Origin of the sequence: Sulfitobacter delicatus (assembly GCF_900102535.1) — a bacterium.
Lineage (GTDB): Bacteria > Pseudomonadota > Alphaproteobacteria > Rhodobacterales > Rhodobacteraceae > Sulfitobacter > Sulfitobacter delicatus.
In genome coordinates, this window is record NZ_FNBP01000004.1 from 111937 (window position 1) to 166744 (window position 54808).

58 protein-coding genes, 1 tRNA gene, 1 other RNA gene and 1 pseudogene (2 of these 61 running past the window's edge) are annotated in these 54808 nt (G+C 60.7%); 28 read left to right on the forward strand and 33 right to left on the reverse strand.

Translation table 11 applies throughout. The annotated features are described in order from the left end of the window. Together prmC and BLS57_RS09085 are read left to right on the forward strand one after the other, a co-directional pair. Window positions 1-390: the final stretch of a peptide chain release factor N(5)-glutamine methyltransferase gene (gene prmC / locus BLS57_RS09080; protein WP_093741445.1), read on the forward strand. It extends 453 nt beyond the left edge of the window; only the last 390 of its 843 coding nucleotides appear in the window; the start codon falls outside the window, past its left edge; it ends in the stop codon at window positions 388-390. A 209-nt stretch (window positions 391-599) separates the two neighbouring features. Then, window positions 600-1193 (forward strand): DUF4167 domain-containing protein, encoded by a 594-nt coding sequence (locus tag BLS57_RS09085; RefSeq protein WP_093741447.1) that lies wholly within the window; start codon window positions 600-602, stop codon window positions 1191-1193. A 54-nt stretch (window positions 1194-1247) separates the two neighbouring features. On the opposite strand, the gene BLS57_RS09090 is transcribed toward BLS57_RS09085, so the two are convergent. Genes BLS57_RS09090 through lptF form a run of 7 tightly spaced genes read right to left on the reverse strand, consistent with a single transcriptional unit; the run spans window position 1248 to window position 9226 of the window. Next, the gene (locus BLS57_RS09090; RefSeq protein WP_093741449.1) at window positions 1248-1829 is read right to left on the reverse strand and encodes a hypothetical protein; all 582 of its coding nucleotides are present in this window, start codon (window positions 1827-1829) and stop codon (window positions 1248-1250) included. A 2-nt stretch (window positions 1830-1831) separates the two neighbouring features. Further along, entirely contained in the window at window positions 1832-2674 is an 843-nt protein-coding gene (gene rsmA, locus BLS57_RS09095) for a 16S rRNA (adenine(1518)-N(6)/adenine(1519)-N(6))-dimethyltransferase RsmA (protein ID WP_093741451.1), read from the reverse strand. Next, window positions 2671-3645 (reverse strand): 4-hydroxythreonine-4-phosphate dehydrogenase PdxA, encoded by a 975-nt coding sequence (gene pdxA, locus BLS57_RS09100; protein ID WP_093741453.1) that lies wholly within the window; start codon window positions 3643-3645, stop codon window positions 2671-2673. Before pdxA ends, rsmA begins: the two co-directional genes overlap by 4 nt. Continuing rightward, the gene (locus BLS57_RS09105; protein ID WP_093741455.1) at window positions 3642-4880 is read right to left on the reverse strand and encodes a peptidylprolyl isomerase; all 1239 of its coding nucleotides are present in this window, start codon (window positions 4878-4880) and stop codon (window positions 3642-3644) included. Before BLS57_RS09105 ends, pdxA begins: the two co-directional genes overlap by 4 nt. Next, the gene (locus BLS57_RS09110) at window positions 4868-7000 is read right to left on the reverse strand and encodes an LPS-assembly protein LptD (RefSeq protein ID WP_208597547.1); all 2133 of its coding nucleotides are present in this window, start codon (window positions 6998-7000) and stop codon (window positions 4868-4870) included. Before BLS57_RS09110 ends, BLS57_RS09105 begins: the two co-directional genes overlap by 13 nt. Window position 7001: 1 nt before the next feature. Continuing rightward, window positions 7002-8099 carry an LPS export ABC transporter permease LptG gene (gene lptG / locus BLS57_RS09115; protein WP_093741459.1) on the reverse strand — a complete coding sequence of 366 codons (1098 nt, stop codon included), beginning with the start codon at window positions 8097-8099 and terminating at the stop codon, window positions 7002-7004. Beyond that, a complete protein-coding gene (lptF, locus tag BLS57_RS09120; RefSeq protein ID WP_093741462.1) occupies window positions 8096-9226 on the reverse strand; it encodes an LPS export ABC transporter permease LptF in 1131 nt (376 codons plus the stop codon). The genes lptG and lptF overlap by 4 nt, the downstream gene beginning before the upstream one ends. Before the next feature lie 130 nt (window positions 9227-9356). Here lptF and BLS57_RS09125 point away from each other — a divergent pair, with 130 nt between their 5' ends. Continuing rightward, complete coding sequence (locus tag BLS57_RS09125) at window positions 9357-10829, forward strand: leucyl aminopeptidase (protein WP_093741465.1); 1473 nt, start codon at window positions 9357-9359, stop codon at window positions 10827-10829. A gap of 7 nt (window positions 10830-10836) precedes the next feature. Then, entirely contained in the window at window positions 10837-11295 is a 459-nt protein-coding gene (locus BLS57_RS09130; RefSeq protein WP_093741468.1) for a DNA polymerase III subunit chi, read from the forward strand. Window positions 11296-11350: 55 nt separating this feature from the next. Here the strand turns inward: BLS57_RS09130 and BLS57_RS09135 are convergent, their stop codons facing one another. The 4 genes from BLS57_RS09135 to BLS57_RS09150 form a co-directional block, all read right to left on the reverse strand. Further along, on the reverse strand, window positions 11351-11800 hold the full coding sequence (locus tag BLS57_RS09135) for a hypothetical protein (protein WP_093741470.1): 450 nt from the start codon (window positions 11798-11800) through the stop codon (window positions 11351-11353). Window positions 11801-11950: 150 nt separating this feature from the next. Continuing rightward, on the reverse strand, window positions 11951-12532 hold the full coding sequence (locus tag BLS57_RS09140) for a retropepsin-like aspartic protease family protein (protein ID WP_093741471.1): 582 nt from the start codon (window positions 12530-12532) through the stop codon (window positions 11951-11953). A 44-nt stretch (window positions 12533-12576) separates the two neighbouring features. Further along, window positions 12577-13215, reverse strand: coding sequence for a MarC family protein (locus tag BLS57_RS09145; protein ID WP_093741473.1), 639 nt, complete (start codon window positions 13213-13215; stop codon window positions 12577-12579). 111 nt (window positions 13216-13326) lie between these two features. Beyond that, window positions 13327-15192, reverse strand: coding sequence for an ABC-F family ATP-binding cassette domain-containing protein (locus BLS57_RS09150; RefSeq protein WP_093741475.1), 1866 nt, complete (start codon window positions 15190-15192; stop codon window positions 13327-13329). A gap of 106 nt (window positions 15193-15298) precedes the next feature. Here BLS57_RS09150 and ndk point away from each other — a divergent pair, with 106 nt between their 5' ends. Then, window positions 15299-15721, forward strand: coding sequence for a nucleoside-diphosphate kinase (gene ndk, locus BLS57_RS09155; protein WP_093741477.1), 423 nt, complete (start codon window positions 15299-15301; stop codon window positions 15719-15721). A gap of 64 nt (window positions 15722-15785) precedes the next feature. Here the strand turns inward: ndk and BLS57_RS09160 are convergent, their stop codons facing one another. From BLS57_RS09160 to BLS57_RS09165, 3 genes are all read right to left on the reverse strand, one after another. Next, on the reverse strand, window positions 15786-16208 hold the full coding sequence (locus BLS57_RS09160) for a DUF4112 domain-containing protein (protein WP_093741479.1): 423 nt from the start codon (window positions 16206-16208) through the stop codon (window positions 15786-15788). A gap of 96 nt (window positions 16209-16304) precedes the next feature. Beyond that, window positions 16305-16433, reverse strand: coding sequence for a hypothetical protein (locus tag BLS57_RS20035; RefSeq protein WP_279626437.1), 129 nt, complete (start codon window positions 16431-16433; stop codon window positions 16305-16307). Between the two features lie 142 nt (window positions 16434-16575). After that, window positions 16576-17490 (reverse strand): MBL fold metallo-hydrolase, encoded by a 915-nt coding sequence (locus tag BLS57_RS09165; RefSeq protein ID WP_093741481.1) that lies wholly within the window; start codon window positions 17488-17490, stop codon window positions 16576-16578. Window positions 17491-17534: 44 nt separating this feature from the next. Between BLS57_RS09165 and BLS57_RS09170 the strand changes: the two genes are divergently transcribed. Both BLS57_RS09170 and BLS57_RS09175 read left to right on the forward strand, forming a co-directional pair. Next, entirely contained in the window at window positions 17535-18857 is a 1323-nt protein-coding gene (locus BLS57_RS09170; protein WP_093741483.1) for an ATP-binding protein, read from the forward strand. A 69-nt stretch (window positions 18858-18926) separates the two neighbouring features. Continuing rightward, window positions 18927-19376 carry a DUF4442 domain-containing protein gene (locus tag BLS57_RS09175; protein WP_093741485.1) on the forward strand — a complete coding sequence of 150 codons (450 nt, stop codon included), beginning with the start codon at window positions 18927-18929 and terminating at the stop codon, window positions 19374-19376. 62 nt (window positions 19377-19438) lie between these two features. On the opposite strand, the gene BLS57_RS09180 is transcribed toward BLS57_RS09175, so the two are convergent. Further along, entirely contained in the window at window positions 19439-20341 is a 903-nt protein-coding gene (locus BLS57_RS09180; protein WP_244153639.1) for an NAD-dependent epimerase/dehydratase family protein, read from the reverse strand. 91 nt (window positions 20342-20432) lie between these two features. Between BLS57_RS09180 and BLS57_RS09185 the strand changes: the two genes are divergently transcribed. After that, on the forward strand, window positions 20433-21329 hold the full coding sequence (locus tag BLS57_RS09185; RefSeq protein ID WP_093741489.1) for a LysR family transcriptional regulator: 897 nt from the start codon (window positions 20433-20435) through the stop codon (window positions 21327-21329). A 105-nt stretch (window positions 21330-21434) separates the two neighbouring features. On the opposite strand, the gene BLS57_RS09190 is transcribed toward BLS57_RS09185, so the two are convergent. Next, window positions 21435-21511 (reverse strand) — tRNA-Ile (locus BLS57_RS09190). Between the two features lie 125 nt (window positions 21512-21636). Here BLS57_RS09190 and purM point away from each other — a divergent pair. From purM to rnd, 3 genes are all read left to right on the forward strand, one after another. Further along, entirely contained in the window at window positions 21637-22683 is a 1047-nt protein-coding gene (gene purM, locus BLS57_RS09195; RefSeq protein ID WP_093741491.1) for a phosphoribosylformylglycinamidine cyclo-ligase, read from the forward strand. Then, window positions 22680-23276 carry a phosphoribosylglycinamide formyltransferase gene (gene purN / locus BLS57_RS09200; protein WP_093741493.1) on the forward strand — a complete coding sequence of 199 codons (597 nt, stop codon included), beginning with the start codon at window positions 22680-22682 and terminating at the stop codon, window positions 23274-23276. The genes purM and purN overlap by 4 nt, the downstream gene beginning before the upstream one ends. 80 nt (window positions 23277-23356) lie before the next feature. Continuing rightward, window positions 23357-24514, forward strand: coding sequence for a ribonuclease D (gene rnd, locus BLS57_RS09205; protein WP_093741495.1), 1158 nt, complete (start codon window positions 23357-23359; stop codon window positions 24512-24514). 48 nt (window positions 24515-24562) lie between these two features. On the opposite strand, the gene BLS57_RS09210 is transcribed toward rnd, so the two are convergent. Further along, the gene (locus BLS57_RS09210) at window positions 24563-25078 is read right to left on the reverse strand and encodes a hypothetical protein (protein ID WP_093741497.1); all 516 of its coding nucleotides are present in this window, start codon (window positions 25076-25078) and stop codon (window positions 24563-24565) included. Between the two features lie 124 nt (window positions 25079-25202). On the opposite strand from BLS57_RS09210, the gene BLS57_RS09215 reads away from it, so the two are divergent. Continuing rightward, entirely contained in the window at window positions 25203-25613 is a 411-nt protein-coding gene (locus BLS57_RS09215) for a SufE family protein (RefSeq protein ID WP_093741499.1), read from the forward strand. 4 nt (window positions 25614-25617) lie between these two features. Here the strand turns inward: BLS57_RS09215 and BLS57_RS09220 are convergent, their stop codons facing one another. Both BLS57_RS09220 and BLS57_RS09225 read right to left on the reverse strand, forming a co-directional pair. Further along, on the reverse strand, window positions 25618-26262 hold the full coding sequence (locus BLS57_RS09220) for a DUF1638 domain-containing protein (RefSeq protein ID WP_093741501.1): 645 nt from the start codon (window positions 26260-26262) through the stop codon (window positions 25618-25620). A gap of 61 nt (window positions 26263-26323) precedes the next feature. Next, the gene (locus tag BLS57_RS09225) at window positions 26324-27025 is read right to left on the reverse strand and encodes a corrinoid protein (protein WP_093741503.1); all 702 of its coding nucleotides are present in this window, start codon (window positions 27023-27025) and stop codon (window positions 26324-26326) included. A gap of 202 nt (window positions 27026-27227) precedes the next feature. On the opposite strand from BLS57_RS09225, the gene BLS57_RS09230 reads away from it, so the two are divergent. Then, window positions 27228-28304, forward strand: a complete 1077-nt coding sequence (locus BLS57_RS09230; protein WP_093741505.1) for a PA0069 family radical SAM protein — start codon at window positions 27228-27230, stop codon at window positions 28302-28304. A 3-nt stretch (window positions 28305-28307) separates the two neighbouring features. Here the strand turns inward: BLS57_RS09230 and bmt are convergent, their stop codons facing one another. The 3 genes from bmt to BLS57_RS09245 all read right to left on the reverse strand — a co-directional run bounded on the left by bmt (window position 28308) and on the right by BLS57_RS09245 (window position 31715). Then, window positions 28308-29321, reverse strand: coding sequence for a betaine--homocysteine S-methyltransferase (gene bmt / locus BLS57_RS09235; protein ID WP_093741507.1), 1014 nt, complete (start codon window positions 29319-29321; stop codon window positions 28308-28310). A 38-nt stretch (window positions 29322-29359) separates the two neighbouring features. Beyond that, window positions 29360-31162: a phosphatidylglycerol lysyltransferase domain-containing protein gene (locus BLS57_RS09240; protein ID WP_167356396.1), complete on the reverse strand. Its 1803-nt coding sequence runs from the start codon at window positions 31160-31162 to the stop codon at window positions 29360-29362. Between the two features lie 232 nt (window positions 31163-31394). Next, a complete protein-coding gene (locus BLS57_RS09245) occupies window positions 31395-31715 on the reverse strand; it encodes a DUF1476 domain-containing protein (protein WP_093741511.1) in 321 nt (106 codons plus the stop codon). 166 nt (window positions 31716-31881) lie between these two features. Here BLS57_RS09245 and purC point away from each other — a divergent pair, with 166 nt between their 5' ends. The 5 genes from purC to BLS57_RS09270 are packed head-to-tail and all read left to right on the forward strand — an operon-like array spanning window position 31882 to window position 36725. Continuing rightward, window positions 31882-32643, forward strand: coding sequence for a phosphoribosylaminoimidazolesuccinocarboxamide synthase (gene purC, locus BLS57_RS09250; protein ID WP_093741513.1), 762 nt, complete (start codon window positions 31882-31884; stop codon window positions 32641-32643). A gap of 47 nt (window positions 32644-32690) precedes the next feature. After that, window positions 32691-32921, forward strand: a complete 231-nt coding sequence (gene purS, locus BLS57_RS09255) for a phosphoribosylformylglycinamidine synthase subunit PurS (protein WP_093741515.1) — start codon at window positions 32691-32693, stop codon at window positions 32919-32921. Further along, the gene (gene purQ / locus BLS57_RS09260; RefSeq protein WP_093741517.1) at window positions 32921-33589 is read left to right on the forward strand and encodes a phosphoribosylformylglycinamidine synthase subunit PurQ; all 669 of its coding nucleotides are present in this window, start codon (window positions 32921-32923) and stop codon (window positions 33587-33589) included. The genes purS and purQ overlap by 1 nt, the downstream gene beginning before the upstream one ends. Before the next feature lie 36 nt (window positions 33590-33625). Then, on the forward strand, window positions 33626-35386 hold the full coding sequence (locus BLS57_RS09265) for a sensor histidine kinase (protein ID WP_093741519.1): 1761 nt from the start codon (window positions 33626-33628) through the stop codon (window positions 35384-35386). Between the two features lie 4 nt (window positions 35387-35390). Then, window positions 35391-36725, forward strand: coding sequence for a sigma-54-dependent transcriptional regulator (locus BLS57_RS09270; RefSeq protein WP_040701160.1), 1335 nt, complete (start codon window positions 35391-35393; stop codon window positions 36723-36725). Between the two features lie 21 nt (window positions 36726-36746). On the opposite strand, the gene BLS57_RS09275 is transcribed toward BLS57_RS09270, so the two are convergent. After that, window positions 36747-37037, reverse strand: a complete 291-nt coding sequence (locus BLS57_RS09275; RefSeq protein WP_093741521.1) for a hypothetical protein — start codon at window positions 37035-37037, stop codon at window positions 36747-36749. 551 nt (window positions 37038-37588) lie between these two features. On the opposite strand from BLS57_RS09275, the gene BLS57_RS09280 reads away from it, so the two are divergent. Next, a complete protein-coding gene (locus BLS57_RS09280; RefSeq protein WP_093741523.1) occupies window positions 37589-40429 on the forward strand; it encodes an Rne/Rng family ribonuclease in 2841 nt (946 codons plus the stop codon). Window positions 40430-40524: 95 nt separating this feature from the next. On the opposite strand, the gene BLS57_RS09285 is transcribed toward BLS57_RS09280, so the two are convergent. Continuing rightward, window positions 40525-40752, reverse strand: coding sequence for a sulfurtransferase TusA family protein (locus BLS57_RS09285; protein WP_093741525.1), 228 nt, complete (start codon window positions 40750-40752; stop codon window positions 40525-40527). 91 nt (window positions 40753-40843) lie between these two features. Here BLS57_RS09285 and BLS57_RS09290 point away from each other — a divergent pair, with 91 nt between their 5' ends. The 4 genes from BLS57_RS09290 (at window position 40844) to BLS57_RS09305 (ending at window position 45207) form a co-directional block, all read left to right on the forward strand. Next, entirely contained in the window at window positions 40844-41596 is a 753-nt protein-coding gene (locus BLS57_RS09290; RefSeq protein WP_093741527.1) for a cytochrome c biogenesis CcdA family protein, read from the forward strand. 54 nt (window positions 41597-41650) lie between these two features. Next, window positions 41651-42895 carry a hypothetical protein gene (locus tag BLS57_RS09295; RefSeq protein WP_093741530.1) on the forward strand — a complete coding sequence of 415 codons (1245 nt, stop codon included), beginning with the start codon at window positions 41651-41653 and terminating at the stop codon, window positions 42893-42895. Continuing rightward, a complete protein-coding gene (locus BLS57_RS09300) occupies window positions 42892-44244 on the forward strand; it encodes a cytochrome P450 (protein WP_093741534.1) in 1353 nt (450 codons plus the stop codon). The genes BLS57_RS09295 and BLS57_RS09300 overlap by 4 nt, the downstream gene beginning before the upstream one ends. A gap of 69 nt (window positions 44245-44313) precedes the next feature. After that, window positions 44314-45207, forward strand: a complete 894-nt coding sequence (locus BLS57_RS09305) for a fructose bisphosphate aldolase (RefSeq protein ID WP_093741536.1) — start codon at window positions 44314-44316, stop codon at window positions 45205-45207. Between the two features lie 48 nt (window positions 45208-45255). On the opposite strand, the gene BLS57_RS09310 is transcribed toward BLS57_RS09305, so the two are convergent. From BLS57_RS09310 to BLS57_RS09350, 9 genes are all read right to left on the reverse strand, one after another. Further along, window positions 45256-45483 (reverse strand): N-(5'-phosphoribosyl)anthranilate isomerase, encoded by a 228-nt coding sequence (locus BLS57_RS09310; protein ID WP_093741538.1) that lies wholly within the window; start codon window positions 45481-45483, stop codon window positions 45256-45258. Window positions 45484-45498: 15 nt separating this feature from the next. Next, window positions 45499-45726, reverse strand: a complete 228-nt coding sequence (locus tag BLS57_RS09315) for a ribbon-helix-helix domain-containing protein (protein ID WP_093741539.1) — start codon at window positions 45724-45726, stop codon at window positions 45499-45501. Then, a complete protein-coding gene (locus BLS57_RS09320) occupies window positions 45723-45899 on the reverse strand; it encodes a DUF4169 family protein (RefSeq protein ID WP_067936542.1) in 177 nt (58 codons plus the stop codon). Before BLS57_RS09320 ends, BLS57_RS09315 begins: the two co-directional genes overlap by 4 nt. Beyond that, complete coding sequence (gene fumC / locus BLS57_RS09325) at window positions 45896-47287, reverse strand: class II fumarate hydratase (RefSeq protein WP_093741541.1); 1392 nt, start codon at window positions 47285-47287, stop codon at window positions 45896-45898. Before fumC ends, BLS57_RS09320 begins: the two co-directional genes overlap by 4 nt. Window positions 47288-47380: 93 nt before the next feature. Continuing rightward, window positions 47381-47860, reverse strand: a complete 480-nt coding sequence (locus BLS57_RS09330; RefSeq protein WP_093741544.1) for an SspB family protein — start codon at window positions 47858-47860, stop codon at window positions 47381-47383. 69 nt (window positions 47861-47929) lie between these two features. Next, complete coding sequence (chrA, locus tag BLS57_RS09335) at window positions 47930-49177, reverse strand: chromate efflux transporter (RefSeq protein WP_093741547.1); 1248 nt, start codon at window positions 49175-49177, stop codon at window positions 47930-47932. Next, entirely contained in the window at window positions 49174-49989 is an 816-nt protein-coding gene (locus BLS57_RS09340; RefSeq protein WP_093741550.1) for a chromate resistance protein ChrB domain-containing protein, read from the reverse strand. The genes chrA and BLS57_RS09340 overlap by 4 nt, the downstream gene beginning before the upstream one ends. Window positions 49990-50138: 149 nt before the next feature. Then, window positions 50139-50486, reverse strand: a transfer-messenger RNA (tmRNA) gene (ssrA, locus tag BLS57_RS09345). 147 nt (window positions 50487-50633) lie between these two features. Continuing rightward, complete coding sequence (locus BLS57_RS09350; protein ID WP_093741553.1) at window positions 50634-51383, reverse strand: FadR/GntR family transcriptional regulator; 750 nt, start codon at window positions 51381-51383, stop codon at window positions 50634-50636. A 76-nt stretch (window positions 51384-51459) separates the two neighbouring features. On the opposite strand from BLS57_RS09350, the gene BLS57_RS09355 reads away from it, so the two are divergent. The 5 genes and pseudogenes from BLS57_RS09355 to acuI all read left to right on the forward strand — a co-directional run. Continuing rightward, the gene (locus BLS57_RS09355) at window positions 51460-52248 is read left to right on the forward strand and encodes a DUF2182 domain-containing protein (protein ID WP_093741555.1); all 789 of its coding nucleotides are present in this window, start codon (window positions 51460-51462) and stop codon (window positions 52246-52248) included. Between the two features lies 1 nt (window position 52249). Next, window positions 52250-52885, forward strand: a complete 636-nt coding sequence (locus BLS57_RS09360) for a DUF1326 domain-containing protein (RefSeq protein WP_093741559.1) — start codon at window positions 52250-52252, stop codon at window positions 52883-52885. Window positions 52886-53001: 116 nt separating this feature from the next. Beyond that, a pseudogene (locus tag BLS57_RS09365) lies at window positions 53002-53382 on the forward strand (DinB family protein); the annotation flags it as partial. Then, window positions 53382-54488: a dimethylsulfoniopropionate demethylase gene (locus tag BLS57_RS09370; protein WP_093741561.1), complete on the forward strand. Its 1107-nt coding sequence runs from the start codon at window positions 53382-53384 to the stop codon at window positions 54486-54488. The pseudogene BLS57_RS09365 and the gene BLS57_RS09370, both read left to right, overlap by 1 nt. 31 nt (window positions 54489-54519) lie before the next feature. Further along, window positions 54520-54808, forward strand: partial view of an acryloyl-CoA reductase gene (acuI, locus tag BLS57_RS09375; RefSeq protein ID WP_093741564.1) — the start only. Its footprint extends 698 nt past the window's final position; 289 of the gene's 987 nt are visible here — the first part of the coding sequence; the start codon lies at window positions 54520-54522; its stop codon lies beyond the right edge, outside the window.

Genomic DNA, 54808 nt, shown 5'->3' on the forward strand with positions numbered 1-54808 from the left:
AGCGCCAATGCCGTGCAACACGGGGTCGCGGCCCGGACGGATATTTGGCAGTCGGATTGGTTCAGCGCGGTTACAGACCGGTTTGACCTTATCGTCAGCAACCCGCCGTATCTCGCCGCCGAAGAAATGGACGCCGTCGCCCCCGAACTTCGCCAGCATGAGCCGGAAATGGCGCTGACGGACGGGCAGGACGGGCTGAGCGTTTACCGCATCATCGCAGAGCAGGCGCAGGGGTATCTGACGCCCAAGGGCCGCGTGCTGGTGGAAATCGGCTGGCAACAAGGTGCTGCTGTGCAAGAGATATTCACCCGCGCAGGCTGGGGGCAGGTCACTTTGGCCGAGGATCTCGATGGCCGCCCGCGGGTGGTTTGCGCCGGAAAACCGGCATGAATACGCGGAAAACCACAGCTTAAACCCGGTAATTTGCAGTTTCTTCTTGCCGTAGCGCGGCTGGCATGGTTAGTCAGAGATGTTGCAGCGGTGGATGCCTTTGGGCGGTCCCGCGCGGCATTATGCCCAACATATCGCTTAGGCCGGGACGATGACGTGCTTTGCACCCCCGGTAAACGACACACAGCACACAAGGCTGACATCATTCCATGAATTCTCCCAGATCACGCTCCCGGTCCAAGAACAATCGCAAACGCTCTTCCCATGGTGGCGGCGGCGGCAACGTCGTGAACCGCGTGTTCGACAGTTCCGGCCCCGAGGGTAAGGTGCGCGGCACCCCGCAGCAGGTTATCGAGAAATACAACCAGTTGGCCCGTGACGCACAGTTGAGCAACGACCGTGTCGCGGCAGAGAACTTTCAGCAGCACGCCGAGCATTACCTGCGCTTGCTAAGCGAAGCGCAGCGGGAAGTTGACCAGCGCCGCGAAGAGCAGGAGCGCCAGAACCGTGAACGCCAAGCCGAGCGTGACCGAGAGCGCGCCGAGCGGCAGGAGCGCGAAGGCAATCAGGGTGGCCAACAGCAGGGTGATCAGCCCGAGCAAAACAACGCCCCCGAACAGGCCCAACAGCCGCAGGGCGATGCCCCGTCCAGCCAGGATGAGCAAAGCAACCTTGTTGAGACCCCGGAAAGCAAGCCCAAGCCCAAACGCGCCCCGCGCCGCAAGCCCAAGCCGAAACCGGCAGAGGCGCAACAGCCGGATGACAACGGCAGCAACGGCGACCCGGCCAAGGCCGCAGAATAAAAGAAAGCCCCGCAAATCGCGGGGCTTTTTCTTTGGGCGGGGTGATTTCAGGGCTTAGCTGTCGTCCATGCCTGCCTGAACATAGCGGATCCGCCCGTTCCGGCGAAGTACCTCTTCCCGCGGCTCCCACGTATAGCGCGGATCGCTGAGCACCGGCGACCAGAACAGCACGCCGCCCTTGCGCCACGGATCAAGCACAAGGCCTGCTTCCATTGGCGCGCCAGCGGCCGAGATGATCGCCGTCGAATGGTCAATCAGCAGCCGCGTATCCCCATTGGCGATGGCGCGGTGCAGATCGAGCGTGGCGAAACCTTCAGCCTTCAGCCGTTTCTCCAGATCTTCCGCCCAATGCCAGCAGAGCCCACGCGGTTTGCGGCCGCTGTTGACCTTGGCGTTGTGAATGAGCGGTGGATCGGTGATCTGATAGGCGAGGGCGAGTTCATGGGTGTAGCGGTAGGCAATGCGCGCCGCCCGCGCGGCCTCTTCGCGGTCAACGGCGGGCGACAGCTCTTTGATGGCGCGTGCCAAGGCCGCGATCTCCGCTTCGGTCCCCGGCGGGGGCGGTCCGTTCCTCGGCAGGGCACAGGCGGTGAGGCCCAAGAGCAGGGCAAAGAGCAGCAGGAAACGGTGGAACATGGTCACCCTTTGGCGATTTCGCGGGCCAAGGCGCAGAACCCTTCGAGCGGGATCTGCTCAGCGCGGTCAGTGGGGCTGAGCCCCGCCGCATTTAGGCGGTCTTCAATATCGGGGGCAGCCCCTTTGAGCGCCGAGCGGAGCATCTTGCGGCGTTGGTTAAAGGCCATCGCGACTACACGGCTCAGCACTTCCGGGTCGGCGGGAAAGCGCGGTTCGGGCAGGGCGGTGAGATGCACGACGCTTGACGAGACTTTGGGCGGCGGGGTGAAGGCACCCGGCGGCAGTTGCAGCACGATGCGCGCGTCGCTGCGCCACTGTGCCAAAACCGCAAGCCGTCCGTAGGCTTTGGAGCCGGGGGTGGCGACAATCCGTTCTGCGACTTCGCGCTGAAACATCAGCGTAAGGCTTTGCCAGAACGGCGGCCACTCTGGCGGGGTCAGCCAGCGCACCAGCAGTTCGGTGCCGACATTATAGGGCAGGTTCGCCGCCACACGGATCGGCGGGGTCAAATGGGCCAGCGGGTCGATCTTGAGCGCATCGCCTTCAATCACCGTCAAACGTCCGGGGTAGTGATCGGCAATCTCGGCCAGTGCGGGCAGGCAGCGGCGGTCTTTTTCGATGGCGAGCACATGGCGTGCACCTTCGGAAAGCAGCCCGCGGGTCAGGCCACCGGGGCCGGGGCCGATCTCGAGCACATCACAATCGGCCATATCGCCCGCCTGTCGGGCAATCTTGGCCGTGAGGTTCAGGTCGAGCAGGAAGTTCTGGCCCAGCGATTTGCGCGCGGCAAGTTCATGCGTTTGGATGACTTCGCGCAGGGGCGGTAGATTGTCGATCGCGCTCATGTGCTGCTCCCCATACGCCATGCGAGTTTGATCGCTTCAATCATGCTCGTCGGATTGGCGCGGCCTTGGCCTGCGATGTCAAAGGCGGTGCCGTGGTCGGGCGAGGTGCGCACGAAAGGCAGGCCCAATGTCACGTTTACGCCGCGGTCGAAATCCAGCGTCTTGATCGGGATCAGCGCTTGGTCGTGGTACATGGCGATGGCGGCGTCGTAGCTTTGCCGTGCTGCGGCGTGGAACATCGTATCGGCGGGCAGGGGACCGGCAAGGGCATAGCCTTCGCCCTGCATCTCGAGGATCAGCGGCGCGATCCAGTCGATCTCCTGCCGTCCCATGCTGCCGCCTTCGCCCGCGTGTGGGTTCAACCCTGCGACGGCGATCCGAGGCCGGGCAATGCCGAAGCGATCTCGCAGGCTTTCTGCCGTAATCTCAATGGTGCGCCGGAGGCCCGTCGGTGTCAGCATCTGAGGCACTTGGTCGAGGGCGATGTGAATGGTCGCTGGCACCACGCGCAGCTGCTCAGACGCCAGCATCATCACGACATCATCAACGCCCGCAAGGGCCGCGAGGTATTCCGTGTGGCCGGGGTAGGCAAAGCCCGCGCCATCTTGCAGTGCTTTTTTGTGGATCGGCGCGGTGCAAACCGCTGAGGCGGCCCCTTGCTGCACCAGATCAACGGCGCGGGCGATTACGTCGATCACCCCCTGCGCATGGCCGGGTTGGGCCACACCAGGCAGGGCGGCGCTGCCGAAGTCATGGGGCAAAACCGGCAGCGCATCCGCGCTCGGCATACTGGCCGCTTCGGGCGTGTCAATCACGCGGTGCGGGACGTCCTCGGGCAGATGGCGCGGGTCACCGATCCAGAACATCGGGATGTCAGAGGCCAGCGCCGCCCAAGCGCGGGCAGCGATTTCGGGGCCGATCCCTGCAGGCTCACCGCAGGTAATGGCCACCGGCCGGGCAGCCGTGCTCATTGGCGGGAGATGCGGGCGTCGGCGCGGGCTTGGTCGACCAGCAGTTGCGCATAGCCCTGCAGCTTGCGCTGGCGGATCGAGCTGATCACCGCTTCGCGGCTGGTGTCGGCATTCTCGACCGTTGTCCGCTTGCAAAGCATCAGGAAAACGAGCGTTTGCCCATTCGCGCGGGTCAGGGCCGTCGATACCTCACCGGGGTCAAGTTTGGCCAGTTCGATCGCAACATCCTGCGGGATTTCGCCGGGCGCTTTGGCCCCACGGTCCAGCACGTGCTCGGGCTGGCCTTTGGCCGTGGCATAAAGGTCGTCACATTGATCCACCTCACCGCGCAGCTTGGCCGCGCGCGACAACGCGGCTTCGGAACGCCCACCGGGGATGTAGTAGGCGGCATAATCGATCTCTGAATACTCGACCGCTGGCTTGGCGGTCTCTTCGATGCCGCGCAGTTGGAACAGTGCCACAGCGTTGGGGATGGGCAGTGGGGCCGTCACCTCGCCGGGCGCGAGACCAAGCAGGATCGAATGCAGAGCCGGCGGAAGCTTTTCAAGGTCGGTCCACGGCATCTGGCCGCCCCGACCGCGCGATGCGGTGGCGGAATACTGGCGCGCGTAGGCGGAGAACTCAGCCTCTGTCTGGCTCTGCGCAATTCGTTCGGCCAATGCGTTTACCTGATCGGCGTTCTGCGGCGGTGCGGGAATGATGATCTCGGACAAGAGCACGCGGATGCCGGTGCTCCCCCGGCTGCTGCCAAGCGCGCGGTCGACTTCGGCGTCGGTGATATTCACCCGGCTGTTGTAGCGGGCGCGGATCAGGTCTCGCCAGCCGGAGCTGATAACGATGAAATCGCGAAAGGTCTCTTCCGACACCTGCGCCTGTGCCAGTGCTTTGAGGAATTCCTCGGTCGACAGGTCTGCACGTCCGGCAAACTCTGCCATTCCCGCGCGGATCGCATCCGGCGAGGCTTGGAAACCGGCTTGCTTGAGGATTTGCCCGCGCAGGCGGTCCTCAATCAGACTGTCGAGCACGCTGTCGCGATCTGTCCCCGGCGCACCAAGGATCTGCATAAACCGCTGACGTTGCTGAACTTCGTATTCCGTAATGACCGCATCATCGACCCGCGCGGCGGGGGCAAAGAGGTTCTGCGCCGCCACGGGCTGGCCGATCATCAAAGCCAAGGCAAGGCCCGCGGCCCCCCGCATCACAGCACGGAATTTCTGTTTCGTTACTTCCCACATGAGCGCACGTATCTTTCTGTTCCGGTGTTGGCGGCAAAGCCTCTCAGGCCGATGTTAAATCCGAAATCGGTCGAGGGCTCAACACTTGTTGAGGAGGAATAGCGCCGGCTGACCGAAACGTCGACCTGTACGCATTCGTTGTTGTAGCTCAGGCCCAAACCCGCCGTCGCGGCGCGTTCGTCGGCCACGTCAAAGCGCCAATCGGCGGTGGCCTGCCACTGGCTGTTGATGGCATAGCTGCCGTCGAATGTGATCTCGGACACGTTGTCGGCGCGGTCTTCGGCCGGGTCTGCATTCAGCCAGACATAGCTGCCAGCGATCTGACCGCGCTTGAAATCCCAAACGCCGCGCAGCTCCGCTTTGGCGACGTTGAAGTCGTCATCGATCAATCCGCGCCCGATGAGCGCAAGCCCGTTATCGTTGCGCAACTGCCCGGCGATCAAGAAATCCGACCGCGTTCCCTGCAAGCCCGAGCTAAGGGAGAAATCGGGGTCTTCTTCTTGGCGGATGATTTGGCCCAGTGACAGATTGGCGTCCCAACCATTCGGATCAATACGCGCCCAGTTGACGCCAAGAGCGGCCACAGTTCCACGTTCCCGGCGATCCGGGCGCGGAAAACGGCTGAGCGCGAGGAGGTTGCCTTCGTCGTATTCGACCAAAGTGCTTTCTTCGTTGGGAATGTCCAGGCGATTGCCTCCGGTCCAACCCAATTGGACGATCGGCTCAAACTGCTGAACCGCGCCATCGGCTTCCCGCCTCTGCAGGGGATAGCGCAGTGCGACTGATACCTTTGGTACGGCATCGCCATGGCGCGGGGTGTAGCCGTCATCTTGGGCGATGTTAAATGCGCTGAAACTCGTACCCGCTTGGACATCGCTAACCAAACCATTGGCAAAGGTCAGCCTGCGCATCCAGTCGATATCGCCGTTCAGACGCGACACGTCCCGACCGAGGCCTCCGGCGCTTGTGTCCGAGGCACGGCGATGGCTATGAGCTTCTAGCGAAAGCCGGATCTCGCCTCCGATACGGGTGGGGAAATACCGTTTTTGATACTCGCCATCGAGCACAAGTGTCGGCAGGAAATCGTTAACCTCGCCATCGCGCAGAGATTGGTAGTTAAGCAGGCTGGCGCGGGTGTATTCGTCTCGCCGCGCTCGGCTGACGGTCAATTCGCTCGTCAGACGGTCTTCGTCAGAATAGCCGTAGTCGCTGAGGTAAGAGCGGTCGCTCGTCGTCTCAATGTCGAAATACAGTTTGTAATCGCGCCTGAGGTCGAAGTTGCCGGTACCAAAGAGATAACCGCGGCTCTCGCCCGGATCCAGATCATCGCGGGTGAAGGCACCGTCGAACTCAATGCGCCCCGTGGTAAAGGCCTGACGGTAGCGGAATTCTAACGTGCGCGTCTTGCTGGATAGATAGGGGGTGAGGGTGAGATCGCGGTGATCACCGATCTTGATGAAATAGGGCAGTTTTAGCCCTACGCTCAACTGCGAGGTGGAACGGAAGGTGGGCGCCAAAAACCCTGTTGCGCGGTCAACTGTCGGGTCCGGCAGACGCAGACGCGGAAGGTAAAAGACCGGCACGTTCTTGATGTAGAACTGTGCCTCGTCAAAATAGAGCTGTTGCTCAAGCTGGTCATGCACCACACGTTTTGCGCGGATCTGCCAAAGCGGCGCTTCGCCGTCTTCACAGACTTTGCAGGAGGTGACAGCGGCTTTGTAAAGTTGGCTATAGCGCCCTTCGACCCGGTTGAGTTGCACAGCGGCCAGTTGCAATTGCTGTTCAAGGATCATCCGCGCGCCGCGCAGGAGCCCTGACTGCAATTCGGCGTCCAACATTGCCGCGTCGGCAAGAATGGTCGTGTTTTCCCCTTCGGACAGGACGATGGGGCCTTCGATATTAAGCGAACCGCTGGACTGGTCATAGCGAATGGCTGTGGCGCGCAGGCGGGTCTCGCCTTGGAAGGCTTCGACATTGCCCTGTGCGACCAAGACATTGTTGCGCGTGATAAAGACCTGATCTGCCACCAGAACGGCGGGTCGGTCCTCCGTGGGCGCGGTTTGGGCAGCCAGCGGGATCGGAGCTAGGGCGAGGGCAAAGCCAAAGAGGGCGGCGCGCATATCAGCCGTCCTCCGCATGTAGCAAAAGGCCGAGCGCTAGGAAGATCGCGGCGATTGGCGGGGCCCAGGCGGCGAGGACCACCGGGATTTGTCCGTTTTCCCCAAGGATCTGAGCGAAACTGCGAATGAAATACAAACCGAACCCCAGCAAAATCGACGCCAGGACCGCAACACCGGTCCCCCCAAAACGGGTATGGCGCATGGTGAATGCGCTCGCAACCAGAACCATCGCTACAAGAAATAGGGGACGGGCCAATTCGGCCTGCAGCCAAACCTTATGCTGACGACTGCTGAAACCAGCCTGTTCAAGCTGGCGAATGAAGTCTGGCAGCGCGTAGATCGACACGGCTCCGGCGCTGCCGATGCTCTCGCGGATCTGCTCAACTGTTAGTGAGGAAGGAAGGACGAGGCTCTCGTGCTCTTCAGACGCCCCTTCAGCGTTCACTCCGCTGATCAAGGGCCAAACCTTGGCCCCGCGCAGGCGCCATTCGCCGTCAACCAACCGTGCATTTTCGGCCTCGATCCGCCGCGTTGGACCCGCGTCTGGTTCATAGGTGATGATCGTGACGTTGTAGAGCACCGAGGCATCGCTGTTGGTGCGCCATGCCCGGATCACGGATTGCCCATCCGCATCGCCTTGCCGCAACCACAGACCTTCATCGCTGACCGATAACGCAGAGCGTCCATTCGACTGGTAACTTTGCGTCAACTGCTCGACTCGTTCGCTCGTCGCCGCGACAATCGGGTTCAGCATCGCCACGGCCAGCACACCGATAATCAGCGCAACTCCAACGGGCGCCAGCAACGCGCGCAAGGCCGAACGCCCCGCGGCACGGGTCACCACCAGTTCGGACGACCGGGCGAGGCCGAGAAACAGCGCCACGGTGGCGAGGATCATGATGAGCGGCAGGATTAGGTTCAGGCTCTGTGGGAGGTTCAGCAGCGTCATGCCAAAGATCTGGCCCCAGCTCACATCGTCATTGGCAAAGCGCCGCGCTTGATCGACCCCGTCGACCAATATGACAAGTGCCGCAAGCACCGCAGTGATCACCAGAAAGCTGATCATAAAGCGGCGGGCAAAGTAGAAGTGCAAAATCATACCGCGGCCCCCCGATTGCGCAGACGGCGTGACCAGCGCGGATGCGCGGCTTGCCAGAGCATGGTGATGGCCAGCACGGCGCCGATCAGAGACGGCAGGTAGACCAAGGGCCAAAGCGCCGCAGTTTCCCGCACCTGCGCGACCAGCGTGCCCCGTGTCCCGTCAATGGCGATCAGAAGAGCAAAGGCGATGACCGCCTCGCGCCAAACGCCAAACCGGGAAAAACCGCCGAGGATCAGGGTCGCAAAGCCGATCATCGCAGCGACAATGCAGAACAGCGGCTGTGCGAAACGCCCGTGCAATTCCTCAGCGACATCGCCTTCGCTCGCGCCCGTCCGCTCGGCAATTGCCTTCCAATTATAGAGCAGCGCCGGAGTGATCATCGCGGCAGCGGATTGGTTGATATCATCAGAACTGCCCACCAGCGGTGTGATGTCGAAGGAGAAATCGCTGAACTTGGCCGTGGCCAGACGTTTGTTCACCATATTGAGCCGCTGGGCCATGCCATCGACCATGATTAACGTCGTGGCCTCACCATTGCGCGTAAGATAGGCTTCCGCGGCGGTGTAGATGATGCCCTCTGCCTGATCCCGTCGGTCCGACAGGAACACGTCCCGCAGAACTCCGTCTGTGTCGATCGCGCGGGTATAGAAGGTCACATCGTCTGTGGGATGCAAAAAGGTGCCTTCGGTCAGCAACCGCGCGGTCAGGTTCTGCGACACCTCAACCTCGCGTTCTTTCAATTGAGCCTGCGCCATAGGAACGAGGAAATGGCTAAGCACCGTCATCATCAACGCCACACAAAGCCCAAAGATAAAAACCGGACGGGCCAAGCGCCAAGGGCCGGAGCCCGCAGCCTGCAATACTGTCAATTCAGATTCGGCCGACATGCGATTGGTTACATAGACCGAGGCAGCAAAGGTCGCGATTGGCAGGACGGTGACAATGAGCTTGGGCAGGCCGAGCGCGGTGAACTCAAGAAACACCAGCGCAGACTGGCCATCTCCGATCAGCCGGTCAAACAAGACCACCGCACGGTTAATCCAGAACAGCGCGACCAGTACGAGGGAGAAGAACCCGAACATCACCAGAAGTTGCGACAGCATGTAGCGGTCAATTCGTGCCACTGCGATCCCCCAAGATGCTCTGACGGCGTTTGCCCTGACGTTAAAGCAATTCTGAGGGCGGGAAAACTGCTATCTGGTCATGCGGTCTCAAGCAGGCTAGGTCTGGGCCAAACCAAATAAGAGGCACGCAATGACAGACCTGACCCCCATCACCTTTGCCGAAACAGACATCGACCGGATCGCGGGCCACGCGGGGCGGCTTGCGGTGTTTCTTGAGCCTTCTGGCCGGCTGGACGCGGGGGCGCGGCGGGTCAACAAACTGACTAAAGGTGCTTTGGCCCGGCTGATCGAAGGCAAGCGTTTTGCCGATCTGAAACCGGGCGAAGCGCTCAGCCTCACGTATCCGTCTGGCATGGCTGCTGACGCCGTTGACGTGGTGCATTTGCCACGGCAGGCAGATGTGCAGGAGGCGCGCAAGGCCGGTGCGGCCTTGGCGAAACTGCGGGGCGATAGCGATGTGCTGATGCTGGCTGCAGGCACGCGCCGCGTAGCGGAAGTGGCGTTTGGTCTGGCGATGCGTGACTACGCTTTCCAAGATCAGAAATCCGCCCCGAAGCCGCGCAAAGGCAGCGTCGAGGTCATGTGCTCCAAACCCGAGGATGCGACTGCAGCCGCCGCCCCCTTGCTGGCCGTGGCCGAGGGTGCCTTTATGACGCGCGATCTGACCAATTCCCCGGCCAACGTGCTGACCACCACCAGCTTTGCCGAGCAACTGGTCGAGATGGAAAGCCTCGGCCTCAAGGTTGAAGTGCTGGACGAAGAAGAGCTTGCAAGCCTCGGCATGCGCACGCTTTTGTCCGTCGGTCAGGGGTCCGACAGCCCATCGAAAGTCGTTGTTATGCGGTGGGAGGGCGGCGCGGAGGACGCGGCGCCTCTGGCGCTGGTTGGCAAGGGCGTTGTTTTCGACACCGGCGGCATCAGCCTCAAGCCCGGCGCTGGCATGGAAGACATGACCATGGACATGGGCGGCGCTGGCGTGGTCTCGGGCGTGATGCGCACGCTGGCGCGGCGCAAGGCCAAGGCGAATGTCGTGGGGCTTGTCGGCATTGTTGAGAACATGCCTTCGGGCAATGCGATCCGCCCGGGCGACGTGATTAAATCCATGAAGGGCGACACAGTTGAGGTGATCAACACCGACGCCGAAGGCCGTTTGGTGCTCTGCGACGTGATGTGGTACGCGCAGGAACGGTTCAAACCGGAGGCGATGATCGATCTCGCGACCCTCACCGGCGCGATCATCATCGGGCTGGGTCATGAAAACGCAGGGGTCTTTTCGAACAGCGACAAGCTTTGCGACGCCTTCCTGAAGGCCGCCAAGGCCGAGGGCGAAGGCGCTTGGCGGATGCCGCTGGGGCAGGGCTATGACGATCAGTTGAAGAGCCGCATTGCCGACATGAAGAACATTGGCGGGCGGCCTGCTGGATCGATCACCGCGGCGCAATTCCTGAAGCGTTTTGTCAAAGAAGACACTGCGTGGATCCACCTCGACATCGCCGGGGTCGCTTCGATGAAATCCGAAACCACCCTCGCACCCGCAGGGGCCACGGGCTGGGGCGTTGCGGCGCTGAACCGGCTGGTCGCGGATCAGTTCGAGAAGGACTGAACCGGACATGGGGGCGGCCTATTTCTATCATCTGACCCAGCGACCTCTGGTCGAAACGCTGTCGATGCTGCTGGAAAAGTCGCTCGCCAACGGCTGGCGCGTGGCGCTGCGGGGGACCGACCGTGAAGGTCTCGCGGCACTGGATCAGGCGCTCTGGACCTTCTCCGAAGACAGTTTCCTACCTCACGGTCTGGTCGGCGGGCCGCAGGATGCGCACCAACCGGTGCTGCTGACCCTGGAAGATAGCGCGCCGAACAAGCCCGACTGCATAATGGCCGTTCACGGTGCAGAGGTCTCGGCCAGTGAAGTCGCGGAGATGGAGAGGGTCTGTGTGCTCTTTGATGGCCATGACCCGGCGGCGCTGGATCAAGCGCGAGGCCAGTGGAAGCGGCTAAAGGCTCAAGGTGCTTCGGCGCAATATTGGTCCGAGGAAAGTGGCCGCTGGGAAATGAAGGCGCAGACCTAGTTTCTCAGCGAACAGGCAGGAAGCAAGGGCTGAGGGCCCCCGCTTCCCGCTTGGGTCAGGCGGCTTTGTCGAGCGAAGCGGCCTCGCTACGGGCCGGGGTTTGGCTATCAGCCTCGGCCATCGCCTCTTTCGGCTCTACCGGCGTAAGGTAGGATTTGGCAGCCTGCAGCGCGTTGTTGTTCACGGGCGAGATACCGTCGATCAGCGCGCGCGTGCGGATGCTGTCGACGTTGCGCTGTGCGGCGGCCCGAGCGAAAGCTTCGTTCTCAGCATCCGACAGTTTCGCTTCCTGTACGACAGGTTTCGCCAATTCGCCTTCTTGCACAGCTGCGACAGTTGTCGTGCTTTCGGAAGAGGCGCTCGGCTGGGCCGCACTGCCCGATCCGGTGGATGTGGTTTCAGACTGCGTCTGCTCCTCCTGCGCCGGCTCCGTTGGCTGGCTCTCAGGGGGCGGGGTTTGGTTCCGGCTCGGTTGGCTCGGGGTCAGAACATTGGTCAATAGCATTGATAAAACTCCTACATAAATGTGGGTACTGAGGAGCGGCTAGTGACGAAAAAAGGCGTGAATTAGGTCAAATACTGTCAAATGCGGCGTGAATTTGAGGCAAATGGCTTTATTTCGCCTAATCTTTTTGGATGTAACTTACTGTTGCCATCAGCGCGTCAATCGCAACTCGCCTTGGCTGATTTCGATGCGTCCCCAGCGTTGGAGATACCCCATACCGAGCAACGATTGAGACATGATTCCATCGTTCACCACGGCAGGCACATCGCGGTCCACCGCATCACCGACAACGACCTCGTCCAGCCGCACATAGGCCGTGCGGGTCTCGCCATTCGCCGTGCCCGCGCGACCGAGGTAATCGAGACCCTCAGGGTCGATCCCGATGCGCGCGGCGTCACTCTTGGTCAGCACGATGTCCGTCGCCCCGGTGTCCACGACAAAGCGGACCGGCGTGTCGTTAACCCGGGCCGTGAGGTAGTAATGCCCGTCGCGGCTGCGCGGTAGGATGATTTGGCCCTGTTCCGTGACACTGATCTGCTGACGCGCGGAATCGCGGCTGATGTCCTGCCACAGGCCCACGCCCGCAGCCGCGCCGGTAAAGATCAGCCCCCACACAGCGGCCTGTTGCAGCGTCTTGTTCATGGAGGGGCGGTTTTGCAAAAAGAACCACCCCGCCAGCATGGCCAGCAGGACGATGAGATAGATCAGATGTGCGGTGTCGATATTGGCCATACTGCCCCCTTGTAGGACAGATATAGGGAGCGTCAGGCGATTTGTCAGCCGGGCGTGGGGCCGGGCCCAAAGCCGAAGGCAGCAAGTCCGTCGAGCACGAACTGCACCGAAAGCGCCGCCAGCAGCATGCCCAGTAGGCGGGTCACGATGTTGATCCCAGTTTTGCCCATCGCTCGCTCGAGCGCGCTGCTGACCTGCATGGTCAGGGCCATGACGATCAGGGTCAGGGCGCTGATGACGATAATCGTGATCAAGCCTTCGCCACCGGGTTTCTCGCCCGTCAGCAGGATAACCGAGGCGATGGAGCCGGGGCCCGCGATCAGCGGAATGGCCATGGGGAAGACCGACGGATCGTCGTGGTCGTCTTCGTCCGCCCGGTCCTCGCGCCGTTTGGTGCGGCGGTCAAAGAGCATGTCGAGGGCGGTGATGAACAGCAAGATGCCCCCGGCGACGCGGAAGGCGGGCATGGAGATCCCGATAAAATTCAGCACCGCTTCGCCAAAGGCGGCAAACACCAGCAGAATAATCCCGGCTACGCCCACAGCACGCCACGCGATCAGGCGGCGCTGCGCTTTGCTCATGCCTCGGGTGAGGGCAAGGAAGACAGGCGCGATGGCGATGGGGTCGATCACCACGAACATCGTGACAAGGGCGGTGATCATATAGGCGGTGTCGAAGGTCATCTGCTGTCCTTTGCGGGGCTAAGCGCCGTCAGATTGCACAAGAGGGGCCGAACAAGCGACCCCTCTTTGGTAAATTTTGCCCGCATAGGGCGATTGGTCAGGGCAAGCTGCCTAGGCCGTGGCCTTTTCCAGCTTTTCCTGCGCGCCCATCCAAAGTATTTCAGCGCGGTCCAGCGCCTCCATCACTTCGGCGTATTTCTTGTTCCAGACCTCAAGCTCGCCGGTCTTGGTGTCTTCATAGAGGGCAGGGTCGGCCAGTTTCTTTGCCAGCTTGTCGCGCATCTCGTTGATCTTTTCCATCCGCGCCTCAGCCTTGCGGACTTCAGAGCGCAGGGCCAGCACCTCGTCGCGGCTGGCGCGTTTGGGCTTGGGGGCCTGCTTGGGCTGTTTCGACGGATTCTTGCTGACCGGCTTTTCTGGCGTCAGCAGCATTTTGCGGTAGGCCTCGAGATCGTCCTCGTAGGGCTTCACCGTGCCGTTCGACACCAGCCACAGCCGGTCGGCAACCAACGACAAAAGGTGCATGTCGTGGCTGACGAGGATCACCGCACCAGAATAGCGCGTCAGCGCCTCGACCAGTGCTTCGCGGCTTTCGATATCAAGGTGGTTGGTCGGCTCATCGAGGATCAGCAGATGCGGCGCGTGTAGCGTCGCCAAGAGCAGCGACAGACGCGCCTTTTGCCCGCCCGACAGCCGCCCGACCTCGGTCTCGGCCTGTTCAGGGCCAAGGCCAAAGCCCGCCAATTGGGCGCGCAGCTTGGACTGCATAACGCCCGGACGGGCCGCGATCATATGCTGCAGCGGCGTTTCTTCGACGATCAGTTCATCGACTTGGTGCTGGGCAAAGAAGCCCACCCGCAGCTTGCTGGAGTTGACCTGTTTGCCCGCCATCAGCGGCAGACGGTTTGACAGGAGCTTGGCCAAGGTCGATTTACCCTGACCGTTCTTGCCCAAAAGCGCGATGCGGTCGTCTTGGTCAATGCGCAGGTTCAGCCGCGTCAGCACCGGGTTGCCGTCGCTATAGCCCACGGAGCCGTTTTCGATATTAATGATCGGCGGCGACAGTTCCTCGGGCTCGGGGAAGGTGAAGACCTTGCGCGCGACATCCTCGGGCGCGGTGATCATGTCCATCTTCTCGATCATCTTCACACGCGACTGCGCCTGTTTGGCCTTGCTGGCCTTGGCCTTGAAGCGGTCAACAAAGGCCTGCATGTGATCGCGCCGGGCCTGCTGTTTCTTGGCCATGGCGGTTTGCAGCGCACGTTTCTCAGCGCGCTGGCGGGCGAATTGATCGTAGGGGCCTTGGTAAAAGGTCAGCTTGCGGTCTTCGAGGTGCAAGATGCCGCCCACGGCGCGGTTCAACAACCCGCGGTCGTGGCTGATGATCAGCACGGTGTGGGGGTATTTCGCCAGATAGTTTTCGAGCCAGAGCGCGCCTTCAAGGTCGAGGTAGTTGGTCGGCTCATCGAGCAGCAGCAGATCGGGCTGGGCAAAGAGCACCGCCGCCAGCGCCACACGCATCCGCCAACCGCCCGAGAAAGCCGAGCAGGGCATCAGTTGCTCTTCGTCGTCAAAGCCCAGACCCTTGAGGATCGACGCGGCGCGGCCCTCGGCGGACCATGCATCGATATCGGCCAGACGGGTCTGGATGTCAGCGATGCGGGTCGGGTCCTCGGCGGACTCGGACTCCTTCATAAGACGCGCGCGTTCGACGTCGGCTTCCAGCACCGTGTCGATAAGCGAGGTCTCGGACGAGGGCACCTCCTGCGCCACGCCGCCGATCTTGGCGCGCGAGGGCAGGGAGATGTCGCCGCCGTCGAGCGTCAGCTCGCCGCGGATGATCTTGAACAGCGTCGTCTTGCCCGCGCCATTGCGCCCGACGATGCCGACCTTGTGCCCCTCGGGGATCACAGCGGAGGCTTCCTCGAACAGGGGGCGGCCTTCGACGGAGTAGTTGATTTCTGAAATGCGTAACATGGACGCCGTTTGGCGCAAGCGGGGCGGAAGGTCAATCACGGCTTTTCATGGGTCAGACCCCATGCTAGGGAGCGCGCAAATCAACACCCGCTATGGAGTACAGCCAATGGCCCTCGAACGGACCTTCTCGATCATCAAGCCCGACGCAACCCGCCGCAACCTGACCGGTGCCATCGTCAAGAAATTCGAAGACGCCGGCCTGCGCGTCGTGGCGCAAAAGCGCATCCACCTGACCAAGGCCCAGGCGGGCGAATTCTACAAGGTGCACGCCGAGCGTCCCTTCTATGACGAACTGTGCGAGTTTATGGCCTCCGCGCCAATCGTTGCACAGGTTCTCGAAGGTGAAGACGCCATCGCGAAGAACCGCGAAGTCATGGGCGCGACCAATCCTGCGGACGCCGCCGAAGGCACCATCCGCGCCGAATTCGCTGAAAGCGTTGGCGAAAACTCCGTGCACGGTTCCGATGCGCCGGAAACAGCGGCTGTTGAGATCGCTTACTTCTTCTCCGGTCTTGAACTGGTCGGCTAGGCCACGGGCTTACACGACATGCGAAAGGGCTGCTCTCGGGCAGCCCTTTTTCGTTTCCGCGTGTTCAGTTGTTCAGCGTGGGATGATGTGAGGACATGCGACCCTCAACTTCACCCGTCGGCGGGACCTTCGCGGCTTCTTTCTGAAGATGCTTTTCAAGAAGGTCCACATTGCGCAGTTTTGACTTCCAGCCGATATCGAACAGGTCACCTACAAGCGGCACCGACCCGATCACATAGTCGATGCCTGCATTCACAGCCATCCGCGCAAGGACGCTATTTGGCGCGCCCATTCGGTGCGATTCTTTCATGATATAGGCGGAGGGGAGCAAGGCCAGCGTATCGCCAACCACCGGTACAAGGCCAAGGATCGAATCCCAGCCCATGCGCACGCCGACGACGGGAAGCTTGAAAGCACTGTCCATATTCTGCGCCAAGCGGCGCAGGCGGGCGAGGTCAGCTTCGTGGGTGTGGGGATGGGCGGACATAGGATACCTGCGTTGTTGCACTGAAGCATAAACGCGAAATGAGGGCATAGGGTTCCGCCGTCCTGCCGGCCCCATCCGGCATCAGGTCAACCGGCGTCAGATGCTCGCGTAGTCGGTAAAGATCGGTGTCGGCTTCTGCGGCGGGCGGGCCGAGGTGGACTTGGGTGTCGGCTGCGGCTTAGGCGCAGGTTTCTGCTCTTGCGAGGTTCTGTCGAGACGGGCCATCGGGTAGCTCCTTTGCTGCTCGGTGGGTGAGTTGCTTCACCCATGAAACGAGCTTGAGCGCCGTAAAGGTCCAAAACAGGGCTGAATTGTGCCGAGAATGCGTCTTTCGTTGCGATTTTGCGACGGATTCGGGCCGCTTCGCCTATGAGTTGTGCTGAAAGCGAACTTCTGCGTGTAAGGCTCCCATAGGCGACACCAGTCCCCGCCCGGTCAGATCGACGAGATGGGCAAGGACGTTTCGCATAGCCGCGCCCAGCAGCGCCGGCGGGGTTTCTGTGTAGATGGCCGCGGCGAGTTCGGCAGCGGTTGCGTCTTGGTTGCGCAGTGCTTCGAGTATCGAGGCTTCGCGGGACTTCCGGTGGGCAACCAGCCATGAAAGCCGTGCATGGGGCTCCGTAATCGGCGCACCGTGGCCGGGGTAAAACACCCGCCAATCCCGTTCTATTAAACGTTCGCAGGAGGCCATGAAGTCGGTCAGGTCGCCGTCCGGAGGTGAAACCAGCGAGGTCGCCCAGCCCATCACGTGGTCTGCTGTCAGGCAGGCGTCGCCAAAGGCCAGAGAGAGGTGGTTGCCGATATGTCCCGGCGTGTGCAGCGCCTCTAAGGCCCAGCCGTCGCCCTCTATGACAGCGCCGTCTGCGATCAAGTGGTCCGGCTCAAAGTCGTGATCGACGCCTTCGCCCCCCCCCATCAGACCGGCACTGGCCAATTCGTCCATGATCGGTGAGCGTCCTGCGGTGGCGTCTCCGAAGGCGTAGACAGGCGCGCCGGAGCAGTCTGCCAAGGGACGCGCGAGCGGCGAATGATCAAGATGTGTATGGGTGACAATGACATGGCTGATGCGTTGACCGGGCTCAATGGCCGCAAGGATCGCTTCCAGATGAGCAGGACTGTCGGGGCCGGGGTCAATGACGGCGATATCCGTGGTGCCGATAAGATAGGTATTGGTCCCGCGATAGGTCATCGGCGAAGGGTTTGGTGCCACAATCCGGCGCAGCCCGGGCTCAAGCAAGTCGGCTTGGCCGATCTCGGGGTCAAAGTCATCGGGCGGCAGCATGGTTTCACCTTTCGCAGGGGCAGGGGGCTGGCTAAGGTCTAGCTATGAATTTTGCCTGGCTCAAACGATATGTGCCGCGCGGCATCTACGGACGCGCCGCGCTGATCTTGCTCTTGCCGATCTTGCTGTTGCAACTGGTCGTCATACTGGTCTTTGCACATCGGCATTTCGAGGGAGTCACCGACCAGATGACCGACGTCGTCCTGCGCGAGTTGGAACTGGTCATGCTAGCGGTGGACGCGGCGCCTGATGCGGAAACGGTTCCCGAGGCGGTTGAGGAACGCGCCGGACCCCTTGATTTTATCGTGACACCTGTGAACCGCCCCTTGCCGCAAGACGACAGCATGCTGTGGTACGATTATTCCGGGAGGGTGCTCACCCCCCGGCTGAAAGCAGCCATGCCCGGGCTGCAATCGGTGGACCTCAGCGATGATGATTTTGTGGTGCTCTATCTCGAAAGCTCAAAGGGGCCACTGCGGATACAGTTCGAGCGGCGGCGTATTTCGGCGTCGAACCCACATCAGCTGTTTGTTTATACACTCTTTTTCGGGGTTTTACTTTCTTTCGTCGCGTCGATCTATCTGCGCAACCAATTGCGCCCGATCAAGCGACTGGCCCGCGCGGCCGAAGCCTTTGGCCGAGGCCGGCATGAACCATACACACCTGCGGGTGCGGTTGAGGTACGCGCAGCGGGCAATGCCTTTGTCGACATGCGCGCCCGGATTGAACGGCAAATTGAGCAGCGCACGCTTATGCTCTCCGGCGTGAGCCATGACCTACGCACACCGCTGACGCGGATGCGGCTTGGCCTGTCGATGATCGACGATGAAGACGCGGCGCCGCTTTTGGCCGACGTCGATGACATGCAGCGGATGCTGGATGAATTTCTCAACTTCGCCAAAGGTGCTGCCGAAGGGGAGCCGGAACGTGTGGCCCCGCTCGATTTTGTGACCGAGATCGTTGAAGACGCCCAGCGGGCCGGGCGGGCGGTGGTTCTCCTTCCGCCGGAGGGCGAGGGCGAAGGCACGGTCAAGTTGCGCCGCGTGGCGATGCGTCGGGCCGTGGACAATCTTATCTCCAACGCCGTGCGCTATGGTGCGCGGGCGGAGGTGTCGGTCATGCTCAGCGATCGCACGCTGCGCATTCGGGTCGAAGACGACGGTCCAGGGATTCCCGAAAATCGCCGCGAAGAAGCCACGCGACCCTTCTCGCGCCTCGATCCTTCGCGCAATCAGGACAAGGGCGGTGGTGTCGGGCTCGGCCTCGCTATCGCGACGGACATCGCGCGGGCGCATGGCGGTGTGCTGCGGCTGGGCGAATCGACGCGGCTCGGCGGGCTGCGGGCAGATATCGTCATCGCGCGGTGACCCGGCGGCAGGATTGCTTGGCAAAGGGCCATTTGTCACAGTGGGCCAAATCTTAATCGGAGCGCCCCCATGACCCCTTACGACATGATCAAATCCCACCTTGATACCGCTGTTCCATTCGCCAATCATGTGGGTGTCAAATTGCTTGAAATTGGCGACGGCACTGCCAGCGCCGAACTGGTGCAAAGGCATGAAACCTCGAACCACATCGGCACCCAACACGCAGGCGCGATGTTTACCTTGGGCGAATCGGCTTCGGGTGCTGCAATGGCGGGAGCGATCGCGCCCGTCATTATGGACATGCGCCCCGTCGCGGCGATGGGGCAGATTGCCTTCAAACGCATCGCCGAAGGGACGCTGACCGCCCATGCGCAAACCTCTCGCCCCGGTGCGGAATTGCTGATCGCATTGCAGGACGAGGGCAAAGTTGCCTTCGACGTGACGGTCGACATCCGCAACGAGGCAGGCGACACCGTGGTCGAAATGACGATGAACTGGCATGTCAGCGCCAAGCGGTGACGGAATAGTTTGGGGGCAGGTGGTTCGTCGTTCTGCCGAACCACCGACTTTCGGGTCATCCCCTATTGTGCGGCAGAATACCCTGCGCCGACACTGTGGCCTTCGGTCACGATATCTTTTGGCAAGCCAGAGCGCATGACGGTCAACGTTTCGGTCGGGCGGAAATCTGGCAAAAGCGCATCGAACTTCTTGGAACAAAGGCGATGCGCTGTGTTGTAGAGATAGCGCATCTCACTCAATTCCTGCGCCAATTCCCATACCGGCGACAGAAGTGCCATCGCCCACCATGGAAACCGTTTGAACTTAAGGTGCTGGCCCATGATACCCTCTAGCGCATGTCTCAGATCCTCCGCGGTGAACGCGTGCCCGGGGAAGGGCACGTCTTCGAATGTCGCGAGGCTGTCTCTCTTTTCAGCGAGCATTAGCGCCGCACGCGCCCAATCCGGCACATAAGCATATGCCTGCATAACGCTGGCGTCCCCCGGCAGTGTGATTACGCCTCGCTTGATGTTTCGGAGCAATACCGAGGACATGACGTCTTCGTTGTGATTGGGGTCGATAAAATTGCCAGCGCGTAGGATCACAGTGCGTACACCGGCGGCGCGGTAGGCTTCTTCCATTTCCACTCTGATTTGCCCTTTTCGCGCCGCGGGACGCTGCGGCGTGTTTTCGGACCACACCCCAGCTTGATCGCCGAAGTTATAGAGGTTTCCAGGTATGATCACAGTCGCGCCAGAGGCCTGTGCTGCAGCGATAACCTGTTTGGTGATCGCTGGTACGATCCGGTCCCAGTCGTGATAGGCGGGCGGGTTTAGCCCGTTGATGAGCACATCACATCCCAGTGCTGCAGCGGTCATATCTGTTCCACGCACATAGCGGCGGACGGACCAGCCGGCATCGGCAAAAGCGATCGCGGAATGGCTGCCAATCTTACCGTTGGCGCCGAGTATCAGGACAGTGGGCATCGTCGTCTCCTTCATGTTTCCATCTGAAGTTTTATCCTTTCAATTGCGAATAGGAATTGCCCAAGATCGAACATCATGTATTCATTATTGAATGGAGGGTTCGCTCATCTCGCTTGACTGGTCCTTGGTTCGCGGGTTTCTCGCCGTGGCGGATACCGGGTCGTTGTCCGGCGCCGCGCGGCTGCTCGGCATCTCCCAGCCTACACTGGGGCGACAGGTAAAGACGGTAGAGGCACAGCTTGGCGTGGAGCTTTTCCACCGCCGCCCGAAGGGGTTTGAACTGACCGAAACAGGCGCGGCATTGATCGAACCTGCGCGGGCAATGCAAGAGGCTGCCCATCGCATTGCACTGACAGCCTCGGGCCGAAGCGCTGGCCTCAGCGGGACCGTCCGCATCACGGCCAGCCTTGCGATGTCGATGTATCACCTGCCTGATGTCGTCGCTGATATTCGTAGAGCCGAGCCGGATATTCAGATCGACCTTGTTCCTTCGGACAGCACCAGCAATCTGCTGTTTCGGGAAGCGGATATTGCCGTGCGGATGTATCGACCGCGTCAGCTCGACCTCGTGACACGGCATCTCGGTGATATCGAACTCGGCATCTTCGGGTCGCAGGACTATTTTGAGCGTCGCGGCAGGCCGGAAACCCTAGAAGATCTGCTCTCCCATGACTTCGTTGGCTATGACACCAAGCCTGAGATACTCGACGGGTTCCGCACAGCCGGGATCAAGCTCTCACGCCAGTGGTTTGCCACGCGCTGCGATAACGACGCGGTCTATTGGGAGCTGGTTCGCGCGGGCTGCGGTCTCGGCTTTGTGCATGCCGGCGTTGGCAGGGGCTGGCCCGGCATGGAAGAGGTGGAACTGGACCTTCTCTTGCCAAGGCTTCCGGTATGGCTAACCACCCATGAAGCAATGCGCCACACACCACGGCTGCGTAGAGTTTGGGAAATGCTCGCCGATGGCCTTGCGAAAGTGACGGCCTAAACTGCGATAGGATGGGGGGCAAGCGCCTGCAACCGCGGCGCTAGCTTTCCTCAAGTCAGCGAACGACAGAAGCTGACGGCGGTTCCAGCGAACTATCTGGAAGTATGGTAGGCCCGGCAGGACTTGAACCCGCAACCAAAGCGTTATGAGCGCTCTGCTCTAACCAATTGAGCTACAGGCCCGCCATGGCGTTTGGGTATGACGGCGCAGCCGGGGCGTCAAGACATTAGCTGCACCAAATCATTGCAGCTTGTGCCGCAATACTCTAACTCCGCGCGCAAGGGAAATCTGCGCCGGGGGCCATGCGATGACGAAATCGGATAACGGAATCACCTATGCCGAGGCAGGCGTCGATATCGACGCTGGCAACGCACTGGTCGAGCGGATCAAACCCGCAGCAAAATCCACGGCGCGTCCGGGGGTTATGTCGGGGCTCGGTGGCTTTGGCGCGTTGTTTGATTTGAAAGGCGCGGGCTTTACCGATCCGGTGCTCGTCGCCGCAACCGATGGTGTTGGCACCAAGCTGCGGATCGCCATCGACACCGGCAATGTCGATAGCATCGGCGTCGATCTGGTTGCCATGTGCGTCAACGATCTGGTGTGTCAGGGCGCCGAGCCGCTCTTTTTCCTTGATTACTTCGCAACCGGAAAGCTGGAACTCGACAGCGCGGCGCGCATCATTGAGGGGATCGCTAAGGGCTGCGCGGATTCCGGTTGTGCCCTGATCGGCGGCGAGACCGCTGAAATGCCGGGCATGTACCACGCGGGCGATTTCGATCTGGCGGGTTTCTCGGTGGGCGCGATGGAGCGCGGCACGGAACTGCCGCGTGACGTCAAAGCCGGAGACGTACTCCTCGGTCTGCCCAGCGACGGTGTGCATTCCAACGGCTACAGTCTCGTGCGCAAGATCGTTGAGCGCAGTGGTTTGGGCTGGGGCGACGACTGCCCTTGGGGTGAAGGCGATCTGGGCAGCGCGCTGCTCACGCCTACGCGCCTTTACGTTAAAGGCGCGGTCGCGGCGCTGCGGGCCGATGCAGTTTCCGCACTCGCGCATATCACCGGCGGCGGGCTGACGGAAAACCTGCCACGTGTGCTGCCTGAAGGGCTGGGAGCCGTGATTGATCTGAACGCTTGGGAACTGCCGCCGGTCTTCAAATGGTTGGCCGCGCAGGGTGGTATGGCCGAGGCCGAGATGCTCAAGACCTTTAACGCCGGCATCGGCATGGTCGCTGTGGTTCCTGCTGATAAACTGGACGCAGCCAAAGCCGCCTTTGCGGAAGATGGCCATGCAGCAATCGAAATCGGGCGGATCACCGAAGGTGACGGCGTCAGCTATAGCGGCGCGCTGCTTTGACCAAACGGGTTGCGATTTTCATCTCGGGCGGTGGCTCCAACATGCGGGCGCTGGTTGAGGATATGACCGGCGATCATGCGGGACGGCCCTGTTTGGTGCTGTCCAATAACGCGGACGCTGGCGGAATTGCCTGGGCGCAGGGGCAGGGGATTGCGACCGAGGTCGTCGATCACCGCCCTTACGGCAAAGACCGCCCGGCTTTTGAGGCGGCGTTAAGTGCGGCTTTGAAGGCCCATGCGCCTGACATCATCTGCCTCGCCGGATTCATGCGCAAGCTGACCGAAGGCTTTACCGATGCTTGGGCCGGGCGGATGATCAACATCCACCCGTCGCTGCTGCCGAAATACCGCGGGCTGCACACCCATGCCCGCGCGCTTGAAGCTGGTGATACAGAGCACGGCTGCACGGTGCATGAGGTGACAGCGGCGCTCGACGACGGGCCGATCCTTGGCCAAGCGCGCATTCCCGTGCGGCCGGGCGACACGCCCGAGATGCTGGCCGAGCGCGTATTGGTGCAAGAACACCGGCTTTATCCCGCCGTGCTGCGTCGTTTCGCGGCGGGTGAGCGGCAACCGGTCATGCTTACGGGCTGACGCTGGTCAAACCTCTGTGCGTGATGTACCTCTTGGCGCAAGGCCCGATGACCGGGCGTGCAACTTGTCAAAGAGCATTTATGAAAACCATCACCACCACCGCCGACCTCGCGCAATTTTGTGAAGAGGCGGCCCGCCATGACTATGTGACCGTCGACACTGAGTTCCTGCGCGAACGCACCTATTATTCCAAACTCTGCCTTGTGCAGTTGGCCATGCCAGGCACGGACGACAGCAATGCTGTTCTGGTTGACCCAATGGCCGAAGGCATCTCGCTTGAGCCGCTCTACGAGCTATTCCGCGACACATCGGTGGTGAAAGTCTTTCACGCCGCGCGGCAGGATCTTGAGATTTTCTACGTCGATGCAGAAGTTTTCCCCGAACCATTGTTCGACACGCAAGTCGCGGCCATGGTCTGCGGCTTTGGCGAGCAGGTGGGCTATGAAACTCTGGTCCGCAAGATCGCGCATCAGTCGCTCGACAAGACCTCGCGCTTCACCGATTGGTCGCGCCGCCCGCTGACAGACGCGCAGAAGACCTATGCGCTGGCCGATGTAACCCATCTGCGGCAGATCTACGAATTCCTTGCCGCGAAGCTCGCTGAAACCGGTCGCGCCCGTTGGGTTGAGGAAGAGTTGGAAACCCTACTAAGCCCCGACACTTACGTGACGCAGCCGCAGGATGCGTGGAAACGGGTCAAAACCCGCACCAACTCTCCTAAGTTTCTCGCCATTGTGCGGGAATTGGCAGCCTTCCGAGAGGACTACGCCCGCAGCCGCAACATCCCCCGGAACCGTGTGTTCAAGGATGACGCGCTGGTTGAGTTGGCGAGCCTGAAGCCGACCAATGGCGAGGAACTGAACCGCGCCCGTCTGCTCCTGCGTGAAGCGCGACGGGGCGACATTGCTGAGGGTATTCTGAAGGCCATCGCGGCGGGTGTCTCCTGCAAGCCCGCTGATATGCCGCAACCCGACCGGAAACGGGACAAACTACAGGTGAACCCGGCATTGGCGGATTTGCTGCGGGTGTTGCTGAAGGCGAAGACCGAAAGCGCGGGCGTTGCGGCGAAACTGATCGCTTCTGCCAGCGACCTCGATCTGCTCTCTGCCGGGGAGCGCGATGTGCAAGCGTTGCGCGGTTGGCGCCATGAGGTCTTTGGGGCCGACGCGCTATTGCTTTGCGAGGGTAAGATTGCACTCGCAGCAGACGGCAATGACGTAAAAACGGTTAAAGTCTAAAGAAAACGGGCCATCCTGTTCGGGGTGGCCCGTCCATCAAGCGCTGTCTTAACGGCGCGAAACCAGCGCGTTCAACTCACCTTCGACCCGGATTTCACGCACGCCGCGCAGGTCTTGTTCGGTCAGACGGCGGCCTGCGATGACCTCGCGGGTGGGCTGGGTGCCCTGACGGGTTGACCGATCGGGACGAACCCCCTCCAGCCGGTAGGTCAGCACGCCGTTCACCGGCAGTTCTTCTTCATTCGCGGGCGTCAGGCGCACCGAATAGATGCCCTGCCGCGCAGCCAGCCCAGTGGCGCGGATGATGGCACCGCCAGGCACAGGTTCGACCGTCAAATCGGTGATCTGCTCAAAGGGGCGGCCTTCGTAGGTTTCCACCTCTGCGCGGCGCTTGGCAAACAGACCGCTTCGCTTTGGAATCAGGGGGTTATCATTCGCCTCTGGCGTAACCGCCTCGGCCCGTGCAGGACCAAACCAATTCATCGGATTGACGCGGCTGTCTCTAAAGCCACAGGCGGATACCAGAAGGGTCGAAGCCAATAGAGCCAATAATGTCTTGCGCATAAGGTCCGCCGTTAATTCGAGTTGTCTTTTGCTAACCCATCACGTCGGCCTTGGGAAGGGGGTGGACCTTTGCGCATCGGCATCCTACCTGTCTGCCAGAGCAACTGACCAAAGAGAGACGCCCATGGCCACGCCCGCCTTTGAAGAACTGGTCGAGGATTTCGAGTTTCTGGACGATTGGGAAGACCGCTACCGCCATGTGATCGACCTCGGCAAATCGATGGAGCCTTTGCCAGAAGCATTGCGTGTGCCCGCAACGAAGGTCGACGGTTGTGCCAGCCAGGTTTGGCTGCACGCCCAGTTTGACGACGGCACGCTGCATTTTGACGGGGCGAGCGATGCGATGATCGTGTCCGGGCTCATCGCGGTTTTGCGACGCTTGTTCAACGGCTTAACGCCTGCCGAGGTTGGCCGCGTGGACGCCAAGGCGGAATTGGCACGGTTGGGGTTGAACGATCACCTCTCTGCGCAACGCTCCAACGGGTTGCGGGCGATGATCGAGCGTGTGCGCGAGACGGCGGCGCAAGAGGCCTGAGCGGTCAGAGCGTTTTTAGCGTCGCTTCCAGATCACCATACCCGGTGAAGCGGCGCTCAAATTCCAGCCCCAAACGGCGCGCACAGGCGCGTGCTTTCTCGGTCAGTGCGGGATCATCGGTCTGCGCTTGATAGACCAGCTTTTCGTAATTGCCGAAATACATGTCGCGCAGCTCTGGGTGACGGTCGAGCCCCATGGGTTTGATGATAAAAGCCTCGAACTGCCGCACCAGAAAATCGGTGAGATAGAAGGTCGTGATCTCGTCCTCTGCGGTCTTAGCGAAGCTCTCGTTGCCCTGAAAAAAGCTGTAGCAATGCGGCCCGGCGACCATCTGAACGCCTAGCTCTTTGCAGGCCCGCTCTAATCCGCCCCCGGTGCCGCAATCCGCGTAGACGACGAAGAAATCCTCATATTCAGCGCGGTGCTTTGCCACCGTTTCACGGACGGCGTCGGTGATCTTTTCCGGGTAAAGGTGGTATTTCGCGGGCAGGCAGGTCAGGTCCAAGTGGTTCCAACCATTCGCCTTTTTCAGATCAAGGATCTCCCGCGCCAAGGCCCCGCAGGCGATGAGCAAAATCCGACCCGCACGGGCAGGGGCGAGCCCTTCGTCCGTCAGGGTCCGGTCATCTGGCACTGAAGTTTGCGTCATGGCCCTACCTTTGCATCTGGTCCCCGCCGTGGCCAGCGGGGACAGTCACAGGGGCGCTGGCTTAGGCGGTGGCGGCGGAGTTGTGCTTGCGCCCCATCCATTCCTTTGCCGTTTCCACCGCGACAGCGGCGTCCCGGCAATAGGCATCGGCGCCAATCGCCTTACCAAATTCTTCGTTCAACGGCGCACCGCCCACGAGAACGATATAGTCATCGCGGATGCCTTGTTCGATCAGCGTGTCAATGACCACCTTCATGTAGGGCATCGTGGTGGTCAGCAAAGCCGACATGCCAAGGATATCAGGGCCTTCGGCCTCCATCGCTTCAAGGTAAGCCTCAACCGAGTTGTTAATGCCAAGATCCACCACTTCGAAGCCCGCGCCTTCCATCATCATGCCGACGAGGTTCTTGCCGATGTCGTGAATGTCGCCTTTGACCGTGCCGATCACCATCTTGCCCACACGCGGCGCACCGGTCTCAACCAACAGCGGTTTCAGGATCGCCATGCCGCCCTTCATCGCGTTGGCGGCCAGCAGCACTTCGGGCACGAAGAGGATGCCATCGCGGAAGTCTGCGCCGACAATCGTCATGCCGCCGACCAGCGCTTTGGTCAGGATGTCGTAGGGCTCCCACTTGCGTTCCAGCAGGATGTTCACCCCTTCTTCGATCTCTTCCTTTAGACCGTCGTAGAGGTCGTCGAACATCTGCTGAACAAGCTCTTCGTCGTCCAACTCGGAGAGGATGATATCGTCTTCTTCGGACATGGTATTTCCTTCTGCTGGGCATGCAGGTGCTTGGCACTTGAGCCCTTGTCTCACGGATCGGATGGGGCGGGACCACGGTTTGCGACATGGTCCACGCCTTGCGCGACGCATTTGCCTGTAAACTACCGCTTTTTGCGGTGAAAGGACAAGGGTTTGAGCGCCGATACTTGCGGGTGTTCCCGTAATGTTCTAACCTTCTTTCATGGATAAAGAGGATCAGCGATTTAAGGTGTTGGGCCGGGCAGCGGGCAGCAATGATGCGGGCCGGTTTGAGCGTCATGCACGGGTTGGCGAAGAAGATGGATGGGCGCGCGAAGACGATCTGCCGGTGCTGCGCACGCAGACCAGCATCGAGGTGCCGCGCCGGTTGATTACCTATAACCGCTCGCCCGATCTGCCGTTTGATCGGTCAATCAACCCGTACAGGGGATGTGAACATGGCTGTGTCTATTGTTTCGCCCGGCCCAGCCATGCCTATCTGGGGCTCTCGCCGGGGTTGGATTTCGAGACCCGGCTGGTCGCACGGCCCGACGCGCCGGAGGTACTGGCCCGTGAGTTGCGGTCCAAACGCTACGCCGTCGCGCCCATCGCGATTGGCACCAATACCGATCCCTATCAGCCTATCGAAAAGACGCATGAGATCATGCGCCGCTGTCTTGAGGTTTTGTCTGCGGCCAACCACCCGGTCGCCATTGTCACCAAGGGCAGTTTGATTGAACGCGACATCGACATTCTGGGGGATATGGCGGCACGCGGGTTGGCCGCCGTGGGCATTTCCGTCACCACTTTGGACGCCAAGTTGAGCCGGTTGATGGAACCCCGCGCCCCGGCGCCGCAGCGGCGTTTGCAGATGATCCGGCGTTTGACAGAGGCGGGTATCCCGGTGCGGATCATGGCCTCGCCGATGATCCCCGCGCTGACCGATCCGGAGTTGGAAGCGATCCTGACCGCGGGGCGCGATGCAGGCGCGCGCCATGCCAGTTGGATCATGCTGCGCCTGCCGCGAGAGGTTTCGCCCTTGGTGCAGGATTGGCTGGCCGCGCACTATCCCGACCGGGCCGAGCGGATCATGGCGCGACTCCGCGATATGCATGGGGGCAAGGAATATGACGCTGCGTGGCACCGTCGGATGCGAGGCGAAGGGCCTTATGCGCAGATGGTCGCACAGCGGTTTAATCTGGCGGTAAAACGTTTGGGACTGTCGCGCAGCGGGATGCCGCTGCGCTGTGATCTTTTTCGCCCGCCCGAGATTGAGACGGACCAGCTGAGCCTGTTCTGAGGCTTAGCCCCGGCGGCGGCCCCGGCGCGGCGCGCGGGTTGGGCCGTTGCCATCCGTGCCGTCGCTTTCCGAGGAGAAGGGGCCGATCTCTTCGGCGATTTGCTCCAAGGTTGGCGCGGGGCCTTTTTCAGTGCTGTCGAGGGCTTCGCGCATCGCAACGAGGTGCTCGGGCAGGGTGCCACAGCAGCCGCCGATAATGCTGGCGCCTGCGTCGCGGGCCATTGTGGCATAGCGTGCCATCAGTTCAGGCGTGCCGTCATAGTGAATGTGGCCTTCGACATACTTCGGAATGCCCGCGTTGCCCTTGGAAATGATCGGCAGCGTGCCACCCTTGGCCGCGAAGCCGAGCACGGTGCGCAGCAGGTCCGACGCGCCGGTGCCGCAATTGGCGCCGTAAGCCATTGGCGTATTGTCCAACCCGTGCACCAGATCGACCATGCCTTCGGAGGTCAGCCCCATCATGGTCCGCCCGGCGGTATCAAAGCTCATCGTGCCGCACCAATCAAGCCCGGCCAGCGCAAAGCCTTCGGCCGCGGCGCGGTATTCTTCGGGCGCGCTGATCGTCTCGAGCCAACCGATGTCCGCGCCACCGGCCTTGAGGCCATCGGCGGTCTCGTGGAACATCTCAACCGCCAGCGCATGGGTCAGCGTGCCGACAGGCTCCATGATCTCACCGGTGGGGCCAACAGAGCCCGCTACGAGCACTTTGCGCCCGGCGGTGTCTGCGACTTCGCGGGCAAGTTCGGCGGAAACGCGGCTAAGTTCGTGCACCCGCGCTTGCGCGTCATGCAGTTTGAGCCGGGATGCGTTGGCGCCGAAGGAGTTGGTCAGGAACAGGTCGCTTCCGGAATCCACTGCGAAACGGTAGAGTTTGGTGATCTTCTGCGGCTCGTCCGTGTTCCACAATTCCGGCGCATCGCCCGACATCAGCCCCATGTTGAACAGGTTCGTTCCGGTAGCACCGTCGGCGAGCAACGTACCTTTCTCTGCAAGAAGATCGGTGAATGCGTTGCTCATAGGGTGCTCCTGAAAGGGGTGTTAGATTTCGCCTCATGTCACGATGCTATTATGGGGGCAACCTCATTATATTCATCTTCATTATGAGTATTGGCGGGTAGGCTAGGGCGATGCACCGCACGGGCGATGTCCAGCAGCGATAGCCACAGTGCGGTACGGCTCGGGGCCGCGGCGTAGAGCGGTTGCCAGCGGGGGGCAAAGCTGGCTTTGAACTGGCGCAGACCCGCGGCGTTGTGGCGTTTCGTGAGGACCCGCCAGATACGTCCGAGAAGGCCCCGTTGCAGTGCTGGCACCTCCGGCACAGCTGCGAGGCTGAGCCGAGGAACACGGGCCTCGGCGGCGGCGCGGATGGCTTGCTGCACTAAGACGTGCATGGTCCCGTCTGGCGCATTAAGGGTGCTGCGCATCAAGTCGAGGCACCATTCTTGCCGGGAGACGTGGAAACTCACGAACCCCAATAGGTCATCGGCGCGATAGGCCAGAAAGACATTCTGGGCGGCAATGTAGTCGGGGCAGAAACATCCCATCGTTCCAGCCCGAGCACCGCCGCGCTCTTCCTGCCACGCGGCGTCGATCTCAGTCATTGCAGCTAGGGGCAGTCTTGTTGCTCTGCATGTGGTGATGCCGGATTTCTCTGCCTGGCGCAGCTTGCGCCGCAGGCCGCGGCGTGAGGGAATGTTGAGGTCAAAATCCATCGGTGAGAGCACCGCCTCTTGCGCGAACCGCAAAACGTGCCAATGTGCCAGCCGCGCTGAAATTGCTGTGCGGGCGGTGATCTTGTAAAGGCAAGCCAGCCGGTTCTCTTTGCGCGCAGCTTGCCGCAGGGCGGGGAGCAAAGGCGTTACGCTCCCTGACAGAGGATCAAATAGGCCCACGCGTGTTTGACCTGCCGGCCATGTGGCGAGCGTGGCCTCGGCCACCTGTAACAACGCGCCGCCATTCTGACGGATCACGCCCACTTCGCTCCGCGGGGCAGCCTGCAGATCTGCCTCGCGTGGGGCCCGCCATTGCGTCCTGTTGAACGGCCTAGGTTGGGGGAAGGCGCAAAGCGCGAGGGCCAAAATCGCAGGCAGGGCGTAGTAAACCGCCCGGTAGAGCAAAATCGTGGCAAGCAGGTCGGGCGCGGGAACGTGCGGCAGGAGCGCGAGTAGGGAAAGTTCAAACGGTCCCACACCGCCGGGTGCTCCGGACAGGAGCGCCGCGCCGAGTGCAATAAGAAAGAGCGGAAAGAACGCGCCAAAGCCGAGGCCGTCGTTTGGGAGCAGCAAATAGAACGCCCCAGCGGCAGCCACAGTGTCCAGCGCCGCCCAAAGGACTATGCCTGCAACCGCTGGAAGGGTCGGCAGCGCAAATGTCATTCGACCGAACCGCAGAACCGGGGAGCGAAACAGAACCCATAGGAAGAGCAGAGCAGCCGCCAGAACGGTCATCGCGGGGAGAGCAGCACCGGAGGGTGCGGGGAGGGCAAGACATGCGACAGCGAGCAGGAAGGCCAGCGCGCCAAGGAACGACAGACACACAAACGCAGACAGGCGCAGCGCCATCGGCATGGTAAGCCCCGGCAGCATGCGCCAGCGCACCAGCGCCCCTGTTAGCAACCCAAAGCCAAGGGTCTGCGCCAGCGCCACAGCCGCGATTCCGCTGTTCCGGGCGGATTTCGCCTCTACGCCCGTTTGAAAATGCCGATGGGCAACGACATCATAGCGACCGACAGCCCAGAAGCTTAGCGCGCTCAGCACCACGGCGCCCAGTATTTGAAATGATGAAACCTGTTGCACGGTTGCGGCGATGCTACGGATGTCGGCCGGATCAATCTGGCCAGCCAGCAACCACAAAGTCACAACGCTGACGCCAAACGGAAGTCCCCACCTCAGACACCGGGCAACCACCCGCGGCCCCGGCACATTCGCATAACCCATATTCACCCCCAGCCTGCGCATCGGGACAAACTAGGAGGTTGGGGCGTTCAAACGGTTAAGACGCAGCGTTCTTAAAGCGGAAAACCCGCCGTTCTATGGGGGAACGATGGGCAAACTCTGTTCAATTTGAAGAAACGAATGTGGGAAACCGCTCTTAGCGGTCGGTTTCTTTCAGCAACTGTGCTTTGGCTTCCGCCATCAAAGACTGCATCTTGGTCCGGATGGTTGCCTCATCAGCTTTGTCACCCAGATCGCCAGAGACCTTCCGGTAAACATCTTCATCCCCGGCCTCTTCGAAATCCGATTTCACGACCTCCTTGGCGTAGTCCTCAGCATCGCTGCCGGATTTGCCCAAAAGGTCAGCGGCCCAGAGGCCCAGCAGTTTGTTGCGCCGCGCTTCGGCGCGAAACTGCATTTCGGCGTCGTGGGCGAATTTGCTTTCAAATGCGTTTTCGCGATCATCAAAGTTGCTCATGCTGGGCTCCGCTTGTTGGTAATGTCCTATCGATATGTGACCACGCTAACCTTTCCACAAGGGATGCGGCAATGGTTGCCGCCCGTGCTTGCAGCAGCAGGGTGCTTGCACTATGAGGAGCGCAAGCGGCGGGGATGTTCCCGGCCCCCTGTTGGAAAGGATGCCCATGGCCCGGCGCAACAAGATCTACGAAGGCAAGGCAAAGATCCTCTATGAAGGTCCCGAGCCTGGTACGATCGTTCAGTATTTCAAAGACGATGCCACCGCCTTTAACGCCGAGAAGAAAGCCACGATCGAGGGCAAGGGCGTGTTGAACAACCGCCTGTCCGAGTTCTTTATGACCGGGCTGAACAACATCGGCGTGCCGACGCATTTCATCAAACGTCTGAACATGCGTGAGCAGTTGGTGCGTCAGGTGGAGATCATTCCGCTGGAAGTGATCGTGCGCAACTACGCCGCGGGCTCCATGTCCAAGCGGCTGGGGATCGAAGAAGGCACGCAGCTGCCGCGCCCGATTGTTGAGTATTGCTACAAAGACGATGCGCTTGGTGATCCGTTGGTCACCGAAGAGCATATCGCCGCCTTTGGCTGGGCCAGCCAGCAAGATATGGACGACATCCTAAGCCTTGCGCTGCGGGTCAATGACTTCATGTCCGGCGTGATGATGGCCGTGGGCATCAAGCTGGTGGACTTCAAGATCGAGATCGGTCGCGTCTATGACGGTGACTTCCAGCGTCTGATCGTGGCCGATGAGATCAGCCCTGACAGCTGCCGTTTGTGGGACATCGAGACGGGCCAGAAGCTCGACAAAGACGTGTTCCGCCGCGATCTGGGCTCGCTCACCGATGCCTATACAGAAGTCGCCAAACGTCTGGGCGTTATGCCCAAAAACAATGCGCCGGTGACCAAGCCGACGTTGATCAACTAACGCGGCTTCGCCGTTCAATTGCAGATGTTACAAGGGGGTGTCGCGCCATGAAAGCACGGGTGCATGTGATGCTGAAGAACGGGGTGCTCGACCCTCAGGGTGAAGCGGTGCGCCACGCGCTCGGAGCCATGGGCTTTGACGGGGTGAACGGTGTGCGTCAGGGCAAGGTGATCGACCTTGACCTTGCCGAAGGCACGACAGAGGCCGATGTGACTGCCATGTGCGAAAAGCTTTTGGCCAATACGGTGATCGAATCCTATACGGTGGAGCTGGGCTGATGCATGCAGCGGTAGTCGTCTTTCCGGGGTCTAACTGTGACCGAGACCTTGCCGTGGCCTTTGAGGCTGCGGGTGCCAAAGTGTCGATGGTCTGGCACAAAGACAGTGAACTGCCCGAGGGCGTCGACATCGTGGGGGTTCCCGGTGGATTCTCCTATGGCGACTACCTGCGCTGCGGCGCCATTGCCGCCAATTCGCCGATCTGCCGCAGCGTGGCGGCGCATGCGAACCGGGGCGGCTATGTGCTCGGCATCTGCAATGGTTTTCAGGTCTTGACCGAAACCGGCCTGCTGCCGGGGGCGCTGCTGCGCAATGCGGGGCTGAAGTATATCTGCAAGACCGTGGGGCTCACAGTCGAGACCACCGCTAGCGATTATACCAGCGGCTATACTGCAGGTGAGGTGATCGATATTCCAATCGCCCACCACGACGGTAACTACTTTGCCGATGCCGACACCATTGCGCAGCTGCGCGGCGAAGACCGTGTGGCCTTTAGCTATGCCGAGAATCCCAATGGCGCGCAGGACGACATTGCTGGCATCTTGTCCGAGAACCGGCGCGTGCTGGGGATGATGCCGCATCCCGAGCGGGCGGCTGATCCGGTGCATGGCGGAACGGCCGGAGCGGCGCTCTTCCGCGCATTGACCGGGGCACTGGAAACCGCGTGACTTGAGTGCGTTGGCCGCAGGGCGTAGTCTGTGCGGATGACCGAGGCATCCCGCAATCTTCGCAGCAGCATGGCCGTATCCTGGCGGGTGCGGATTGCTATTGGCCTGCTGATGGTGCTTGCCGTGGTGACAATTTCGGTCACCAATAAGCTACTGACTGACCGTTTTACTGAAAGCACCCGCAACCGGGCCGAACTGCGGATCGCGCTTTATAGCGGTAACCTGCTGGCTGAATTGCGCCAGAACGCCATCGTGCCGCAACTGCTCGCGCGCGATCCCACGCTGATCGGCGCCCTGCAATCCGCGGATTATTCGCTTTCGACACAACGTCTTATCTCTTTTGTCGAGGAGATCGGCGCGGCCTCTTTGATGCTGTATGACATCGACGGGCGCACGGTGGCGGCAACCGACCGCAACAAACTGGGCTCGGCGCATAAGTCGGAACCCTATTTCGTAGATGCGATCCGTTCAAACGCGACCATATTTTCAACGATTGAGCGGGAGCAGGGCGGCTATCGTTTTCTTTACTCCCGACGCATTCAGTCGGGCGGCACGACCCTCGGGGTGATCGCCGTCGAAGTCGATCTTCAAAAGTTCGAACGTGCTTGGGCGGGCATTTCCGACGCCGTGATTGTAATGAACAGCACTGGTGAGATCATTCTCGCCACCGAACCCCGCTGGCGCGGCTTGACGGAACCCGAGGCCCTTTCCAATCACACGCCCCAAAGCGCCATTGAACGCGCCATTCAGGCGACTACCGATTGGACCGCACTGCCGCCTGACGCCTATCTGCAAGGCGAGGCCGTGATGCGCTTGGAAAGCCGCATTCCCTTCCGTGGTTGGCGCATGAGCAGCTACACCACCTATGCCTCGGTCCGAGAGCGTGTGAATGGGGTGCTGGCGTTAGAGGTGATGGGTTTTGCGATCCTGTTGGCGCTCGCGTTCTATTTCCTCAGCCGCCGCACAGCAGGACGTTTGGCAATTTTCCAGCGGGAATCGGCCAAGCTTCGGGCGTTGAACCTCGCGTTGCAGCGCGAGATTGCGGAGCGCAAACGGGTCCAGCAGACGCTTAAGGTCGCGGAACAGACACTTGAGCAGTCCTCGAAACTTGCGGCCTTGGGAGAGATGTCTGCCGCTGTGAGCCATGAGTTGAACCAGCCTCTCGCCGCGATGAAGACCTATCTCGCTGGCGCACGGCTGCTTTTGCACCGCAATCGGCAGGAAGAAGCGCTGTCTTCCTTTGGCCGTATCGACGATCTGATTGAGCGTATGGGCGCAATCACCCGGCAGCTAAAATCCTATGCCCGCAAGGGGCAGGAGGCTTTTTCGCCAGTGGACATGGGGGCCGCGCTGGCCTCGTCCCTGTCGATGATGGAGCCGCAGCTGCGCCAGCGTCAGGTTGAGATCAGCCGCATTCTGCCCGATATCCCCGTGATGGTGATGGGGGACCGGATGCGAATTGAACAGGTTTTGGTGAATTTGCTGCGGAACGCGCTAGATGCAACGAAATCGGAACGAAACCCTCAGGTAAACATTATACTATCAGCGGGGGAGACGGCGACATTGACGGTGCGCGACAATGGCCCGGGGATCGAGGATCTGGATGCGCTGTTCGAACCTTTCTACACGACCAAGCAGCCCGGCGATGGTGTTGGGCTGGGTCTTGCTATTTCTTCGGGGATCGTGAACGACCTCGGCGGACGGCTAACAGCGCGCAACGGCCAGAACGGTGGCGCTGTATTTGAAATGCAACTGCCTATATTGGCAGATGAAACGAAGATTGAAGCGGCGGAGTGAACGCATGGCTCAGGCAATGAAAATCGCGATTGTGGACGACGAACAGGACATGCGGCAGTCCATCAGCCAGTGGCTGGCCCTGTCAGGCTATGACACGGAAACCTTTGGTAGCGCCGAAGATGCGCTGAAGACTCTTGGTCCCGATTATCCGGGTATCGTCATCTCGGACATCAAAATGCCGGGCATGGACGGGATGCAGTTCCTGAAGAAACTGATGGGGAGCGACTCGGCCCTGCCGGTCATCATGATTACTGGCCATGGCGATGTGCCGATGGCGGTGGAAGCGATGCGGGTCGGTGCGTTTGATTTTCTTGAAAAGCCCTTCAACCCAGACCGCATGAGTGAGTTGGCCAAGAAAGCCACCAATGCACGCCGTCTGGTGATGGACAACCGCGCCTTGCGGCGTGAGTTGTCGGATGGTGGTCAGCTGATGAAAAAGCTGATCGGCCAGTCGCCCGTGATGGAACGGCTGCGTGAGGATATCCTTGATCTTGGGCAGGCCGATGGGCATGTGCTAATCGACGGTGAGACAGGCACGGGCAAGACGCTTGTTGCTCACGCGTTGCACGCCGTTGGCAGCCGGGCAGGGAAGAAGTTCGTGCTTGTCTCCTGTGGCGCCTTGGAAGAAGACGCGCTGGCCAAGCGGCTTTTTGGCCCGATGCAGCCCGAAGACGCGCAACTGCCCGCGATCGAAGAAGCGCGGGGCGGTACGTTGGTGTTGGAAGACATCGAAGCCCTTTCCGAGAGCCTTCAGGCGCGTTTGCTCAGTGCGATCAACGAACAGGGCACCCCGGCAGAGACGCGGATTGTAGCGATCTCAAACCTGCAAGAAGCGGGCCGCACGTCGGAAGACGCGCTGCGCTCCGACCTGTTCTATCGCCTCGCGGCCCTGCGGATCACCGTGCCGCCTCTGCGCCAACGCGGCGAAGACATTCTGACGCTCTTCACCCGCCTCAGTGATCAGTTTGCAGACGAATACGGCTGCGACGCGCCACAGGTGTCGGCGCAAGAAGCGGCTCAATTGTTGCAGGCCCCATGGCCCGGCAATGTGCGTCAGCTGATTAATGTCGCTGAACGCGCGGTGCTACAGTCGCGCCGGGGGTCGGGGACCATCGCCTCGCTGCTCATGAGCGATCATGACGAGATGCAGCCGGTGATGACCACCGAGGGCAAGCCGCTCAAGGAATATGTCGAAGCTTTCGAGCGCATGTTGATCGACAACACCATGCGCCGACACAAGGGCTCCATCGCAAGCGTGATGGACGAGCTTTGTCTACCGCGCCGGACGCTGAACGAAAAAATGGCGAAATACGGTTTACAGCGGTCAGATTACCTCTGACCGCCGGAGGCAGCGCGGTGCTTAGCCGCTGCGCTGCTCTACGATCTCAATCGCCTTACCACTTTGATCGGTAATGCACGCCCAGCTTCCGCCACCCGGCACATCGACGATATGGCGGTAGAGCTCGACCACTGGCCGCGTTTTATTGATCGTCACGCCTGAGACGCCAGTTTCCTTACCCACAGCCGCCAGACAGCTTTTCTGACCCCGGAGATCGGCCAATGCGGTCGGATCATCCGCGACCGCGATCTCGTCACAGGCGGCAACGCCTAAAAGGGCAAGGCAGAGCGCGGGGCGCAGGAGGTATTTCATAGGTCACGGTCCTTTGGAACTGGCGGCCACAACACGGCGCCGGGCAATGTATCGGTATCACGTGGCAGCAGGCCTTGCGCGACAGGTTGAATGTTTCCAAGCCCATGCGCCTTGTCAACCGACCCAGACTATCGCGCATTTGAGTGTTGCCCTTTCGATTGACCATTGTGTTTCACCCCCAAAAGCCCTTAACTAGGCAGATAAGTCTCGCGCCGCCCGACAGGCCCGTAGGGACTTTGACAGTTTCGCTGCCGCGCCACTCCGACACCGGGGGGCAGGCAGACCGATTGGGCCGGCAACGGCCAAAGAACCGCTGATCTTCGCGAGGGTTTGCCCGGACGGAACGCAGCTAAATTAATGGATGCAAGCAGCATGCCTGCCTTGTATCGGAGAAGAACCGCGATGACGCGCGCAGATGCTCAGAGCAGACAGACCGGGACCACGATTGGCCCCGCTGTTGCCGCGTCCTCCATCGCCCTGACAAGACACAGTTCTCAGCCCGAGGCGCCCCCCGGGGCCCTCCGTGCGCGGGTGCTGTGCATAATGGATCTATGTCTAAGAAAATGCTTATCGATGCCACCCACGCCGAGGAAACTCGCGTCGTGGTCGTGGATGGAAACAAGGTCGAAGAATTCGATTTTGAGTCTGAGAACAAACGCCAGCTAGCTGGCAATATCTATCTCGCTAAGGTTACCCGCGTTGAGCCGTCGCTTCAGGCAGCTTTTGTGGACTACGGCGGCAACCGCCACGGTTTCCTCGCCTTTTCGGAAATTCACCCCGATTACTATCAGATTCCCGTAGCCGACCGTCAGGCGCTGCTGGAAGAAGAGCGCGCCTATGCTGAGGCACAGGCCGCCAAGGATGAAGAAGACGAGAAGCCCAAGCGCTCCCGTTCGCGTTCGCGTAGCCGGTCCAAGAGCCAAGCGGCTGAGACCAAGCGCGATGACGCTGTAGCGACAGCCGAAGTAGCTGACGAGACCAGCGATCAAATCGCGGGTATGGAGACGGTTGACCTCGACAGTGAGGAAGGCAGCTCGCCCATGGAGCGGGTTGCGGAAACTCCGGTTGAGGAGCCCGAAACGAATGATGAAGCCAGTGCGGCTTCCGATGCTCCTGCGTCTGACACTTCGGACGACAGCAATGATGACGACAGCGACGACGCCGAGAGCAGTGATGCCACGGCGAAGGACGATTCCATCGAATCCGTCGCCGATGAGGATGACAGCGAAGACATCCGCCCAGTGCGCAAACCGCGCCCGCGTCGCTATAAGATCCAAGAAGTTATCAAGGTCCGCCAGATCCTGCTGGTGCAGGTTGTTAAAGAAGAACGCGGCAACAAGGGTGCGGCGCTGACCACATACCTGAGCCTCGCTGGCCGTTACTGCGTGTTGATGCCAAATACCGCGCGCGGCGGTGGCATCTCTCGCAAGATCACCAACGCAGCGGACCGTAAGAAACTCAAAGAAATTGCGACTGAGATCGAAGTGCCGAAGGGCGCGGGCCTCATTGTGCGCACGGCGGGTGCCAAACGCACTAAGGCCGAGATCAAGCGCGACTACGAATATCTCCAGCGTCTTTGGGAGCAGATCCGCGAGCTGACGCTGAAGTCCATCGCGCCTGCCAAGATTTACGAAGAAGGCGACCTGATCAAACGCTCGATCCGCGACCTCTACAACCGCGAGATTGACGAAATCCACGTCGAGGGCGAGCGCGGCTACCGCATCGCCAAGGACTTCATGAAAATGATCATGCCGTCCCACGCCAAGAACGTGAAGCTTTACAATGAGACCCTGCCGCTCTTCGCCCGTTATCAGGTTGAAAGCTACCTCTCGGGCATGTTCAACCCGACGGTCCAACTGCCCTCGGGCGGCTATATCGTAATCGGCGTGACCGAAGCGCTGGTGGCGATTGACGTGAACTCGGGCCGGGCCACCAAAGAAGGCTCGATCGAGCAGACCGCGACCAAGACCAACCTTGAGGCCGCCGCCGAAGTGGCGCGCCAGCTGCGTCTGCGTGACCTCGCGGGCCTGATTGTCATCGACTTCATCGACATGGACGAGCGCAAGAACAACGCCGCCGTCGAAAAGATGATGAAAGACAAGCTCAAGACCGACCGTGCGCGCATTCAAGTGGGCCGCATCTCGGGCTTTGGCCTGATGGAAATGTCGCGCCAGCGTCTGCGTCCTGGCATGATCGAGGCGACGACCCAGCCGTGCCATGCTTGCCACGGCACCGGTCTGGTCCGTTCGGACGACAACCTTGCGCTGTCGATCATCCGCCAGATCGAAGAAGAAGGCACCCGCCGCCGTTCACGCGAAGTGCTGGTGCGTGCGCCTGTCGGCATCGCCAACTTCTTGATGAACCAAAAACGCGAGCATATCGCTAATATCGAAATGCGCTACGGGATGTCGGTGCGGATCGAAGGCGATCCTGCGCTTGTGAGCCCGGATTTCAGCATCGAGAAGTTCAAGACCGCCACGCGGGTTGTGCCGCCTGTGTCGGATCACGTCGTTTCGGTCGATACATCGCTGATGGATCAGATTGACGAAGACGAGAGCGCTGCAGCCGCGGCGGAGAGCGAAGAAGCGCCTGCGGCAGAGGACGCCAGCGTTTCCGAGAATGGCAATGCCAACAACGCTAACGGAAATGGCGAGGAAGGCGAAGGCAAGTCCAAGCGCCGCCGTCGCCGTCGTCGCAGCCGCGGTGGCCGTGGCCGCTCGAACGGTGGCGATCAGCAGAACGGTGCGGAAGACCAGAACAACGGTCAGCAGCAGGAGACAGCCGGTTCGGAAGAAGCGGGTAAGGATCAGCCGGCAGAGGGTGCGGAAGCGGCTCAGGCTGAAACCGAAAACGCTCCGGCAGCCGAAGAAAAGCCGAAGCCCAAGTCTCGCAGCCGCTCGCGCAAGCCTAAAGCTGATGTGGCGCCCGAGGCTGAACCGGCTCCGGAAGCGCTTGCAGTAGCTGAGGGTGAAGAGCCGAAAGTTGCCTCTGAGGCTGAATCCGAAGAGGCGCCGAAGGCCAAGCCGAAGCGTAAACGGGCCAGCCGGGCCAAGAAGCCTGCTGTCGATGCGCCTGCGGAGGAAACTGCGGCAGAAGCTGCGACGACCGAAGAGGCCGCTGAGCCTGCGCCGAAGCCTAAGAGTCGTAGCCGGGCAAAGCCGAAGCCAGCAGAGCCGGTCGCGGAAGCGACGCCTGAGGCCACGACCGAAGCACCGGTGCAAGAGAGCGCCCCCGCTGCGGAAGAGGCCAAGCCGGAACCAACCCCGGAACCCGCCGCGGCTGAGACACCTGCTGCTGAAACCACGCCAGAGCCTGCCGCTGAGCAGGGGACGGGCGAACCCGCTGAGAAGCCCAAGCCGAAGCGCCGGGGCTGGTGGTCGCTTGGCGGCTAAGCCCCCTTAGAAAACGAAAAAACGGCGGGCCTTTGGGTCCGCCGTTTGCGTTTGGTGTTGGCAAATGTGAGTTGGCTTCGCTCAGCGGGGCGCGGTCATGCGCCTTTTGTGATGACGTAAAGCTCGGCCCCGTCTTCGACACGGCTGTCGGTTAATTCATGTCCGGCCTCGGAACAGAAATGCGGCACGTCGATCACGGCGGCGGGATCATCCGCGCGCATGTGCAATTGATCGCCCGGTGCCAAAGCGGCCAGCCTTTTGCGCGCTTTGAGGACGGGCAGGGGGCACAGCAGCCCGGTGGCGTCTAGTTTCTCAATCTTCATAGGGTCATTTAATCGAGCTCTTTCGCGAGGTCCACGATCTTGTGACAATATGGCAGGTGACGTCGCTGCTCTGCCGGTTTAGGACTTGGGCATGTTTGATATCAGCCTTCTCGACGCGGGGCTTCTGCCCGCCATGACCATCGCCCTGATCGCCGGGGTGTTCAGCTTTCTGTCGCCCTGCGTGCTGCCTATCGTGCCGCCCTATCTGGCCTATATGGGTGGAGTGTCGATCAATGATATGTCCAGCCAGCGCAGCGCGCGGCGACGGGCCATCGTCGCCGCGCTCTTCTTCGTGTTGGGGCTGAGCACGGTCTTTGTGCTGCTGGGTTTCACGGCCTCGGCATTCGGGATGTTCTTCCTGCAGAATCAGGCGCTCTTCGCTAAGATTTCCGGGGTCGTTATCATCGTCTTTGGTCTGCATTTCGTTGGCCTGTTCCGCATTCCCTTCCTCGACCAAGAAGCACGGTTGGACGCGGGCGACAAAGGCGGGTCAAGCTTCGGTGCCTATGTCTTGGGGCTGGCTTTTGCATTTGGCTGGACGCCCTGTATCGGTCCGCAACTCGGCGCGATCCTGTCGCTGGCGGCCAGCGAGGCTTCGGTGTCGCGCGGAACGATTCTGCTGGGTGTTTATGCAGCGGGTTTGGGCATTCCTTTCTTGCTGGCGGCGATGTTCATCACCCGCGCGATGACCGTGATGAACCGGATCAAACCGCATATGAAGCTTATCGAGCGGATTATGGGCGGGCTATTGATCCTCGTCGGGCTGGCCCTGTTGACAGGTGCCTTCACCACCTTTTCTTTCTGGCTGCTTGAGACTTTCCCGATCCTTTCCATGGTCGGGTAAAGCCTTATTCTTGCCCTGAATTGCGGCTAGACTGTGCCGGACAAGAGGTTCGGCATGAGCAACGATTCAGAGCAGACAGGTGAGGCGCGGGCGGTAAAGACACGCCGGGTGTTCTACATTCCCGGCTATGACCCTATTCACCCCCGCCGCTACCGCGAGCTTTACCGCAAAGAGGGTGCAGCGCAGGCGGAGATCTCTGGCTACGAGATCGGGCTGAAGCCGAAAGCGGGCAAGGGCAACTACGGCTGGAATGTCGCGGCGAAGATCGACGGGGCCGAAGTGACTTCTCAGGTAGAGGTGCTCGTCTGGTCTGACATCGTGCGCGAGAGCATGAGCAATTCGATCCCCGCGACGTACTGGCAATTGCTGCGCACGGCTTGGGTCTATATCGGCTCCGGTGCGCTTTGGCGGCTCATGCGGCTGCGCAAGGGACCGGTGATTGCGGCACTTTATCCGGTGGGCATGCTGATCTTGCAAGCATTGCTGGCGCTGATGGTGGCGGTGGTGACCTATCGTTTGCTTGGAATGCTGAGCGATCATTGGACGGCACGTGCGCTCTTTGCTGGCGTGGGCGTGGGGCTGGTCGTGATGCTGTTGCGTTGGTTTAAGAGAAAGGACGGAAAGTTCTTCGCCTACTATCTGATGCATGACTACGCCTATTCGGCGGCCACGCGGGGCGCAAACCCGCCGGAGTTGGAAGAGCGGATGGCGCGCTTTGGCGATGATATCGCTGCGGCTTTGGCAGAGGACGTGGATGAAGTTCTTGTCGTTGGCCATTCTTCGGGAGCGCATTTGGGCGTGTCGGTTCTGGCTGATCTAATCCGTGCGGGCAGGGTGCCTGAGGACGGGCCGGCGTTGGGGTTCCTTTCCTTGGGGCAGGTGGTGCCGATGGTGTCGTTCCTGTCTGAGGCCACACGGCTCCGCGCCGATCTGGCCTATCTCTCCGCACGGGACGAGCTGGCCTGCTGGGTGGACGTCACAGCGCCCGGCGATGGCTGCGCCTTTGCGCTATGCGATCCGGTCTCGGTGTCCGGTGTCGCGCCAGAGGGCAAGCGCTGGCCGCTCGTCTTCTCGGCAGCCTTCACCCAGACCCTCAGCCCCGAACGCTGGAAGGCGCTGCGCTGGCGGTTCTTTCGCCTGCACTTCCAGTATCTCTGTGCCTTTGACCGGCCCCGCGACTACGATTATTTTCAGATCACAGCCGGCCCGCAGACCCTGGCTGCCCGCTACGACGGGCGGCCTGCGTCAAAATCGCGGATCGACCATGCGGTCAGCAAGTTCACCTCTGTCGCCGCATGAGCCAGCCGCCCAAGCCTCCCGCGCGGCCTGACCGCGTCTCGCTCTGGCGCTATGCCAAGCTGTTTCGTGAAGACATCCTCTCTGCGCAGCCCGCACGGCTCTATCGGGCGTGGATGGCTGAGTTCAAGACGCCGTTCTTCCGCAGCTATTTGATGAACCAGCCTGAGCTGGTGAAGACTGTGTTGAAGGACCGTCCTGATGACTTCCCGAAGTCTGATCGCATTGGTGAGGGGCTGCGCCCCTTGCTCGGCAACTCGGTCTTCCTGACCAATGGTGAGACGTGGAAACGCCAGCGACGCATTATCGATCCGGCGTTTGAGGGTGGTCGTCTGCGTGAGACCTTTCCCGCGATGTGGGACGCTGCAGAGGCCACCGCTGCACGGCTCGAAGGACAAGCAGGGCAGGTTATCGAGATCGAGGCCGAGACCAGCCATGCGGCAGCGGATGTAATTTTTCGGACGCTGTTCTCGCTGCCCATCGAGCATGAAGTCGCCCGGGCCGTTTTCGACGAGTTCCGTAACTACCAGCGCAGCCAGCCGATCTTGAACCTCGGAGCCTTTCTGCCGCTTCCGCGCTGGATGCCTCGGCTGTTCCGGAAGGACACCCGTGCCAGCGCTGCGCGGATCAGGGCGCTTATTACCGAGCTGACACGTGACCGCATGGCGCAGATCGAAGCAGGCACCGCGCCGGATGACCTCGCGACCAAGATCATGACGCAGGCCGATCCGGTGACGGGCGAGACTTTCGACACTGAAGAGATGGTCGACCAAGTGGCGATCTTTTTCCTCGCCGGGCATGAGACCAGCGCCTCGGCGCTTGCTTGGGCGCTCTATCTGGTCGCGACGCATCCCGAGTGGCAGGAGCGTTTGGCCGAGGAGGCTCAGGCGCTCGACGATTGCGATTTTGCCGTGATGTCAAAGCTTAAGCTCAGCCGCGATGTATTCCGGGAGGCGCTGCGGCTTTATCCCCCGGTGCCGATGATGGTGCGCGAAACCACCTGTCCGGAGCAGTTTCGTGACCGCGAAGTTAAACCGGGCGCGCAACTGGTCCTGAGCCCGTGGCACCTGCATCGGCATGAACGGCTCTGGGACAATCCGGATGGGTTCGACCCCACACGTTGGCAAAGTGAAAATGGCAAGAAATGTCAGCGCGAGGCTTACATTCCGTTTTCCTCTGGCCCACGCGTCTGCACCGGGGCGGGCTTTGCCATGGTGGAAGGGCCGTTGATCCTCTCGCGTATCTTGCGGGACTTTCAAGTGACTGCGCAGTCGGACCGCGTGCCGGTCCCGGTGGCACATCTGACCGTGCGGTCAGATAAGGGCATTTGGTTAGCGCTATCAAAGCGCTAGCTTCTATCATCGCCGTTGGCTTTCAATTAGAAACGCTGCAAACGGAATCAGAAACAGGATGTGGATCACATGGGCTACGACAAGGCGCAATTTGACCAAATGGGCAACGGCAAGGGCTTCATCGCGGCGCTTGATCAATCGGGCGGGTCCACCCCCAAGGCGCTGAGCCTTTATGGCGTGGAGCCGGGCGATTACAACGGCGATGAAGAAATGTTCAAAGCCGTGCATGACATGCGCGCACGGATCATTCTGGCGGATGATTTCACCTCGGAAAAGGTGATTGGCGCGATCCTTTTTGAGCGGACCATGGATGATGAGATCAACGGCAAGCCCGTCGCACAGTTGCTGTGGGAAGACCGTGGCGTCGTGCCTTTTTTGAAGATTGACAAGGGCTTGGAAGAGACCAACAACGGCGTTCAAATGCTGAAGCCGATCATGGAGATCGACGATCTGCTGGCGCGTGCGGTGAAGAAGGGCATCTTTGGCACCAAGGAGCGTTCAGTCATCCACGAGGCCAATGAGAACGGGATCGCCGCCGTGGTGGCGCAGCAGTTCGAGCTTGCCCGTCAGGTCTGTGCCGCAGGTCTGGTGCCGATCATTGAGCCTGAGGTGAACATCCATTCTGACAGCAAGGCCGAAGCAGAAGACATTCTGTTCGCCGAGTTGCAAAAGAACCTTGATGCGCTGCCTGAGGGTGAGATGGTCATGCTGAAGCTGACCCTGCCGAGCAAGGCCGGGCTTTATGACGATTTGGCCGACCATGACAATGTGCTGCGCGTTGTGGCGCTGTCGGGCGGCTATTCGACGGCTGAGGCTTGTGAGCTTTTGGGCAAGAACCCGAAGATGATCGCCAGCTTCTCGCGGGCCTTGACGGAAGGGTTGAACGTTAAGATGTCTGACCAAGAGTTTAACGATGCGCTCGGTCAGAATATCGACAAGATTTATCAAGCCTCGATCGCTTGAACGGAATTTTTTGAAAATTCCGGGGCCGTTTTCTTTTCAAGAAAACGGCTAGGCGAGGCGGCGGATGGGCTCACGGTTGCAGAATATGATGACCTGTCCGGCGTTCTCAACCGCTTGATAGCCGCGGCGCTTCAATTCTGCCTCGAACGCGCCGCGGCCAACGAACTTTTCAATATCCCGCGCCTTGCGGCGAATGACCTGCCCCTTGATGGCAGCGCGGGATGAAAAGATGTCATTCAGCCAAATGGCAGGGCAGAGGGGCGAAGCGTAGGTCATACTCGCAGCCTAGCGTCAGCTTGGTAAACGTTCTTTTAATGCACGGAGCACGAAGAGACGGATCGCGCTGGCAAGGCCGAGGTCGAGGCCGCGTTCGGCGTCAATTTCAGCGACCAGCGCATTGATCGGCATGTTTCGCGCAGCCGCGATGGCGCGGAACTCATTCCAAAATTCATCTTCGAGCGAAATGGAGGTCCGGTGACCCCGAAGGGTCACCGAATGTTTGCGGGGCCGCGCGCTCATGTCTCGCGCTTATGCGCTTCCAGATTGCGGGCGATCTGCTCGGCGCGGGCCTTGAGCGCGTCTTTCTGCGCTTTGGTCTGGCCAAAGCCCACGGCATTTTCATTCGCGCGGGCTTTGCGGGACGAACGGTCCCGCTCTTTCTTCACCTTGTTGAGGTTGATGGGCGCACTCATTTTGGTCCGATCATATTCTCGGGCCGCACGACCCGTTCAAAGGTTTCGGCATCCACGAAGCCCAGTGCGATGGCTTCTTCTTTGAGCGTGGTGCCGTTTTTATGCGCGGTCTTGGCGACCTTCGTGGCATTGTCATAGCCGATTTCGGGCGCCAGTGCTGTCACCAACATCAGCGACTCGCGCATCAGTTTTTCGATCCGGTCCGCGTCGGCTTTCAGGTCAACCACCAGATTGTCGGTGAAGGCCGAGGCCGCGTCACCCAGCAGTTGCATGGACTGGAGCACGTTATAGGCCATCATCGGCTTGTAGACGTTGAGCTCGAAATGGCCCTGCGATCCGGCGAAACCGACGGCGGCGTCATTGCCCATGACGTGGATGCAGACCTGCGTCAGCGCCTCGCACTGCGTGGGGTTCACCTTGCCCGGCATGATGGAAGAGCCCGGCTCGTTCTCGGGCAGGATCAATTCGCCCAAACCGCAGCGCGGGCCGGAGCCCAGCAGGCGAATGTCATTCGCAATTTTGAACAGGCTGGCAGATACCGTTTTCAGCGCGCCCGAGATCTCGACCATGGCGTCATGGGCGGCGAGCGCTTCGAACTTGTTTGGCGCGGTGACGAAGGGCAGGCCGGTGATCTCGGCCATGTTATGCGCCACGGTTTCGGCCCAGCCTTTCTTGGTGTTGAGCCCGGTGCCGACGGCGGTGCCGCCCTGCGCCAACTCATAGATGCGGCCAAGCGCGTCGCGCACGCGGGCGATGCTCATGGCGACCTGATGGGTGTAGCCAGAGAACTCTTGGCTCAGCGTCAGGGGCGTCGCATCCTGGGTGTGGGTGCGGCCAATCTTGATGATGCCGTCGAATTCCTCGACCTTTTGTTGCAGCGCGCCGTGCAGCTTTTCCAGCCCCGGCAGCAGCACGTCGCGGGCGGTCATCGCGGTGGCGATATGCATGGCGGTTGGGAAAGTGTCGTTGGACGATTGGCCCATGTTGCAGTGGTCGTTGGGGTGGACCGGGTCTTTGCTGCCGATGGTGCCGCCCATGAGCTCGATCGCGCGGTTGGCGATGACTTCATTGGCGTTCATGTTGGACTGGGTGCCGGAGCCGGTCTGCCAGACCACCAGCGGGAAGTTGTCGTCGAACTTGCCCTCAAAGACTTCGCCAGCGGCCTGAATGATCGCCTTGCCGCGTTCTTCGTCCAGCGAGCCCTGGGCCACATTGGCCTGCGCGCAGGCTTTCTTGATCACGCCAAGCGCACGCACAATGGCGATGGGCTGCTTTTCCCAACCAATCGGGAAATTGATGATCGAGCGCTGCGTCTGCGCGCCCCAGTATTTGTCGGAAGGGACCTCAAGCGGGCCAAAGCTGTCGGTTTCGGTGCGGGTATCGGCCATTATGCGGCTCCTGCTGTGACGTATCTATTGCCCAGCGGTTTACCCGCGCCGCGACGGCGGCGCAATGCAGGGTTGGCGCTAACGGCGTTGTGGTTACTTGCGGAACGAGTCGAGCGAGACGATCTCGGCGTCCTTGGCGGGCTCTTCGGCCACTTCCAACTCGGCCTCGTCGGTCTGCTTTAGCGTCTCGACGTCATCCTCTTCCGCGTCTTCTTCGCTTTCCTGCTGTTCAAACCGCAGGCCGAATTCGACCGAGGGGTCTACAAAGGTGCGGATCGCGTCGTAAGGAATGTAAAGCGGCTCGGGCGCATCACCGAAGTTCAGCGTGACGGCGAACCCCTCCTCAGAGACCTCAAGCCCATCGTACCAATGCTGCATAACCACGGTCATTTCGCCGGGATAACGGTCCGACAACCAGTCGGCCAATTCGGCATCTGGGTGTGAGGTGTCGAAGGTGATGAAGAAATGATGATTCCCCGGCAGGCCGTTGTCAGACACGTCCAGCAAGACCTTGCGGATCAGTCCCCGCATGGCTTCGTGCATCAGGTTGCCGTAATCGATGCTGCGGCTCATTCTTCTCTCCGTCCGGGTAAGGCAAGGGCAGCATAGCCCATTCACAGGCGAGTGAAAGGGGGCGCGATGCTAAATTGCGTTAACGCCGAGGGCGAGCAGTGCGAGCAGGATCATGGTCTCTACAAATCCGCGTCTCAGGCCGAGCATCAGGACGGCGGCCACGACCGTTAGCAAAGCGGCGGTGAGGTTAAAGCTCGCGGGGTCCGGGGCGGGCAGGGAGAGAAAACCGCTGCTGTCCACACGATCAAAGAGTACATGCAGGGCGAACCAAACCGAGAGGTTGGCGATCACCCCAACCACAGCGGCGGTGATCGCACGCAGGGCGCCTGAGATCCGGGGCTGGGCAGAAAGGGCTTCGAGATAGGGTCCTGCGAGGAATATCCACAGAAAACAGGGCGTAAAGGTTACCCAAAGCGCCACCATTCCCGCGGCAAGCGCTCCAACGGGTCCGCTTTCGGCAAAACCGGCCAGCATGGCCACGAACTGTGTGACAAGGATCAGGGGGCCGGGCGTGGTCTCGGCCAAGCCGAGCGCGTCGATCATCTGATCGGTATTGATCCAACCAAAATCCTGCACCACAGTTTGGGTCATATAGGCAAGCACGGCATAGGCGCCGCCAAAGGTGACCACCGCGAGTTTGGAGAAGAACAGACCAAGTTGTAGCAGGAAGTCATTGCCGAGCAATGCCAGCACGACGAGCGGCATGGCCCATAGTGTGCCCCAGATCAGCAGGGTGCGCAGGCTCCGCGCCTTTGGGGCAGGTGTAACCTCTGGCTCATGGGTGTCGACCTGCCCCCTGACCATACCAATGGCACCGGCGGTCAGGATGATGAGGGGGAAAGGCAGGCCAAAGATGAAGAGCGCTATGAAGGAGGCCAGCGCAAGCGTCCATCCCAGCCGCCCGTGCAGAGCCTTCCGCGCGACCTTCATAAGCGCTTGAAAGACGACGACAATCACTGCGGCTTTGATCCCGAGAAACGCCGTCTGCACCAGCGGCAGCTGCCCGTACCACGCGTAAAGCAGCGCCAGAACAGCGATAAATATCGCTCCTGGCACGACAAAGAGCAGCCCACCCAGCAAGCCGCCTGCAACACCCCGCAAGCGCCACCCTGCATAGGTTGCAAGTTGCATGGCCTCGGGCCCCGGCAGCAGCATGCAGAGCGACAGGGCCCGCAGGTAGGTTTGCTCGGTCAGCCAAGGTCGGTCTTCGACCAGCTCGCGGTGCATCACGGCAATCTGGGCGGCTGGCCCGCCGAAAGACATGAGGCCGATCCGTCCAAAGACGCGGGTCATTTCGGGCCATGTGGGCTGGCTCATTGTGCGCGGCCCGCGGGCCAATCATGGGTCTCGCCCCCACCATCCCGCGCCCAGCGGTAGAGCGCGTCGTAAAGCACCATGCCAGCCTCCAACTGTGCCAGGTCATCGCGGTATTGGCGGGACAGGCCGACCGAGATTGCGAGCAGGCCCGCTGCTTCTGGAGTAAGGTCATGTCGGTTGGTATCTGCGCCACGCACAACGGTAGCAAGTCGTTCAAGCGCTTGGGTTTGCAAGTTAAATTCGGTCAGCATGGTGTCAAATGTACATGTCTCTCCGCGGTGGGACCAGTGGACGTCCTCAATGTCAAAAGGCGTGGCGTCGAACTTTTCGGCGACGGCCAGGACCTGATCTGGCGCGACGAACAGGAACCGCGCGTCCGTATCCACAAAGCGCCGGATCAGCCAAGGGCAGGCGATGCGATCAATCTTTGGCCGGTGGCGCGTGACCCAAAGCCTCGCGCCGTCTTGTAACGGGGGCAGGGCGTCGAACGGAATGCGCGGCGCCTCCGGCAAATCCCGCCAGCCGTACATACCGCCGGAGAGATACTCTGCACTGATACCGTCTGCGCGGAGCCGTGCCGCAAGCCCTTGGCTCAGCTTTAGCCCGCGCTGGCAGACAACGATGCACGACCGGCCCGCAAGTCTTTGTTTCAAAGATTCCATATCGTCATGGGAATGGCGGAAAGAGCCGGGGATTAGATAGGGGTCTTCGGCGAAATCGGGATCAATGCAGACATCCACGGTTACCGGCGCATCGGGAGTTCCGATCAGGCGCAGAAGCTGGGCGGGGGTGATCTCATTTGGGGCAGGCATGGGGCATCCTTTGCTCTCGTAACAGGATGCGATCCTCGGGCCTGAGCCTCACGGGGCAATCGCGGACCCCATGTATCTGGGGATAGACCGCAAGCGCGGCTTGGTCAAGCATCCGGGGAATTCATGATCAGCGTTGAGAGGGGGGGGTAAGTGCAGGTTTCTGTTGCCAGGTACCTGCGAACCCCGCCTTAAGCTGCAAAGCCTAAGGACTTAGATTTCAGTCGCTGAAACCGCTTACGCGGCCATCGCAACTGGAGCACGATTGTCATTTGCAATTGTACATTTTGTACCGATAACGGTGGTAACTCACCGAGACAAAGCAACCCCTTTAGACGTTCGTCGATCCTATTTCGGCCCCATGATCCCCAAATGAAGGATGATTGGTGGAGCCGCCGGGTACCGCCCCCGGGTCCGAACCGCTTATTACGAGCGCGTTTATGTCCATAGTCCCGAAGGACATCTCCAAAATAGGTCCAGAGGGGTAAAATTGCAAGGGCTAGGGCCGCGGAAAAATGCGCTTGAGCTGTGGTGTGTAAGGCGCTGTTAAGGTTGGGAATTAAGGGGACGTTAATTGTCACATCCTGTACACCAGGCGTGCACTGGCCGTACTGTGAGGCTGTTCGTCTGCACCAATCCGCAGCGGGTTAATCCGCCGTGCGGGGGGCCTGCGCAGCGGCGCGCGCAGCAAAGACGGCTTGGGCCAGCGATTGGGTCTCGGCTTCCAGCGCACTGAGACCGTTGGTTACGCCGGTCCCATCGCGTGCCTCGGCCGCATCGGCGATGTCTTTATGCAGAGCCACAATGCGGGCGCGGTCTCGGGCGGTGAAGGTGATCATATTCATCAGCGGCTGCATCGCCTCGACCGCCCCGGCCAATTGATAGCTCAGCACCGGATTGCCCGCGCCATCGACCAACGCCCGGTGAAAAGCCACGTCAGAGGCGCAGAAGGCCTCATCGGTTAGACCCGGCTGGGCTTGGCGGTGGATTTCGGCGCGCATGGTGGCGAGGTGGTCCGCACTGCGGCGCGTGGCAGAGAGCGGCGCACAGGCGCGCTCCAGCGCGTAGCGGGCCTCGCAGGCGGTCTCGAAGCTCACGGCGTTCATGGACAGAAGCAGCGTCGAAGTGGTGATCTGCTGGGCATAGGCGTCAGGGAAGCTTAGCCGGTTGACGAAAGCGCCGCCGGTGGCGCCGCGTTGCGTGCGGATCAGCGATTGGGCAGCAAGACGTTTCAGCGCTTCGCGCACCGTGGGACGAGAGACCTCAAACTGCTCGGACAGCTCCGCCTCAGACGGCAAACGCTGGTCAACGATCAGACGGCCTTCGACAATCGCATCGCGGATCGCAGCGGCGATCTGAGCGGAGAGATCGGCAGGGCTTTTCGGGTCAATCTTCATATGTCTTACATTTATTGTTTGCGGGGACTTTAAATGTCTGACATTAAATTCGCAAGAACTTGCAGGGGAGGGCAAGATGGCAGGGATGGTGCGATCCACAATGTGGCTGGGGTTTTTCGCCCTCGTGCTTGGCGCGTGGTGGATGATGTATTCCATGGCCATGCAGATGGACGTCGATCTGCTCGGCCGCCCCGGCGCGATGGGCGAGCGGATGCGCCAGATGGACCCCGGCATGGATATGTATATGCCCATGGCGCGGTTCTGGCCGCTTTTCATTATGTGGGGCGCGATGATGGCGGCGATGATGGTGCCCACGATGGTGCCGACGCTGCGCGCATACGAAGACCTGATCGCCTCGGCCAATGGTACGCGGACGGGCTGGCTGGCGGTGCTGGCGGGGTATTTCGCGGTCTGGCTGGCCTTTGCCGCCGGGATCGCCGGGCTGCAACTGCTGCTGCTCCATGCGGGCGTGATCGACATGCTGGGAATCGCCACGTCGCGCTGGACGGCGGCGGCGCTGCTGCTGGCTGTCGGCCTGTTCCAGCTCACCCGCGCCAAGGAGGTCTGCCACGGGGTGTGCCATTCGCCGATGATGTATTTCATGGGCAACTGGCGGCCCGGTGCGACGGGCGGCTTTCGCATGGGGCTGGGCCTTGGCGCCTTCTGCGCGGGCTGCTGTTGGGGCTTTATGCTGCTGGGCTTTGCGGGCGGGGTGATGAACCTTGCTTGGATGGGTCTGGCAACGCTTTTCATGGTGGTCGAGAAACTGCCGCAAATCGGACATTACGTCACAAAACCAATGGGTTTCGCCCTGATCCTCGGCGCTTTCGCCGTGGCGGGCTGGCCTATGATAACAGGAGGTTAATATGCCAAACAGAGAGATGACACCCGCCGATTGGGCGATCAAAGGCGAGCTTTTTTTGAACTGTTCCTGCGACGTTTTCTGCCCCTGTGTGGTGAGCCTTGGGGCGCATCTACCGACCGAAGGGCATTGCCATGCGTGGATGGGCATCGTGGTAGACGAAGGCCATTTTGAGGGCGAGGATCTGGCAGGGCTGAACATCGGTCTGCTGGTCGATATTCCGGGCCGTATGGGCGAGGGCAACTGGAAGGTCGCCGCTTATGTGGATGAGCGCGCGTCAGAGGCCGCTTATGACGGGCTGCTGAAGATCTTCTCGGGTGCGGCGGGTGGCACGACAGGGCTGTTTACCATGCTGGTGAGCGAGATCATCGGCGCGGAGCGTGCACCGGTCGAGATCATCCGCGACGGCAACCGTCGGGTCATCAACATCGGGCGCAAGATCAACGGTGAGATTGAGCTGCTTGCCGGGGCCGAGCCAGACCAGCCGGTGACGATCACCAACTCGAAATACTGGATGGGGCCGAATATCGTCGCGGCGCGCGGGGTGAAATCCAAGGTGCGTGATTATGGCCGGGTCTGGGATTTCGGCGGGAAATCAGCCGAGGTCTGCGCGATTGACTGGCAGGGGGCTGCGAAGTGATCACGCCGCAATATGCAGTGACGATGGCCAAATATAATACGTGGCAAAACAACCAGTTGCTGCCTATTGTTGAAGCGATGCCTGAGGCAATGTTAACCTAGGATCGAGGCGCCTTCTTTGGCTCGATCCTTGGCACGCTTAATCATTTGCTTTGGTGTGACCTCCTCTGGCTGTCGCGGTTTGATGCTGCGCAGCCCGTGCCTGAAGGAGCAGATGTAACTTTTTGCTCCGACGGAGCCTCTTGGCGCGAGGCGCGGGTGGCATGTGATGGGGTGATACGGGATTGGGCCGACACCCTGACACAGGCGCAGGTCGAAGCGGATTTATGCTGGTTTTCCGGCATCTTGCAACGCGACGTTGAAAAGCCGATGGCGGAGTGCATCCTTCATTTCTTTAACCATCAGACCCACCACCGGGGTCAGGTTCATGCAATGCTGACCGCCGCAGGACATGAGGCCCCGGTGACAGACCTGATCTTCATGCCGGAGACCTTCTAGTGGCAGAGCTTTCCCCTTCGCGACGCATCAGACGCACCCCATTTTCAGAGGGCGTCGAAGCGGCGGGGGTGAAGGCATATACCGTTTATAACCGCATGTTATTGCCAACTATTTTCGAAGGCACGGAAGCTGACTACCACCATCTGAAATCTGCCGTGCAGGTCTGGGACGTCGCCTGTGAGCGTCAGGTAGAGTTGCGCGGACCGGAGGCGGGCCGGTTGATGCAGATGCTGACACCGCGCGACCTGAGCGGGGTGGTGCCGGGGCAATGTGTCTATGTCCCGATCACCGATGAGACCGGGGGCATGTTGAACGACCCGTTGGCGGTGAAGTTGGCGGAGGACCGTTGGTCGATTTCGGTGGCCGACAGTGATTTATTGTTGTGGGTCAAAGGCCTATCGAACGGCTTTCGACTGGATGTACTGATTGATGAGTCGGATGTGAACCTGCTCGCAGTGCAGGGGCCGAAGGCGAATACGCTGATGGCGCGGGTCTTTGGCGATGCAGTTGCTGATCTGAAATTCTTTCGCTTCGGGCACTTCGAGTTCGAAGGACGCGAGATGGTGGTTTCGCGGTCAGGCTATTCCAAACAGGGTGGCTTCGAGATTTATGTCGAGGGGACAGAACTTGCCATGCCGCTGTGGCGGGCTCTGTTCGAGGCAGGTGCCGATCTGGACGTGCGGGCCGGCTGCCCAAACCTCATTGAGCGGATCGAGGGTGGATTGTTGAGTTATGGCAATGACATGACCGACGACAATACGCCCTATGAATGCGGGCTGGAGGCGCTGTGCAAGCCTGAGTTCGCGATTGGCTGCATCGGTCGTGACGCGTTGTTGCGGGTGGCGCAGACGGGGCCGGTGCAGCAGATTAGGCCGCTGGAGATCACCGGGGGCAAAGTGCCGCTTTGTGATCGGGCTTGGCGTTTGCTGGCGGGGGAGAAACGCGTGGGGCAGGTGACCTCGGCGGTCTGGTCGCCGGACTATGAGGTCAATGTGGCGATCGGCATGGTGCGGATGACGCATTGGGAGCCGGGGACAAAGCTGCAGGTCGAGACGCCAGAGGGGCGGTTTGACGTTCTGGTGCGTGAGAAGTTTTGGGCCCGATAGGCTCGGGTGAACTTAAGATAGGAGATTAGGAATGTCGTTTAACGCGTTGATGGTAAACAAAAACGATGAAGGGAAGACAAAGGCTGAGGTGACGCAGATCAGCGAAGATGATCTGCCCAATGCCGAGGTTACGGTCGCGGTCGAATATTCCACGGTGAACTACAAGGACGGGCTTTGTATCGGGCCGGGCGGAGGTTTGGTGCGGAACTATCCGCATATACCGGGGATCGATTTTGCCGGGACGGTCGAGAGCTCGGATGACGACCGCTACAAGCCCGGCGACAAGGTGGTGCTGACCGGCTGGCGTGTGGGCGAGGCGC

Bases quoted from the DNA above. Each gene is read 5' to 3' on its own strand.
- BLS57_RS09085 (WP_093741447.1), top strand. From the start codon at position 600: ATGAATTCTCCCAGATCACGCTCCCGGTCCAAGAACAATCGCAAACGC.
- BLS57_RS09090 (WP_093741449.1), bottom strand. From the start codon at position 1,829: ATGTTCCACCGTTTCCTGCTGCTCTTTGCCCTGCTCTTGGGCCTCACC.
- rsmA (WP_093741451.1), bottom strand. From the start codon at position 2,674: ATGAGCGCGATCGACAATCTACCGCCCCTGCGCGAAGTCATCCAAACG.
- pdxA (WP_093741453.1), bottom strand. From the start codon at position 3,645: ATGAGCACGGCTGCCCGGCCGGTGGCCATTACCTGCGGTGAGCCTGCA.
- BLS57_RS09105 (WP_093741455.1), bottom strand. From the start codon at position 4,880: ATGTGGGAAGTAACGAAACAGAAATTCCGTGCTGTGATGCGGGGGGCC.
- BLS57_RS09110 (WP_208597547.1), bottom strand. From the start codon at position 7,000: ATGCGCGCCGCCCTCTTTGGCTTTGCCCTCGCCCTAGCTCCGATCCCG.
- lptG (WP_093741459.1), bottom strand. From the start codon at position 8,099: ATGATTTTGCACTTCTACTTTGCCCGCCGCTTTATGATCAGCTTTCTG.
- BLS57_RS09125 (WP_093741465.1), top strand. From the start codon at position 9,357: ATGACAGACCTGACCCCCATCACCTTTGCCGAAACAGACATCGACCGG.
- BLS57_RS09130 (WP_093741468.1), top strand. From the start codon at position 10,837: ATGGGGGCGGCCTATTTCTATCATCTGACCCAGCGACCTCTGGTCGAA.
- BLS57_RS09135 (WP_093741470.1), bottom strand. From the start codon at position 11,800: ATGCTATTGACCAATGTTCTGACCCCGAGCCAACCGAGCCGGAACCAA.
- BLS57_RS09140 (WP_093741471.1), bottom strand. From the start codon at position 12,532: ATGGCCAATATCGACACCGCACATCTGATCTATCTCATCGTCCTGCTG.
- BLS57_RS09145 (WP_093741473.1), bottom strand. From the start codon at position 13,215: ATGACCTTCGACACCGCCTATATGATCACCGCCCTTGTCACGATGTTC.
- BLS57_RS09150 (WP_093741475.1), bottom strand. From the start codon at position 15,192: ATGTTACGCATTTCAGAAATCAACTACTCCGTCGAAGGCCGCCCCCTG.
- ndk (WP_093741477.1), top strand. From the start codon at position 15,299: ATGGCCCTCGAACGGACCTTCTCGATCATCAAGCCCGACGCAACCCGC.
- BLS57_RS09160 (WP_093741479.1), bottom strand. From the start codon at position 16,208: ATGTCCGCCCATCCCCACACCCACGAAGCTGACCTCGCCCGCCTGCGC.
- BLS57_RS20035 (WP_279626437.1), bottom strand. From the start codon at position 16,433: ATGGCCCGTCTCGACAGAACCTCGCAAGAGCAGAAACCTGCGCCTAAG.
- BLS57_RS09165 (WP_093741481.1), bottom strand. From the start codon at position 17,490: ATGCTGCCGCCCGATGACTTTGACCCCGAGATCGGCCAAGCCGACTTG.
- BLS57_RS09170 (WP_093741483.1), top strand. From the start codon at position 17,535: ATGAATTTTGCCTGGCTCAAACGATATGTGCCGCGCGGCATCTACGGA.
- BLS57_RS09175 (WP_093741485.1), top strand. From the start codon at position 18,927: ATGACCCCTTACGACATGATCAAATCCCACCTTGATACCGCTGTTCCA.
- BLS57_RS09180 (WP_244153639.1), bottom strand. From the start codon at position 20,341: ATGCCCACTGTCCTGATACTCGGCGCCAACGGTAAGATTGGCAGCCAT.
- BLS57_RS09185 (WP_093741489.1), top strand. From the start codon at position 20,433: ATGGAGGGTTCGCTCATCTCGCTTGACTGGTCCTTGGTTCGCGGGTTT.
- purM (WP_093741491.1), top strand. From the start codon at position 21,637: ATGACGAAATCGGATAACGGAATCACCTATGCCGAGGCAGGCGTCGAT.
- rnd (WP_093741495.1), top strand. From the start codon at position 23,357: ATGAAAACCATCACCACCACCGCCGACCTCGCGCAATTTTGTGAAGAG.
- BLS57_RS09210 (WP_093741497.1), bottom strand. From the start codon at position 25,078: ATGCGCAAGACATTATTGGCTCTATTGGCTTCGACCCTTCTGGTATCC.
- BLS57_RS09215 (WP_093741499.1), top strand. From the start codon at position 25,203: ATGGCCACGCCCGCCTTTGAAGAACTGGTCGAGGATTTCGAGTTTCTG.
- BLS57_RS09220 (WP_093741501.1), bottom strand. From the start codon at position 26,262: ATGACGCAAACTTCAGTGCCAGATGACCGGACCCTGACGGACGAAGGG.
- BLS57_RS09225 (WP_093741503.1), bottom strand. From the start codon at position 27,025: ATGTCCGAAGAAGACGATATCATCCTCTCCGAGTTGGACGACGAAGAG.
- BLS57_RS09230 (WP_093741505.1), top strand. From the start codon at position 27,228: ATGGATAAAGAGGATCAGCGATTTAAGGTGTTGGGCCGGGCAGCGGGC.
- bmt (WP_093741507.1), bottom strand. From the start codon at position 29,321: ATGAGCAACGCATTCACCGATCTTCTTGCAGAGAAAGGTACGTTGCTC.
- BLS57_RS09245 (WP_093741511.1), bottom strand. From the start codon at position 31,715: ATGAGCAACTTTGATGATCGCGAAAACGCATTTGAAAGCAAATTCGCC.
- purC (WP_093741513.1), top strand. From the start codon at position 31,882: ATGGCCCGGCGCAACAAGATCTACGAAGGCAAGGCAAAGATCCTCTAT.
- purS (WP_093741515.1), top strand. From the start codon at position 32,691: ATGAAAGCACGGGTGCATGTGATGCTGAAGAACGGGGTGCTCGACCCT.
- purQ (WP_093741517.1), top strand. From the start codon at position 32,921: ATGCATGCAGCGGTAGTCGTCTTTCCGGGGTCTAACTGTGACCGAGAC.
- BLS57_RS09265 (WP_093741519.1), top strand. From the start codon at position 33,626: ATGACCGAGGCATCCCGCAATCTTCGCAGCAGCATGGCCGTATCCTGG.
- BLS57_RS09270 (WP_040701160.1), top strand. From the start codon at position 35,391: ATGGCTCAGGCAATGAAAATCGCGATTGTGGACGACGAACAGGACATG.
- BLS57_RS09275 (WP_093741521.1), bottom strand. From the start codon at position 37,037: ATGAAATACCTCCTGCGCCCCGCGCTCTGCCTTGCCCTTTTAGGCGTT.
- BLS57_RS09280 (WP_093741523.1), top strand. From the start codon at position 37,589: ATGTCTAAGAAAATGCTTATCGATGCCACCCACGCCGAGGAAACTCGC.
- BLS57_RS09285 (WP_093741525.1), bottom strand. From the start codon at position 40,752: ATGAAGATTGAGAAACTAGACGCCACCGGGCTGCTGTGCCCCCTGCCC.
- BLS57_RS09290 (WP_093741527.1), top strand. From the start codon at position 40,844: ATGTTTGATATCAGCCTTCTCGACGCGGGGCTTCTGCCCGCCATGACC.
- BLS57_RS09295 (WP_093741530.1), top strand. From the start codon at position 41,651: ATGAGCAACGATTCAGAGCAGACAGGTGAGGCGCGGGCGGTAAAGACA.
- BLS57_RS09300 (WP_093741534.1), top strand. From the start codon at position 42,892: ATGAGCCAGCCGCCCAAGCCTCCCGCGCGGCCTGACCGCGTCTCGCTC.
- BLS57_RS09305 (WP_093741536.1), top strand. From the start codon at position 44,314: ATGGGCTACGACAAGGCGCAATTTGACCAAATGGGCAACGGCAAGGGC.
- BLS57_RS09310 (WP_093741538.1), bottom strand. From the start codon at position 45,483: ATGACCTACGCTTCGCCCCTCTGCCCTGCCATTTGGCTGAATGACATC.
- BLS57_RS09315 (WP_093741539.1), bottom strand. From the start codon at position 45,726: ATGAGCGCGCGGCCCCGCAAACATTCGGTGACCCTTCGGGGTCACCGG.
- BLS57_RS09320 (WP_067936542.1), bottom strand. From the start codon at position 45,899: ATGAGTGCGCCCATCAACCTCAACAAGGTGAAGAAAGAGCGGGACCGT.
- fumC (WP_093741541.1), bottom strand. From the start codon at position 47,287: ATGGCCGATACCCGCACCGAAACCGACAGCTTTGGCCCGCTTGAGGTC.
- BLS57_RS09330 (WP_093741544.1), bottom strand. From the start codon at position 47,860: ATGAGCCGCAGCATCGATTACGGCAACCTGATGCACGAAGCCATGCGG.
- chrA (WP_093741547.1), bottom strand. From the start codon at position 49,177: ATGAGCCAGCCCACATGGCCCGAAATGACCCGCGTCTTTGGACGGATC.
- BLS57_RS09340 (WP_093741550.1), bottom strand. From the start codon at position 49,989: ATGCCTGCCCCAAATGAGATCACCCCCGCCCAGCTTCTGCGCCTGATC.
- BLS57_RS09350 (WP_093741553.1), bottom strand. From the start codon at position 51,383: ATGAAGATTGACCCGAAAAGCCCTGCCGATCTCTCCGCTCAGATCGCC.
- BLS57_RS09355 (WP_093741555.1), top strand. From the start codon at position 51,460: ATGGCAGGGATGGTGCGATCCACAATGTGGCTGGGGTTTTTCGCCCTC.
- BLS57_RS09360 (WP_093741559.1), top strand. From the start codon at position 52,250: ATGCCAAACAGAGAGATGACACCCGCCGATTGGGCGATCAAAGGCGAG.